Genomic DNA, 57,671 nt, shown 5'->3' with positions numbered 1-57,671 from the left:
TCAAAGCCCAGAGGCGTTACACAATTATAGTCTGTGATGAATGTCTGCTTTTTCATGATAATCCCATACGGTCTTTCCAGGCCTGAAAGAATTCAGGGTTATACAAACAGAGGTTTCCGTCCGCATCCAGAAACACCTGAATGGTTTCCCCGGTGCATACCAGTTGGTTTTCAGTATTAAAAAGTTCATACCGGTAAATCAGCTTGGCAGAAACCGAATTTACGAATGTAGTCACAATCCTGAACGTTTCTCCATATTTCAGAGGCAAAAAATGCTCACAGGTACTCTTTACGATCGGAGTTACATACCCTGCTTTCTGTATATCAAGATAGGTAAGCCCGTGTTCACGGCCGAAAGCTTCCCTGCCGTCTTCAAAATATACAATATAATGCCCGTGCCAGACGATTCCCAGAGGATCCGTCTCATTGAACCGTACTCTTACTTCTTCCGTACAGGATAAGGTATTCATTTCTTTCTTTAAATTCATTAGTTCAGACCCGGTGGAGTTTCCGTTCATATATAATGGACAGGCTTACCATCACGAGATAAAACAGGATTAATAAGATCAGTTCCGTAGCAATGCTGCTGATGCCGCTATTGCGGAGGATAATATCATAATAGGCATTCAGTCCCCAGTTCATCGGAGAAAAACGGGCGATATGCTGCATGAATTCAGGCATGAGGAAAACAGGAACCCAGATTCCTCCTACTGCCGCCAGCACAACCACGGAAGTGGCTCCGAAAGGGGCAGATTGTTCCTGAGTGTCTGCAATGGTACCCAATAACACCCCGAAACCAATAGCGGCAAGTCCGGCGGCTAAGGTCACGATCATCAGCGGGAACATTTTTCCTGAAACATCGAATGCCGGCAGATCCATGTACGGGAAAAGATAGATTCCTACTGCCACCATCAGCAGGAACTGAATCACACAGATGATAAGGTAGGTGAATGTTTTCCCTAAAATATGGATATAGTAGGGAGTAGGGCTGATGCGTACCCTAACACTTGTCCCCTGACTTTTTTCTTTAACTAAATTGATCGACAGCGGAACTACAATGAAGAAAATAGCGAAAAGCGTCCAGGCCGGTACATTATGTTGTACTGAATTCGGTATGGCCTCACCATTATTCCTCGGGGGTGTAATTTCCTTAAACGCAATCAGGTTCTTATTCTCTTCCAGGTTTTCCGTTGTCCCCAGCTGTTCCTGGAATGCTTTGTAAATCTTTTTGTTCTCGATTTCAAAAACCATCTTATTCACCGCACTCATAACGGAATTCCGGAATCCTGAATTGATCGCCGGATCAAAATACAGGTGGATTTCTTTGGTTTGTACAGAAGGTATCTGATGGGTTGCGGCATCCGTTTCAAGACCGAATGAACTTACGATTTTCTGCACTTTGGTATCAATAGTCGTATTAAGGGCATTCGTAAGATTCTCCGGGATCACAATTGCCATCTGATATTCCCCTGAAAATACGGCATTCCGGGCTGAAGCTTCGGTAAATTGAGTTTTAAGTTCGAAACTTTTGCTTTTTTCCAGTTCCTGCCGTATGCTTTTTGAAACTTCGGAACGGTCATTATCAATGAAAATTATAGGAATCCGGGTACCTTCAAGATTTTTAAAGGTGGAATCCTGGATCAGGGTGATGGTTACAATCAGCAGCAGGGGCATGACGAAAATAATCACAATGCCGCCTATATCTCTTTTCAGCAAGAGAATTTCTTTCAGGAAAGTCCTCCAAAGCTTATACAACATCTCTCAGTTCTTTACCGGTTAATGAAATAAAAACGTCCTCCAGGTTTTCCGCATGAGGCACACGGTTAATCAGATCCGCCGGTGTTCCTACCGCATGAATCTTCCCTCCGTCTATAATGGCGATTTTAGTACAGAATTCTTCCGCTTCCGAAAGGTGATGGGAGGTATAGATGATGCAGGTTCCTGCATGGTTAAGCTCCTGAAGGTAATCTATGATTACTTTTTTAGACTGTACATCCACACCTACCGTCGGCTCATCCAGGAAAAGGACCTTAGGCTGATGAAGGGTGGCCGCAATAAGGTTGCACCTGCGTTTCATGCCTCCGGAAAACTGTTCGATTTTCTTATCCGCAAATTTAGAAAGCCCCATTCTTTCCAATGCTGTATCGATGCTGTTGTGAAGCGTTTTATGTTTCAACCCGTACAGGCTGCCGAAAAACATTAGGTTTTCTTTTGCTGTAAGGGTAGGATAGAGGGCATATTCCTGAGGAACAATCCCGATGATCTGCTTTATGGTGGAATTATTTTTCTGCGGAGACCATCCATGGATCGTAAAATGTCCTGATGTAGGCTGTATCAGGCCGGAAAGCATGGAGATGAGTGTGGTTTTGCCCGCGCCATTTGGCCCCAGGATTCCATAAATCTCATTGCTTCCGATATCCAATGAAATATCATTAACAGAAAACTCGTCAGAGTTTTTGTATTTTTTATACAGGTTTCTGATCTCTATACTATTTTCTGCCATATCAGACTGCTTTGCTCAGTTTTTTGTAAAAAGCTTCTTCCAGGTCAGCAATATGAAGCATGGATTTGGAAAGCTCCTGGTAGATGTTGCTTTTGGAATTCCTGTTTTTATACACCCGGGCAATGTCTACGGCAAAGTCCCTCCATAGATCACCGATCATGGTAATCTCTTTGGAAAGCTCGCGCAGCTGCTCATTTTTAAGAATATCTGCGGCTTCCTGCAAAAAGGCACCGTAAATAAAACGGAATCCGCCGCCGCCGGTTCCGATTTCTTCCTGCATACGGATCAGCTGGCCAAGGTAATGATTGGTTTCCTTAGTCCCTTTTTTTTCTGCCCACTTAGGAATGCTTCTGGCAACCCACCTCATTGCTTTCACCCCGATGATAGGAACCGGAGCCAGCATATTTTTACATGTATCTTTAATCCCTTTGATAATGGCTTTCTCCAGGTCAACCTTTTCCGGAATGTAGGTAGGGTAATACATATGGCCTTTCGGGGGAAGGGCTCCTTTGGCATACCGTACCTTTTCCAGCTCCGCTTCAGAAAGAGATGTGACATAATCCATTACCGGATCGCTGATCAGGAAACGTCCGTCTTCCTTTCCGTATACCACCAGGTTGTGGGCATTGAAATGAAACTTATATTCCTCCGGAAAGTAGGTGAGGTTGAATACACCTACCTGAAGACCGGTAGGAATATTGTTTTCCAGGTTTTTTTCTAAGGCTTTTCTGGCCTCTTCGGGATTTGAAAATTTTTGTCTTTTAATTTTGATTCCCAGCCGTTTAGCTGCTTTGGTGAAGATGGCGCCTGGCATGGGACGGTAGCTAAACCCGGGAGCGAAATTAACTTTCAGGAACGGAAGGTATACAAAGAACAACCCGGATCCGATTCCGAATATCATAGGTTCGCTGAGATGTAAGCCTTTATTAAGCAGTAGATTGGAGGCGACACCGTTTTCGCAATGAGCAGTCTGATGGTGTTCGAAGTTCAGTTTCATTCTTATCTTGTTGGGGTTGTATAGCCGGATGTTTATATTTCATAACAGATTGCATATTAGTATCCGGCGTGTTTATTTACCGTCGAAGTTTTTCAATTCTTCTACCGAAATCCCGAAAGCATCGGCATATTTTTTCAGTATGGTATCGCTTAATGTTTTAAATGTTTTTGGTTTGGTATGCCTTTTTACGCGCCATTGCCACATACCTACGTAGGCTGCCAGCACGCTGAGGTCCATTTTATTCAGTTCCATAAAGTAGATGACCGGGCTTACCTTATTCTGGGCTACATTTTGTCTTGCTTCTTCTATCCTTTCATGAATGAGCTCCATGGATTCGTCCAGTGCCAGTTTTTTTGCTTCCCAGCCAATGCTGTTGGCAGTAGTATACTGATCATTCTCATCGATAACATACAAAACTTCGGTCATGTTTGCCGATTTCATGTTGCTTTCATCCTGAGGAAGGTCTTGTTTTCTCATCGGTTTCAGTTAGTGTTGTATTTGCTGAATAAATAAATTAATCTCTGCCCTGAGCAGTAATTCATCACCTACAAATGTTTCACAAAAAATATGGCATATATTTTCAAACTGGGAAATCAGCGATGCTTTTGAAATAATGGTATCGCCAACTTTCGGCAGCGTAAATACCTCAATTTTCTTCATGCTGGTGATGAAGCCTATTACTTTGGTTCCGGTACCGGTCTGCTCAAAAAAACTCTGCCCCATAATAGAGGAACAGGTTTGGGCTGCATTTTCAATCAGTCCGGCCTCGATGAAGTGATTGTTATGGACGAAAATATTGTCTTTGAGAATTTCAAAGGAAGTCACCACTTTTTCTTTGGTTAGTTCCAGGATATAATCTGCCATAAGCATAGGCTCACGGTGCGGCAGATAATGGTGGATGTTGATGATATTTTCTTCCCTGATCTCCATAGATTACAATTATTTTACAACAGTTTTCATCTGAGAGCTGGCTATGATCTCATTATCTAGCCTCGTTACGGCATTGACCAGGGTCACCCCCATAACTTCACTCAGGATCGTCACTTCCGTTACGAGATGGTCGCCCGTTTTGGGCAGAACCTCTGCTCCAAAGGATTTGATGGCCCCAATATATCCTGTAGGCGCATCTTTCCCCAGAAGGTAATATTTATATCCGGTATGCAGGGCAACACTCTGAGCCTGATGCTCTACCAGTCCTGATGCCTGAAAAATTCCGTCCTGCACGAAAATATTTTCTTCTTTAATGCGGAATCCTGATACAAGATGGGTTTCGGAATATTCTGAAAGCTCATCGACCATGACAAAGGGAGCCCTTTGAGGGATCAGGCTTTCCACAAAAGCAGGATTATCGGAAGGCAGTGTTTTTTCCATTAGCAAACTGTTAATAGGGCACATGAATATGCAAACCTTCCGCTTTCCGGAATGCACAGCAGTACTCTTTCCCCTTTTTTTAGGGTTCCTGAATTCATCAGTTGCTCCAGGGCGATGAAAATAGAGCCGGCTCCGATGTTTCCAACCTCAGAAAGGTTATAATACCATTTTTCCCATGGGAAATCCATTCCTTTTTTGGCAAATTCTTCTTTCAGGCCTTCTTTGAAATATCCCGAAGAGATATGAGCGAGGACATGATCTATACTATCCGGATCCAGCTGGTGCTTGTCAAAAGATGCACGAAGACTTTCTGCGCCTTTCACCAGGATATATTCATCTAAAAGTTTCGTATCCTGCTTAAGTGCAAAAATAGACTGTTTAAGCCATTCATCGGAAGGGTAGTCTGCCCAGGATTTAAGGCTTCCGTCTTCCTGCTTTTCGCATCCCGCGTACATACAGGCTTCAATCTCATGGGCATAGGAATAAAAGTCTATGAACTCTATTCTTAATGAAACTTCGTTTTCACGCGGTTTTGTTTTCCAGCAGGAAAGCTCCTGCCCCATCGGAAAGCATCCATCTTAGGAATTCCCTTTTAAAAGCAATGATAGGCCTTTCTTCCAGAAGTTTCAGGTTTTCTGCTTCATGGTTGAATTTATCCGCCGTCATCCATGATGAGAATCTTTCGGATCCTACACATACTGCATTTTGTTTAACACCTGCCTTTACGGAAAGGAATCCGTAATTCAGGGCGTTCATCCCGGAGTTGCAAAGTCCCATGGAAGTATTGATTTCAATGGATTTGTTCAGGCCCAGCTCACCATGCACCATGGAGGCATGTGAAGGCTGGATCTGGTCTGCAGAAGTGGTTCCGCATGACAGCAGTTCCATATCCTGTCGGGTAAAATTTTCATCAAAAAGTCCCTCAACAGCTTTTGCCGTAATCTGTGCATTGGTATGGGTAGGTTTACCGTTTTTATCCAATGCGTAATATCTGGTTTTAATCTTGTTGTTTCTTAAAATCAAAGCTCTTGCTTTAGACGGTTTCTCATTCACCAAGCCCAGATACGTTTCCATTTCATCATTAGAAACAGGTTCATTCGGTAAGTATGTTGAAGCTTTTGTTATAAATACGTCGTACATTTTATTTTAAATTAATTCCTTGTAAATATTCCTTTTGTTTTCTTCTTTTTGAGCTCAGAAGAGGAGCTAACAGTATGTGAAATACCAGTACGATAGGTGAAATAATCCATATCGCGGCCATCAAATATACTTTAAAGAATTTAATGAGCAATGGTCGTTTCTCCTTTTTCCTGATAATCAGGTTAGACCATACGGTAAATATTTTATTGCCTACTTTTTCCACCCGCACCAGGAACGGGCGGATTTCCACGGCACCGTTTTTCACCAGGTCAGGCTGCAGCGTTTCCAGCTCATTGGCGCTGAAATGTTTCTCAATAATTTCACCATACTTTACGGATCCCGCAATTTCTTCATCCGAAACTCCGGCAGCCGGCAGCATTCCGGATTTTTCTTTTTTTTCCTGTCGTAAGCCAGCGGAGAATGGTAAGCACACTGGTATAATTGTCATGCCGGTCTACCAGAGCAATGTTTCCTACCAGTTTTGCCTGGAGGTCCCGCAGATATACCTTGAGTTTCTCCTGGGAAAGCATCCACATATTTCTGGTTCCGGAAATCGTAACCACCGGCTTGCCCTTCAGGATATTCCCGGCATAAGGACTCTTCAGGAAGGAGATGATCGGGATGGATGGCGTAAGATACCATACCTGGTATCCGAAAAGTATCAGATCAAACTGCGTATTCAGCACTTCCTCTTCCGGAGGGTATATTTCACTCGGGATCTGCAGGTAAGATTCCGGAAAGGTATTGAAGAAAACATCACCCGGCCACGGAAACGGAAAATCTTTTTTCAGGCGTATATTATAATACGTCACCTGGTACTCATCCTTGGTTTCAAAAGGCCTGGCTATATTCTTTACAATATCTTCCAGTTGCCCGGTCTGCGAATAATAGATGACGAGTATATTTTTCTTCATTATATTTCTTTAGGTACTACAAAAATATGCTTTTCAGTTGTATTTACTGTTTTATGTAAATTTTAATTATCCCTGATTCAAATTCTTTACGATATCCTGATTCTTTAATGTCCTGAACTTCAGTGTCGATTGTTATGATTTTTTCCGGAAGCTCCGCCAGTTGTCCTATATTAAAGCGCTTATCAGAAACCAAAAGCATACCAATATTCTTTTTGATCTCTGAAATGTGACTGATATAGTGGATCTTCCTTCTTTTTACCAGATAATTCTGTTTCGCCACCGCTCTTTTTTCTTCATCGGCAATCAGCGTGAATACCGTTCTTCCTGCCTGATACAATGTCAGCAGGAGATCTTTCTGTCCGAAATCATCTGCAATATGCAGGATGTTGGCATCAGCGGGAATATGCCGGTTAAGCACGAAATAATCCTTCTTATATGTATTGAAGTCTTGCTTTACCGCTTTTACCACCTCATTTTCCTTATACAGATAGCTGAGGAACAGCTTGTTCCTGAAATAATTTTCATCTTCCAGCTCATTCCTCAATGCGGCAAACTGTTTCCTGAAGTAGGCATTGATCTTCTTGGTTCTTTCGGAGTACTGGGTACCAAAAGCCGTATTATCCTTGCTGATCCTTTGGCCGACCTTAATGGTAATACTTCCGTCATAAATAATAAAATCTCCTTTCGGCAATACTTCGGAATTACCATGAATATAAACCGGCACAATATCCAGCCCGAATTGCTCAGCCAGGTAAAAAGCCCCCTTATGGAAACGTTTGATGTCATTGGTATAAGAGCGCTCACCTTCCGGGAACACCACCAGGGAATACCCCTGATTTACTTTTTCCCTAAGCGGGTTGATCCCATTTTCGATGCCCTGGGACACAGGATAGAACCCCATTGCTTTTACAATTTTTCCGAATACCGGCGAATTGTATACCCAGTCATTGACCAGAAATACTATTTTATGGGTTACCATAGCTACCGCCAGGGTGTCCAGAAAAGAGGTGTGATTGGCAATGATCACGACAGGCCTGCTGAAGTCTTCGTCCGTATTTTTAATGAGCTTCTTCCTTACCCATGGATTCGTAAAAAGGACGGAAGTTAAAAACCGGGCAGAAAAAACTTTGATAAGATTCAGTGTTTTTCCTTTTGATCTTTTTACGAAAAAGCTTCCTATGAATGAGAAAAACAATCCACCCAGCCCGTAATACAGAAACGAAAGCGTGGAATTCACCATCAGCCTGAATGTGATGGGTGATAATCCTTTTTGGGCTCTGTTGGTAATAAAAAACCTGAACCAGAAAGGATACAAGGTCGAGGTAATGATAATCACGGAGAACATTCCGATCAAGGCAACAAGCGCCAAAGAATGCAGGGCCGGATGCTTGGCGAAAATAAGCGAACCGATGGAAAGAATGGTGGTGAATACCGCAAGAATAATGGATACCCTATAGGTGGGCAGTTCATTTTTTCCGGAGGTATGTTCTTTCTGCATGGCCTGGGTAAGGAAGATGCTGAAGTCATCTCCTACACCAAAAACCAGGGTGCATACCACTGTACTGAAAATATTGAGCTCAAGGCCCAGGAAATAAAGAATTCCTGCAGTAACAATCCCCGTAAGCACAATCGGAAACATAGTCAGTACGGTAAGCTCAAAATTCCTGAAGAATACGATGATGGTTAGTACAATAGCCAGGAGGGAATAATTGATCAGGGTATTGAAATCCCGTTTCAGCAGCCCGAGGAAATTTTCATTCATCTGCTGGCGGTCAATAGCTAGTGCCTGATGATTTTTTTCCACATCCTTTATGAATGTTTCCCGGTGGCTTTCGTCTACTTTAACAATATTGGAAACCGTAAAGAAATTTTTATCATGGCTCAGGAATTCAGAGACCTGTAAGGCTTTTATTTTTTCATAATCCTGCAGGCTCAAAGTATTGTAGCTTTTATTCAGCATATCTTTAAAGCTGTCGAAAGCGGAACTGTTGAACCCATATTGTGCACCGGCTACTTCCAGGTCTGAAAGAGCCTTGTTTTTTTTGCTTCCGGCCCAAAAGGTGTTCCATTCTTCAAGCTTTTTCTGCTGGTCTTTCCGGGAAAGGACTACATTGCCTATGGAGCTGTAATTTAAAATCTTACCCTGCTTCTTTTCTCTTTCCAGAAAACTGTTCAGCTGTGTGTTTTTAGACAAAGCTTCTTCTTCAGAGTTTCCGTAGGATATGGTGTATATGGATTTTGAAGTAATGTCAGACAGTTTCTGAAGTTTGGCCTCACTCAGTTTCAGTTCTTTAGGAACATAATTCAGATCACCAATGTCTTCATTGAATCCCACATGTCTGAAACCGAACAGGCAGGCAATAATGATCACAGAGCAGCCGATAATGAGAGGCTTGTTTTTTTCATACGGATAGGACCCAATCCTGTCGATGAAGTTGGTATTAAGGGCATGCTCTTCTCTCTTAGGGTGATAAAGCTGTGGCACGATAATCAGCGCCGTAAAGGAGGAAAGGATGACTGTAAGCGAAGCAAAAAGACCAAGGTCTTTAAGGGCTTCGGAACGGACGAAAACCAGGCACAGGAATGATACCGCAGTTGTGGCACTGCTTAGTATTATAGGCTGCGTGATTTCTTTGTATAGTTCCTCTATATTATGATTATGCTTGTAATGCGTAAGGATATGAAGCGCATAATCAATTGTAATACCGATGAGAATGGCACCTACGCTGAGCGAGATGGCGGAAAGCTTATCTTTGATGAAATAAAGGGCCAGCAAAGCCAGCAATACGGAAAATACCGTAGGCAGGAAAACAATGACCGGCGTAAAGAAATTCCGGAAATAATAGATCAGTAATATCAGGAGAACTGTCATGGAGATGATGACCGTATTTCTGATGTCTTTCTTGATCTGCTGAGCATTGGCTACTGCAATGACCGGAGATCCGAAGTAGCTTACCTCCGTTTTTCCTTTAAACTTCGTATTCAGCCTGTTTTTTATTTCATTCAGCGCATTAACGAAGGCTTCATTGTCTTTGGTATCACTGCTTTTATGGGAAGGGTCTATGAAAAGCAGAAGCTGCTTTCCGTCACGAGAGACAATATAATTGTCTTCAAGCCTGAAATCCTGGCTGAGGTTAAGCGCATTAAGTTTTTTGACTCCCAAAAAAGTAATACCCAGCGGGTCCTTTTTAATGAATTCCTTTGTAACAAGGCTGGCCGGAGATACCAGGGATACATAATTGCTTTCTACCTTTTTATCAATGCTGTCTTGATGGAGTTTCTCTCCGATTTTCCTGTAATCCTCTTTAGCAAGGAACAACGGAAGATGCTGCTGTACAAAATCAAAGGTATGCGAGATTTCATCATCGTTCACCTTTCCCTGTATCGTGGAAATGTATTTTTTCAGGGGCTGTACATCCTGGAGGAAGCTGTCTGCGGTTTCTGAAAGCTGGAAGCTGTTTTCCGGAGCTTTCCGCTCGATAATCACAATGATTTTGTCTGAAAAGTTAAGCTGCTTCAGAACCTTGGCAGTAAGGTCCGATTTTTCATTTTTAGGGATGATCTGATTGATGTCTTCTTCAAATGTAATCTTGGAAGCAAAAAACAGGCATAGGGTTGCAATGCCCACAGCGGAAATTGCGGAGACAATCCTATGTTTTGAAATCAGATAATATAAAAAAATAAAAAAACGGTGCATTGGAAGGGAATAAGTCTGCAAATTTAATTTTTTCAGTATTAGTTCAAAACATTTAACCGGATAAGTTTTGGCTGAAAATCAACAAAATATTCTGGTGAAATGAAAAAAACTTATACTTTTGCAAAAGTTCCCAATCATAAAGCATTTTAAAAACAGACAATCTATTATAAGGAAAGGAACTTGTATTTTGATATGTTTACAAAACTTGATGAAAAAAGAGATGGATTTTTATGGATCATAATTTTTCCTCTGTTGCTTTTCCTGATCTCTTACTATGGTTTTGAGTCTTCATATGTAAGGCTTAAATCCATGGAAAAAGCACCTGACTTTATGTTTTCATCCGTGTATGCCTACAGGATCATTCCCAATTACCTGAGCGTGCATGTTACAGAGGCTTTCACTGCCCTGGTTAATACGTTTCCTCCTTTTGTAAAGTCTTTCCTGCTTAAAAGCGGAACTCTTTTTTACCACAGTATCTTCCTGATCAACAGCCTCTTTTTTGTACTATCTTCGTGGATTCTGGATCGCATTCTCAGACTTGAGCCTACCGATCTGCTTGCTAACGGAATGGTGCGGCGGCTTATCCACCTTATCTGTATTTTCTTTCTGGTTATCGTACAGTATGTTCCTACCAATTGTGATTCTATTGCTGTGTTTTTTTATTTGGGGGGGATATTTTTCAGTCTGAAATATTTTAAAAACAGGAATTCCCGTGATCTTATTGTTCTGGCAATCATTATTTTCATTTCCACTATGGTGAGGGAAACTGCCTGCCTGAATATTGCTTTTTTTGCAGCATTATATATTGATTTAAGGATGTTTAAAGCTGTTGATTATAAGGTTTTTAAGGATATTTTGTTGTTGGTTTTGGCATTTGTGGTACCTTATGCAGGTTTAAGGATCGCTATTCCACAACAGGCCTCTTTCTTTGAAGGAATCTATCTGCTTAAGAATTTCACCAGTCCTTACAACCTTGCCGGACTGCTCTTCGGGATTGCCGGAATATATTTCGGATACAGGATGGCTGACGGAGCAGGCAAAATAATGATAAAAAGGTATTTGTTTTTTTCACTCCCTTATCTTATCATGATTGCCCTGGTAGGTTTGTTCTGGGAAACCAGGCTTTTCATTCCGCTGATCCTTACGGCAATCATTATCGCGTCATATCAGTTTAAAAAATATTGTCCTCAATGAGTTTACTGCATCCGTATTTTATTATTGCTCTTATATACATGCTTATCTTCAGTTTTCAGGAGGTATACGGACATCAGGTGGAGAGGAAATGGCTGTATTATTTAGGCGCATACCTTATTATTATTGCCGGACTTCGTGATGGGGTAGGGCCGGATTTCGGAAGCTACAAAGGGATTTATATTTATTCTGATACCAAAGATTATATCACCATCCTTTTTGCTGCGCTGCACCTTAAAACTCCTCAGCCTATGGAGCTGGAATGGCTGTTTGTGCTTATTAACAAAGTATTGCTGAATATATTCAATGCTCCGTTTTATATCCTTACCCTTGTTGTGGCTACTCTTGCCATCATTTTTAAGTTTAAATACATCGAAGACAATACTTTTTATCCGTTTACCTTTCTGGCATTGCTATTTATTCCTGGTTTCTTTGTGGGAGAATCCGGACAGATCCGTCAGAACCTGGGGTCATTTATCGCGTATTTTGCACTCCGCTATATAAAAGAGCGTAAACTCTGGGCCTACCTGTTGTGTATTTATATAGCAGGAGGAATCCATAATGTCTGCTATCTGTTTTTACCTATGTATTGTGGTTAGCCCGTATTCCGCTGAATAAAGCCTGGATGTTTATCCTGATCATTACGTCTGTATTTCTGTCTCCGTTTGAAGTATACCGGGCATTTGGTGAATTCCTGGGGAATTTTGCCGGTGATAATGCGCTGGCTGTGGGATTCAACGGTTATATAGACGAAAGTGCTGAAAGGATTAACGGGGGAATCGGAATCCCGGAGGTCATGATGGCCATCCTTACATTTTTCCTGTTTGCGTTCGATACCAAAATGGTACAAAAATATCCTTATTACGAATACCACCGGAACTATGCGGTAATAGGAATCTGCGCCTACTTTATTTTCAGGAATAATCCAATTTTTTCTTCCCGTCTTGCCGGGGCGTTTATTGTCTTTGCGTATATCCTGATCCCAAATGCAATGTATGTGGTATCTGCTCAGAAAAAAGCATTGATTCATTCCTTTATTATTTTGCTGATTGCATTTAACTTCATTGTTTTCTCCAGCTTTAAAAACATCAGGGCAGGTAGGTTTACCTATGATCTTTACCGTAACCATCTTCTTCCTTAACGATATAAATATTACTCATGCCGGATAAAAGAAAAAGAATAGAAGTACTTGATGGCCTGAGAGGGCTGGCTATAGTACTGGTATTCCTGTTTCACGGCTATTACATTTGGGACGCTTATTATCCTTTCGGAAAATTGTATGCAGGCAATGTGTTGTTTAAATATGGCAGCCTGGGCGTACAGTTGTTTTTCCTGATTTCAGGATTTGTCATTCTGATGTCTGTTGAGAAAACACCCGGATTCTGGACTTTTATAAAAAACAGGTGGATCAGGCTGTTCCCGAGTATGCTGATCTGTAGCCTGATCATCTACCTTACGGGCGGCTTCTTTTATGAACGCCCATTCGGGATTCCGGAACTGAAATCGCTTTTGCCCGGCATTACCTTTATTAACAACAGTATCCTTGAACGTCTTTTCGGAACGTCTTTTCCCGTGCTGGAACTCTCATTCTGGTCTTTATATGTAGAAGTGAAGTTCTACTTTATTTTCGGGGCCTTGTATTTTCTTTTTAACAGGGCTACGGCACTTGCCGGAATTTTCATCTTATACCTTTCTGCGTCTGTTTTGCAGATCCTTATTGTCTATCATGCGTTCACGGAAACCGCCACAATGAAAATATACATTGGTTCTTTTATTCATTTCGGCTGGTTCGTTGCCGGCGCTTTAACGTACATTTACTATCAGGGGCGTGAAAAAAAATACCTTTATCTGCTGATTATCACAATCCTTTGTTCTCTGTTTTATGCCTATAAATTTCAGGATGCAGTGCTTTATGTCTATCTGATAATTCTGGTGTTGATCTTTCTGGGCGCCTTGTTCTGGGCTCCTTTTGGCGTTTTGTTTTCTGGAAGGGTTTTTAAAACAATAGGGTTTATCAGCTATCCCCTGTACCTGTTACACGAGAATATGCTGATTGCTTCTGTGATCAAGGTTCATAAGTTTTTTCCGCAAATTCCTTATTTTCTGCTTCCGGTAATTGCATTTCTCTTTATTGGAAGCCTGGCTTATGGGGTAGCCAGATTCCTTGAGCCGGCTCTCCAGCGCGTGCTGAAAAAGATTATATGAGTTTTTGTATCTGCAGAATTCATTAAGTTTTCAATAATTTTTCCTTAAATCACTATGAATTTTTTTCATAGAGAGCTTTTTCTTATAAACCTATATAAAGAATTTTTAAGTTTAGTGTATTACACTAATTTGCTCATTATCAGAATGTATGTTATTGCGTATATGGCAACAATATGTGATTATATATCGAGATTATATTATTATATTCAATTTATTAGTGTTTATTTTTGCTTACGTGGCTAAATATTTGATAAATCTATCATATTATAATATATTTTTGTTATAACCATATCTATAATGTCATTTTGTTGTTTATTATTTGGGAATGGGAATCTAAAACTTAAAAAATGACGTATATAGTATTTATAAAATAAATAATCTGTTATAGATATAGGCTCAAATGTTGTGTAGTGTTAGATAGTTTAATTCAAAGGATATGGAAAAATCATTAAAGTTGGCGGTTGCATGCTGTCTGGTCTCGGCAGGCATGTATTCCCGAAATTATCTGGACCCCAGATATTTTATTAAATCAGAAAGTGTAAAAAAAACATCACTAAAGGTAGACTCATTAATAACCCCTTTATCAAAGAAAAACTTAAAACATACTGGTATTGATAAAAAATTGACTGGTTCAAACGATGTTCAAAATTCCGATAATGGAATTGATAAACAATATGTAAAAAGAGACTGGACAAAAGCCCCGAATAGCTATATATTTGATCCGTCACAGAATAGTAGCGGTCTTTACATTCCCGTACGCAAAGCTTATGCGATGTGGGAAAGTGACAAATACATTGAAGGAGGTGGTATTCCCGCCGGTAAAATTACTGCAGATGTACTATGGGAAGATTCTCCCGGATTGATTAGATCTTCAGGAGGATATGCGCTGGAAGTTGTAGATTCAGGAGCAAATGCTAAAATTAAAGTTCCTGTCAATAAATCTAAAAAAGGAAATGCGGTCATTGCTTTCCGGGTTAATGGTGAAATTTTCTGGTCATGGCATATATGGGTCACTGATGATCCTACCAATGGATCGAAATATAAAAGTTATCCAGACGTTACAAGACAAAGAGATGACGGTATTGTAGAGGTAATTCCGGATTCTGAATGGGTATGGATGGACAGGAATCTTGGAGCGCTCAGCGGTTCCATTACCGGGGGCGACTGGAACAGAAACGGAGGTCTGCTTTATCAGTGGGGAAGAAAAGACCCGATTCCACCGTTAGTACACCGTGGAAATGACTTCTATGAGGTAACCGGAACAATTGGGAGAATCAGGCATAGGGTAGCTAAAAACTTTACCAATGCAACCAATTTTGACAATCTCAGGAAATTTGTTAAACTTTCCAATGCAACGGTGGCCAACAACATCAGGCTTGCTATAAAAAATCCTGTAAGCCTGATTTACGTGAATAAAGATGATAATTCCGGTCCGGCCTATTATAACAACAATGCTAATTTACCTGTTAACTGGTTTGGGTTGTCTTCATCATTAAAAGATAATCAGCTTACGGAGCTGAATTTATGGTCTGACAATTCTATGGGCAGGATTTATGAAGATTATAACAATAACACCAATGCTCAGCCATACAGGGATAAGTCAGCTTATGACCCGTGTCCCAACGGCTGGAGGCTTCCTTCGGCCCTGGTAGCCAATCTGGCCTCTCCGGGGTATACGGATGACGTAAGGATTGACTTTTCTCCTTTCGGCGTCAGAACCAATATGGGCAGGAGTGTATTTGAGACCAATAAATACCATATTATAAAACCAACGGATTCCGGAGCGCCTTCCTTTATGACAGGATTCAGGATTTATCCTAATTTCGGCATCGATTTATCGAATGTAGGAGGCAATAATATGGGGATTTTTCCTGGAACCGGCGGTATTTCCATTGCGGCCCATCAGGGACAGTATACAGACCAGCACCAGATTGCTTTATGGACCTCTACCATGGTGAAGCATTTCGATGCCAGTCCCGCTGTTTCTGCAAGAGCGCTGTTTGTTATCCCAGATAAATACCAGACCGATACGCCGGATCCTAATTTTCCTTCCGTACAGGGCAGGTATTGGTACTTCCCGTCCGCAACGGCAGTGACTTCTGACGCCAATGGTTGCCGGTGTATTAAAGATCCGCTATACAGCATAGACAATTATGACTTTCCTACGGAATACCTGAGCCCTGAAACAGAATATCTGGTAGGCCTAAATAATCCCAATACCTATCAGGTGGTAAAGAACACGGCTTCATTTACAGTTGATATTCCGGTGAGTAAAGCATTTGCCGTTCAGAGCCAACTGCTTAATAACAAGGATATATTAAGCGCGGCAAACTTTAATAATCTTAAGGCCAATGTGCTATGGACAACCAATTCCAGCCTGATTGGCAGCGTATCCGTGGTTAATCCTTCACCAAGTTCATTATCCGGCCTTTCTTCTTCAAGAATATCGGTTACCATTAATCCCAACCAGAGTGGAAATGCGGTAGTTACCCTTCATAACGGAAGCATTTCAAATCCGGTCTACTGGAGCTGGCATGTATGGGTAACGGATACGCCTGTAGGTTCATATAATTATACCACAGAGCTTCCCATGACCTCTGTTACTAATTATGTAAATTACGTAAATAAAGCGGATAACGTTTTCCAGACAGAATTTATGGACCGGAATCTGGGGGCAACCGATGCTTTCCCGGTGGTAGCCAATCCGCTTACGCCTACCGCAGCGGAACTGTCAAAAATAAGGGCTTCCACGGGTTTGCATTACCAGTGGGGAAGAAAAGATCCTTTACCAACATTCCAGTTTGCGGACAACAGGGCTTCCTATAATGTATTCTTGGGGAATGTTTCAGCGAATGGTACGGTTGCTTACAGTACACTCACTGCGGGTACATACAATGATATGTCAGGAAGCTATATTGTTCCGTATAACACTTACACGAATGCTTCTAATGCCAATGTAAGCACTGCAGATAAAGTTTCTGATAAGATTTCAAAAGTGCTTTCATATTCTGTAAGAAATCCGCTGGTTTATATGATCCCAAGCACATTTGCTGCGTATAACTCTACAACTCCTGCCTATACCAACGGAACAGACTGGTTATCTAATGAGCCGAACCTTGCCTATGACCGTTGGGGAAGAGGTGGCAGGAAATCTCCGTTTGACCCATGTCCGGAAGGTTGGCGAATTCCGGATTTAACAGGTGTTGCTTTTATGTCGAACCAGGATTTCGGGCTTACTCCTTGGTATAAGAAAGATAAAAACGTTTCTACCACCTACAGCATTGCAAACGATTATCTTGGAGTCAGGGTCAGAAATCCAAGCACAACGTCAACCATAGGGTATACATTTAATGATTCTTCCTATAAAATAGGAAACTATCCCAATACCGGCTCCAGAGGGGCAAGAAGTGTAATTACCAACCAGAGTCCTACCGGTACATTTAATTTTATTAATTTCCAGTATCCGGCTGTATGGACGGCAGCTCTGAATTCCAGTTATATCGGCAGGCCGATAAACCTGCTTTTTGATGCTGCGTCCAATGCCAACCGTATGGTGGTATTCCATGATAACAATGATCCTTATTTTGGAATGAGCTGCCGTTGTGTAAAGATAAAATATGATGCATCAGGGAATGAAGAAGGTGTAATCCCAAGATTACAGATTACCTCTTTACCGACAACAAAAGAGGCGGCTGCACTTAGCAAAAGAGAAATCAGTAATCTGGTAAAAGAAGATAAAATTTCTTTTTTCCCGAACCCGGTTAAGAATATACTGTATATCAAGGCTCCTTCTGATCAGGGATACTATTATCAGATCTACAATATGTCCGGGCAGCTTGTGAAATCCGGAAAGTTTGATAATATGCAGACGGACCTTTCTTCGCTGATTTCCGGTGCTTATCTCCTGCGCGTTAACAACTCAAAAGATATCGTGAAGATTATTAAGGAGTAATTTGATCAGTTGCTACTGAAGCCCATAAAAGAGGGATAAAATAGTGCTTACCAATTTGGAATTTTATATTTTTGGCATGGCTGAAAATCATGAAATTACAAAGAGCCGTTTTATCTCTCTTTTTATTAGAATTCAACTGAACACTTATGAAGCTTGAAAAATTTCTTTCCCGTTTCAATATTAAAATATTCATTTACCTGCTGATTGCCGTAACGGCACTCTATACGCTTGCCTTTACGCTGGTATATAATCTGAAAGATGACGGATATATTCTGGCAGACTGGCTGGTTAACTATCAGGACGGAGGATTCAAAAGAAGAGGGCTGTCCGGGAGCTTTTTCTTTCTGCTTCAGGATATGACGGGCATACGGCTCAATTATCTGGTCTATTTTGTGCAGTTTGCCATCATAAGTTCTTTTTTCTGGTATTATACCAAACTGATACGGTATAAACGGACCGATCTGTTATACCTTTCGCTCCTGTTGTCTTCAATAGGATTTGTCGGGCTTTTGAATACAGTGACTTACGTAGGAAAAAAAGAGTTTATCGTTTTTCTTATTTTCACGATTTTCATCTATGTGCTGGATCGTCAGCAATTATCGAAAAAAAAGGAATACTTATTGTGCTTTGCTCTTGTAATCAGTACTTTGCTGCATGAAGTGACTGTTTTCTTTGTCCCTTATTTTGCCATTGGCCTTTATTTGAAAACGGGAAAATTAGAATATCGTAGATATATTAAATATTTTCTTGCCGCAGGAATCCCTGCCATACTTATTTTTGTTTTTGGAAAGAATATCAACGAAGGACAATCCCTGAAGATACTCAGTGACCGGGGTGTTCATCCTGTTTATGGAATATTTTTCTGGAATATCAATGAAAGACAATATATCATCCAGCATTCAAAAGACTACATTCTGTATGGCCTTAGCTTCATCATCAGTACTTTCCATATCGCTTATTATTTAAAATTTCTAACAGACAGAAAGCTTTTGTCTATATTACTGATCGGGGCTTTTGTCTTTTCCATACCTCTGTTTTATCTTGCGATAGACTGGGGCAGATGGATGTATATCCACATGATGCTGATGATTGTACTCTTTGCTTTGTCATTGCAAAACGGACGGTCTGTATGGGATTATCAGCCTGTTAGTATCAACAGCAAATTTTATATCACATGTGCCATCATTATACTTTCCCTATTGTACAGGGTTGAGATGTCCGGTAAAGGTTTTACCTGGGAAGGACTGTTATACAGAATCTTTATTGCCCCTGCTGAACTGTTAAATAAAATGTGATTGTAAAAAGTATATAATAAAAAAGCTTTACTTTTGCAAAAATTTTTAGAATGTCGAAAAATTTAGTGATCGTAGAGTCTCCTGCAAAGGCAAAAACTATTCAGAAGTATTTAGGAAAGGATTTTGAGGTGAAGTCCAGCTTCGGGCACATCCGTGATCTTCCTAAAAAAGGAATGGGGATTGACCTGGCAACATTTAGTCCGGATTACGAAGTTTCCGCCGACAAAAAGAAACTGGTAACCGAACTGAAAGCTGCCGTAAAAAAAGCCAATATGGTTTGGCTGGCTTCCGATGAAGACCGCGAAGGAGAGGCAATTGCCTGGCACTTGGCCGATGAGCTTAAACTGAAGCCGGAAAACAGGAAGAGGATTGTTTTTCACGAAATCACTAAAAATGCCATTCTTAAAGCCATAGAGAATCCTAGGGATATAGACCAGAACCTGGTGAATGCACAGCAGGCCAGAAGGGTGCTGGACCGTATCGTGGGATTTGAAATGTCTCCGGTACTCTGGAAAAAAGTAAAGCCGGGACTTTCCGCCGGGAGAGTACAGTCTGTAGCGGTAAGGCTCATTGTTGAAAGAGAAAAAGAAATCAGGGAATTTGTCCCGAAAGCAAGTTTCAAACTGGATGGCGTATTCCTGAATACCGCTGAACAGGAAATTGCGGCAAAGCTTAAAAAAGATTTTGAAAAAGAAGCGGATGCTGAACATTTCCTTGAACTGGCAAAAAATACTGAATTTAAAGTCCTGAATGTAGAGACCCGCCCGGGAACCCGTTCTGCTTCTGCTCCGTTCACAACTTCCACATTGCAGCAGGAAGCGTCTTCAAGGCTGGGATATAATGTGACCACTACCATGCGCCTTGCGCAGACCCTATATGAAGAAGGGCATATTACCTACATGAGAACAGACTCCGTCAATCTTTCCCAGGAAGCCATTGAAGGAGCTAAAAAACAGATTACCTCAGAATATGGCGCAGAATATTCTGCCCCAAGAAAATATACGACAAAATCTGCCTCAGCACAGGAGGCTCACGAGGCAATCCGCCCTACTGATTTCAGTGTGAAAAGCATAGGTGATTCCCAACTTAATAAACTATATCAGCTGATATACAGAAGAACGCTGGCTTCACAGATGGCTAATGCCAAAATCGAAAAAACCGTAATAGAAATAGGAAATACCCAGCTTCCCCAGCATTTTGAAGCTCAGGGTGAAGTAATTATTTTTGACGGTTTCCTGAAAGCCTACGGAATTGTAAAAACGGATGATGAAGATGACGACAGTAATGAAAAGCTGCTGCCTAAGGTAAAGGTAGGAGAAACCCTGAGCTACAAGACGATTACGGCAACTGAAAAATTTACAAGGCCTAGCGCAAGGTATACGGAAGCAGGATTGGTGAAAAAACTTGAGGAACTTGGAATCGGTCGTCCATCAACCTATGCACCTACCATACAGACCATTCAGAATCGCGCTTATGTAGACAAGCGTGAAATTGAGCCGCAGACCCGTGAAGTGATTAAAATGTCCCTTACTAAAGACAAAATCAAAAAAGTGGTTTTGGAAGAAAAGTTCGGAGGCGATAAAAATAAATTTGTCCCTACAGATATCGGGGAAGTGGTGAATGATTTTCTTACGGATAACTTCAGGGAGATCCTGGACTACGGATTCACGGCAAGAGTGGAAGAAAGCTTCGATGAAATTGCGAATGGAGACCAGAAATGGAAAGAGATGATGACCAATTTCTATTCTAAATTCCACCCGAGGATTGAAGATGTAGAGGAAAACGCAGACCGTGCTACCGGTGACAGGCTTTTAGGCATCGATCCTAAAACAGGCAAAAATGTACATGCAAGGATAGGAAGGTTCGGGCCAATGATCCAGATTGGTGAAACAGAAGATGAGGAGAAACCGGTTTTCGCCTCTCTGATGGCAGGGCAGAACATCGCTACCATTACCCTGGAAGAAGCCCTGGAACTGTTCAAGCTTCCTTTCGACCTGCAGGATTTTGAGGGGCAGCCTGTATCTGTAGGCGTTGGCCGTTTCGGACCCTATGTGAAGTGGGGTGAAGCGTTCATCAGCATACCTAAAGGAGAAGATCCTTTATCTGTGGATCAGGCCCGTGCAGAAGAAATCATCAATGAAAAGAAAAAAGCTGATGCTCCGATTGCTTCGTACAAAGGAGAGCCTGTAACCAAAGGTGCAGGAAGGTTCGGACCGTTCATCAAGTATAAAGATATTTTCATCAACGTTCCTAAACGGTATAATTTTGAAAATCTTTCTCAGGCTGATATCAATGAGCTGATTGAAGCAAAGCTGGAAAAAGAAGCCAACCGTTATATTCAGCAGTGGGAAAAAGAAAAAATATCCATAGAAAACGGAAGATGGGGCCCATTTGTTAAATTCGGTAAGGCTATGTTTAAGATTCCAAAGAAAAAGGATGACACCAAGTACGAAGCCGAAGAACTGAAATCAGTTTCGCTGGATGAAGTTAAAAAGTGGATCACCGATCAGGATAAAAATGCTTTTGCCGAAAAGAAAAAGCCGGCAGCTAAGAAAACAACAGCCAAGAAGCCTGCGACAGCAAAAAAAACTACCGCAGCTAAGAAAAAATAAGCTTAATAAAAAAGCCATTGCCACTCCGGACAATGGCTTTTTTATGCAGGAAAGCTAACGTTACAATGGTTTTTTGTATGTTTGTGCCATGAATAATTGCAGGAACAATATTCAGATAACCTATGAATTTTGAAGATTTTATCCTTTCACCAAGGAAATTTAAAACTGAAAGCTGGCAGATTGGAAATCGCATTACCGGAAATATTAAGGAAGGCAGCATTGTCCTTCTCTTTGTATCAGATTGCAGAGGTGCGGGCGCCGATGCGGAAATCCAGGACTTTACAAGCATAAGAAAAGAATTTTATAAGCTTTCCCAGCTGGATTTCGAAATTCCGGTAGTGGATCTCGGGGATCTTGTTTCCGGGAAATCCATTCAGGATTCCCATTATATCTTACAGGAGGTCCTCTCGGCATGTCACCAGAAAGGGGCTGTTCCGGTTGTCATCGGCGGATCCAATGATCTGTCTTACTCCCTGTTTTCTGCCCTGAACATATACCGGAAGAATATCAACTATACCCAGATCAGCAATATCATCTCATTCAGGCAGGATGAGGGCATGGATGAATATACTTTCCTCGGTAAAATTTTCAGTACCAAGGATTTTTCAATCAGAAATTACCATCACCTTGCGTATCAGAAACACCTTAACGAAGAAGATTCTGTCCGGCTGATCAGGGAAGTGGAATTCGATATTGTGCGCCTTGCGGAAATGATGAACTCCACTGAAAAGACGGAGCCGTTCTTCAGACGGGCAGACCTGGTTACCGTAAACTGTGATGCCATTGAAAGCTTCAGCGAACCTTTTTCCCTGCATCCTCAGGTGAATGGGCTGAACAGGAGGGAGATCTGCGCGTATATGAAAGAGATCGGTCTCAGTGAAAACCTTCAGTCTGTAGGGATTTTCAATTATAATATTTATTCAGACAGCATCCTGAATCAGCAGCTTGTGGCGCAAATGCTCTGGTACCTGATTGAAGGGATCAATATCCAGAGATCGCACCCGAAGGAAAGGCAGTACGAGATATTTTACGTTCTTATTAACGATCGGCAGTACGCTTTCAAGCGGGATACCTTCAGCAACCTTTGGTATTTTGGTGATGATGACGACATACTGAACTGTATTCCGTGTTCCAGGAGGGATTTTGATGAAGCTAAAAAAGGGTGGCTGAACGCAAGACTTACGAAAGTATAGGTATGGCTAAGGTTTCCGTTATTGTTCCTGTTTATAATGTCGAAGGCTATCTGGCTAAATGTCTTGATTCCCTGGTCAGTCAAACCGTTCAGGATCTTGAAATCCTGGTGGTGAATGACGGAAGCACAGACGGTTCAGAAGATGTCATCCGGCAATATGCCAAACAATATCCCGGAAAGATAGAAGCATTCCGCAAAGATAACGGCGGCCTGAGCGATGCCCGGAATTACGGTCTGGACAGAGCAACCGGAGATTATATAGGTTTTGTAGACAGCGATGATTATGTTTCGGAAACAATGTTTGAAACCATGACGGAGCTGGCTGAAAAGCATCAGGCTCAAATGGTGATCTGCAATATCCAAAAGGTTAATGAAAATGGTAAGGTTGTGCAGAAGCTGACCCAGGTTCCTAACATGCCTGAAAAAATCAATCTCAGTGAAAATTTTTCTGTTTTTTCGGACCTGAGTTATTTCGCCTGCAACAAGTTGTTTACCAGAGCGCTTTTCGATCAGAAAAGATTCAAGAAGTCAGCGCATTTTGAAGATATCCAGCTCATTCCACAGTTGTTACTGGGTTGCGATACGCTTGCACAGACTCAGGAATTCCATTATAATTACCTGGAACGGTCAGACTCTATCACAAAAACGCATACCGAACGAGGACTGGATATATTGCGTGCAGTGGAAGATGTAGAGCGGGCGTTTACGTCTTCATCTTACGCAGGGAAAGTCTTGGAGCTTAAAAACTTCCAGATTTTTGAAGGTGTGTACTCGTTTTTGGCTTATCTTGCTTTCGTAAAGGATGGGCCCACATTTTATAAGATGGATACAGAATTGTCACATTTTATGCAAATCAGGCGTCTTAAAATGAAAGATATATTAAAGTATAGGAGGTTTGATAAAAATTATCTGTTATCTTTGCCTCTGAAAAAAAAGATTTTTTATCTGCTGTACCTTACCGGTCAGAAGAAGCTGATAAGAATGTTGACTTAACACAAATTTAAATACCACTGTTTCATACACGATTCCCTCTCAGAAACAGTAAAGTATTTATGAAAAGAAAAAAAATGAAGAACTTTGAATTGCTCTTATCACACTCAGGCATTCCCCTTTTTTATCTGAAGGTAGGGTTAGGCTTTCTTTTTTCGTTTCTTATTACCTATTTTTCCGTTCCTACCATTATTAAGATATCAAGAAGGAAAAACCTTATGGATGAGCCGGGATTGAGAAGTTCCCATTTGCGGAAAATTCCCAACTTGGGCGGTATTGCCATTTTTTATTCCATCGGAATATGTTCCTCTATTTTTGCCTATGAGCTTTTCGACCTGTACAAGTTTTTGTTTGCTTCATTGATTATTCTGCTTTATATAGGCGTCATGGATGATATCGTAGTAATGCGTGCCTATAAGAAACTGGTCGCGCAAATCATTGTTTCATCATTGATTGTCATAGGCTCAGACATACGGATCAGAAGTCTTTTCGGGATCTTCGGTATTTATGAGCTTACGTATTTTGTAAGTGTATTGTTCAGTATTATTACCTTTATTGTATTAATCAATGCTTTTAACCTGATTGACGGTATCGACGGCCTGGCCGGCGGATATTCGGTTATTTGCAGTGCACTTTTCGGGATCAGTTATTACCGCCTGGGGGAATACAATTATCCATTGGTTGTTTTTTCCATGATCATCATAGGTGCTGTATTGGCATTCTTATATTACAATCTTTCCAATTACAGGACCAATAAAATCTTTATGGGCGATACAGGATCTATGCTCTTAGGCTTTCTGCTTGCATTTACGTCCATCTGTTTTATAGATATTTTCATAGATAAGGCACTTCCGAATGTGCCGAGATACCATTTACAGTCTGCTCCTGTAGTAGCGGTGGCAATTCTCATACTGCCCATCGTAGATACCCTGAATGTGATCATTGTAAGGCTTATCAACGGGAAATCTCCTTTCGATGCAGATAAAAATCATATTCATCACAAACTTCTAAGATTAAATCTTACCCATCGTAGATCCAGTTTCTACATCATTGTCTACTATCTTTTTATTGTTACCCTGGCCTATTACCTGAGGCATATCAATGTTAACCTGCTCCTAGTGATTATTTTGTTTACTGGCTTTCTCGGAGCTTACCTCCCTGATTTCATATATAATACAAGAAATTTAAAAAGTAATAATTAAATTTCTATTTTTGCAAACAATTGAAAAAAATATAATGAAGAATTATAAGTATTTGTTCCTACTCTTGGCTTCATGTATGCTTGCTTCGTGTATTACCACAAAAGAAGTAAGGTACCTGCAGCCTAACGAAAGCCTCGTCATTAATGAGGAAGGCCTTGTTCCCTACAATATCCCGACTTACAGAATTACCAAAAATGATATCCTGAACCTTAATATTGTGACCACTCCTAAAGGAGATGCGGCCCAGTTTTATTCTGCTTTGAATACTTCAGGGGGATCGGGGAGCCCGGGAGTTAATAATGCTTTGGGGGGAGCTGTGGGTTCCTCAGGGTCCGGAATGGGTGGAAACATTAATTTTTATTTTAACGGACTGAAGGTGGAATCTAACGGAGATATCAATATTTTCGGCATCGGATATATTAAGGCGGAAGGAAGAACAATAGATGAAGTATCCAAAGAAATTCAGGAAAAAGTAAATGAAAACTTCCAGGTGGGTAAATCTGAAGTAAGGCTCAATACCAACGGAATAACATATTATATTTTAGGAGATATTGAGACCGTAGGAATTTCAGGAGAAAAAGTAGTCCATAAAAACACCCTTACCATTACAGAAGCACTGGCAATGAACGGAGGGTTAAACCGTACGGTAGACCGTAAGAATGTAACGATCCGCAGAAAGTTACCTGAAGGTATTAAAACGGCTAAAATTGATCTTACCCGTGAAGATCTTATGAATTCTCCTTTTTACTATGTACAGAACGGAGATGAAATCTATCTCAACACCAGGGCGAAAAGCCTCAACGGATTCGGAAAAGATCCTATACAAACTTTAACAACAGGAGTTTCAGTAATTACTACAGCATTATCCATTTATTTGCTTCTTAAAAACTTATAACCATGATCCCGGAAAAAAACTCCAAAGTAGAAAGAAATGATGCCCAGAAGGAAAAATACGGCAATTTCGCTTTATTTGACGCTGAGCATTTTGTCAGGAGGCTCCTGAGGAACTGGTATTGGTTTTTGTTCATGTTCCTGATAGGATACGTTATATCCTGGATTTATGGAAAATATTACGCGCAGAATATCTACGCATCCAACCTGTCTCTAAGCGTTTCCAATAATACGGCAAGCTATTTCACGCCTAACCAGTCTATTAACTTCATATGGGGACAGGGAGGAAACCAGGATGGGGTATACCTGAAAAAAATGCTCCTCTCCAGATCGCATAACGAGTTTCTGGTAAAGGAACTGGATCTCTTCGTCAATTATTCTACCAAGGGGATGATCAAGTCTACGTATCTTGACAAAGATGACTCCCCTGTATTTTTAGAAATTGATAAAAAACATCCTCAGCAGATCAATTACGCCATTACACTTATTCCTAAAAGCAACGGGACTTATGAAGTCGTATTGCCGGAAGAAGGGGAAACAACTAACCTTTATAATTACCAGTACGAGGGATTTCAGAATGTGCAGCCTTATGCCCGCCCGAAGAATAAAATAATCAAGGTAGGTGAATGGTATACTTCTCCGAATTTAAAATTCAGGCTGATTAAAAATCCTGTAGAACCGAAAATCAGGCTTACCAATATCATTGTTAACCTGTCATCAGTCAATCAGATGGTTAATGAAATTGTTTCTACCATAGGAATTGAATTTGATAAGGAGATCAATACCATTATGATCATTACCAAAACAGGGTATAACCTTAACAGTACGGTTAATTTCCTTAATAAATCGGTAGGACAGCTGCAGAAAAAAAGGCTTGCAGACAGGATGACCGTGGATAAGAATACCGAGATCTATCTGAAAGACAACCTGGCCAGCATCAGAAAAAAACTTGATTCCAGTGCAGATGTTCTGAACTATCTGAAAACTACGGAAAAGCTGTATGACATTAAAGACAGGGATGAAAAAACATTGGTAGAAATCAAAGATCTGGAAGCGAAAAAAGCTGACCTCATCAGTAAGCTTAGTTCACTGAACAGGATAAGAAGTACAATAGAGACTCAGAATTTCAACAATATGATCAGTACCAATGCTGCAGGCTTTGAGGACGGAATGTTTGGGGCGACGGTAGCGGAGCTGAAAGCTTTATATGAAAAAAGGAGGGAACTGTCCACCATCTATACACCAGGGTCTGAGCCGATGCTTGAAATCAACCGGCAGATCAGAGAGGCTAAAATGGGATCTTCAGGAATGTTAGGCAACTATTATAACCGGTATAATACTGAAATCAGCAAAATCAACCAAAAAATTGACGAAGCAAATGCCAATATGTCTTCTTATCCGGAAAAGCAGAGAAAATACCTCGATGCGGAAAGGGGATATAATATGATTGAAGCCACCTACAACAGTTTGCTGGGCAGACAGAATGAAACGCAGATGAAATTGGCTACCAATCAGTCTGATATCACGGTTATTGACCCTGCCAAAAATGTAGGACAGTCTCCAATAGCGCCTAATATCAAAGGGACCAAAATGGTTATCATAGGAGGATTATTACTTCTCCCTCTGTTTTTAATTGCAGCCAGTGAAATACTTGATAGTAAGATCAGGAACATCAAGGAACTGCTTAATGCAACGAGAATTCCTCTTCTTGGTGTCATTGGAAACAACAACAATGAGAATATGCTTACCGTTCTGGAACAGCCGAAGTCTTCTGTCTCTGAGGCATTTAGGGGAATTCGGGCAAATATGAGGTTTCTTTCGGGAGAAAATAATCAGAGTAAGGTAGTTCTGATCACTTCCTCCATCGGAGGAGAGGGGAAAACCTATATCTCTATCAACCTGGCTTCGGTTCTAGGTTTAAGCGATAAGAAAACCATCTTGTTGGGAATGGACCTCAGAAAACCAAAAATATTCGGAGATTTTAAGATTGATAATCAGTATGGGATTTCCAATTACCTTACCGGTGAAGTGTCCATAGACCAGATCATCAATAAGACCCGGGTATCCAATCTGGACGTGGCTACTTCAGGACCTATACCTCCAAATCCTTCTGAACTTCTGATGAGCGAGAGGAATGTGCAGTTTATTGAAGAGCTTAAGAAAAGATATGATTTCATTATCATAGACTCTCCGCCGGTAGGCCTTGTGGCGGATTCCTTTGAACTTATGAAATATTCTGATGTCAATATTTATGTCGTTCGACACGAATATACCGAGAAATATATGCTGAAAATGATTACTGAAAAGTATCATGACGGTGAGGTTCAGAAGTTAGGTATCGTATATAATGACTATAATACAAAACAGGGATATGGCTATGGTTACGGCTATGGTTACGGTTACGGCTATGGTTATGGCTATTTTGATGAGGATAAAAATTATAAAGAACCGCTTCTCATAAGAATAAGGAATAAAATAAAAGCAATATTTAAAAACTAAATACGTTAAACCCTCAGGCGATGGGGGTTTATTGCGTATTGAACTTTTTGTATCTGTTGAAAAAAGAATAAATTCGGGAGTTTGCCGTTTACTTTATAACAAATTATATTTTTTTGTTTATTTTTAACTAAGCATTAAGATAATCATTAATATAAAAATGTTTTATATTTGCAAAAATTAAAATTGAATATAACCATAAATCCATATTCTTTTATGAATAAAAAACTATTGTTTAGCTTCCTTGCCGCCCTGGGAACTGTGGTAAGCGTAAAAGCACAAAGAAACGAATTGGGAGTTCGTCTGGGTATGAGTAACCTGGTGGGTGATGTAGGAAGAACAAATTATATTTTACAAAAGCCGTTGGATTTAAACAGAGCCTCAGATTGGGGAGTTCCGTTTTATGGAGGGTTATTATATCGTTTTAATTTTAATCCTTATCAGACTGTTAGGCTGGATCTTGGATATAATCAGGTACAGTTTAGTGATAAGGCTGCAAAAGAGGATTACAGAAGGGCAAGAAATTCCTTCGGAAAGAACAATGTATATGAAGCGAGCTTAATGTTTGAATATAATTTTTTCCCGGTAAACAATGAGCAGCAAAGAGGTTTGGTTAGCCCATATATTTTTGCAGGAGTAGGAGGGCTGATGTTTGATGCCCCGAAAGTTACATTGGTTAATGATTACAGAAGAGATGCAGATGGCGTTGCGCAGGCACCGAACAATGAACTGGATTTTACCACTACTCCGGTATACTCCACGGTAAAGAAAACAGTAATGCATGTGCCTTTTGGTGTGGGTCTTAAGTATAAGTTCAATCATAACTGGGCTATCTTTGCAGAAGCGATGTTCAGATATGCATTTACAGACCAGCTGGATTATAGCAAAGTACTGAGAAAAGATGTGGTGTCTACCTATAACGGAGATATCCTAAACCCCTCAACCGGTGGATCTTTATTGCAGTCAGGAGCTTATTACGTGGTATCCAAAGAAAGAGAGGCTAAATTTATAGGAGAAAGAAATATTGGAGATCAGGAATCCAGGGATTGGATGAACACTGTAAGTCTCGGACTTACCTATTCCTTTGGAAGACCTCCATGTTATTGTGATTAGTGATATGTCGTTGATTAAAGATAAAATAGATTCTGAGAATTTACCGAAACATGTTGCCATTATTATGGATGGTAACGGAAGATGGGCAAAATCGCGTGGAGAAGAGAGGACTTTTGGTCATAAAAATGCCATTGATGCCGTAAGAAATGCCATCAATGCCTGTAATGAGATAAACATTCCATATCTTACCCTGTATACTTTTTCATCAGAAAACTGGAACCGTCCGAGTGACGAAGTAAGCACTCTGATGAACCTGCTTACGGAAACATTACTCTTGGAAGCTGATGAAATCTTTAGCAAAGGATTAAGGATGCATGTGATTGGCGATCTTGATAAATTGCCCCCTTTGGTGAAAGACCAGTTGCTTCGTGTGGTGGAACTCACAAAAGAAAACACAAAAGGAAATTTGGTATTGGCTATAAGCTATGGTTCTCAAAAAGAAATACTGAATGCCGTAAAAAACATAAGCGCCGATGTAAAAGAAGGCAAAGTGGATGTTGAAAGTATTGATGAAAAATTATTCGAAAATTATCTTTATACAAAAGATTTTCCCCCAGTTGACTTATTGATAAGAACCAGTGGTGAAGTGAGAATAAGCAACTTCCTTCTTTGGCAGATCGCCTATGCAGAACTGCAATTTTTAAAATGTTCTATGGCCGGATTTTACAAAAGATATCTTCTTCCAGTGTATTGTTGATTATCAAAATAAGGAAAGAAGGTACGGGATGACCGGTGAACAGATAAAAATTCAGTAAAATTAAGAAAAGAAAGACTACGATAAAATGAAGTTTAGACTATTACCCATCATTATGTTTGTTGCTTCTGCACATTTTTATGGACAGGTAACTCCGCAGGACAGCACAAGGGTGAACAATCCTGTACACGCAGACAGCCAGACAGGCACATACACTTTGAAAGACATCGTTGTAGATGGGGTGAAAAAATATACACCGGCACAGATTCTGAGATTTACAGGCCTTTCAAAAGGCGAAACTGTAGATATTCCGGGGCAGAAAATCAGTAACGCTATCAAAAAGCTTTGGGATACGCAGTCCTTTTCGGAAGTTGAAGTATACGTACAGAGCATTGAAGGGGAAACTGTAGTACTGAGATTTCACCTTCAGGATCTGAAAGAACTTGGAGAAGTGAAATTCACAGGTAAAGGGATTGGAAAATCCAAGAACGAAAAGCTTGCCAAAGACAACAACCTTAAGCCGGGGACCAAAATAACCCAGAACCTTGTTTCAAGCCTTAAGACCAATATTCCTAAAGAATATATCAAGAAAGGATTTGCAGATGCCAAGATTACCATCCAGGATAAGGTAAACGCCAATGACCCGTCTCTGGTAGACTGGACAATCAATGTGGATAAAGGTAAAAAAGTCAAAATCGACCATATCGAATTTGAGGGCAACACCAATGTGACGGATGCAAAACTCAGAAAGAAAGGATTTAAGGAAACCAAGCAAAAAAGATTCGGCATTGGTGGTATTCTGAAACCATCTAAATATATTGAAGAAAAATATCAGGAAGATAAACAAAACCTGATCAATTACTATAACTCATTAGGGTACAGGGATGCAACCATTGTTTCGGATTCCGTATGGAGAAATAAAAGAAACAATTACGAAATCAACGTCAAGCTTAACGAGGGTAAGAAATATTACATTGGTGATATTACCTTTACCGGTAATACCGTATATCCTACAGATTACCTCCAGAGAATGCTGGGATATAAAAAAGGTGATATTTACGATGCCGTAGGATTCAATAAAAAAGTTGGAGAAGACGGCGGGAAAGAAGATGACTCCGACATTAAATCCATGTACATGAATAACGGTTATCTGTTTTCCAACGTAACTCCGGTGGAAAAATCAGTGACCGGGGATGCCGTAAATCTGGAGATCCGTATCAATGAAGGGGAAAAAGCAACCTGGAATAAAGTAACCTGGCAGGGAAACACCACTACCCATGACCACGTAATCCTGCGTGCACTCCGAACAAAACCGGGTAACCTTTTTGCGAAAAGCGATATTAAGAGAACCTACTTTGATCTTGCGGGAATGTCTTTCTTCGACCCTCAGCAGATCGGGCAGGATATTAATCCTAATCAGCAGGACAACACGGTTGACATCAACTGGAAGCTGGTAGAAAAAGGATCTTCACAGGTACAGCTACAGGCCGGTTATGGTGGAAACAGCTTTATCGGAACTTTAGGGCTTACCTTTAACAATTTCTCTCTGAGGAATTTCCTGAGATTTAAAGATTTCAAACCGGTTCCTCAGGGAGATGGGCAAACATTATCCATCCAGGCACAGGCAGGACAGTATTTCCAGAACTATGGAATTTCATTTACTGAGCCTTGGGTATTTGGAACAAGGCCAACGGCCCTTTCAGTGAGCATCAATAATTCCAGGGTAAAATATTCAGATAGTGCAGGTAATGCACAGAAATTGAATATATTTTCTGCATCTGCAGGGTTAAATAAGCAGCTAAGATGGCCGGACGATTACTTCTCCCTGTATACTGGACTTCAGTATCAGAAGTATAATTTCAGCAACTATCCGTTTGAGTTTGGTAATACAACAGAATATTATGGTAATGCCAATAACCTCAGTCTTAACCTTGGTTTAACCAGGAATTCTGCAGGGATTGACCCTATATTCCCAACTATGGGTTCCAATATAGAGCTTTCTGCTAAATTAACGCCTCCTTATTCACTATTCAGCAACAAGGATTATTCTACGATGACTCCAACAGATAAATACAAGTGGATGGAGTTTTACAAGATCAAGTTTAAAGCGGATGTTTATAATGAGATTGTAGGTAAGCTTGTACTGAGATCTTCTGCTGAAATGGGATTCATGGATGGATACAACAAAGAATTGGGAGCACCGCCGTTTGAAAGATTTTATGTAGGGGGAACAGGATTGTTCGGAGGGAGATTCGACGGTCGGGAACTGATTCCTCTGAGAGGATATGAAAATGCTTCCACCTACGGAGGAACAGTAGATGATATTACACAGAAAGGAGGAGGTACTATTTATAACAGATTTACGTTAGAACTTAGATACCCGATCTCACTGAACCAGACAGCTAAAATTTATGCCCTTACTTTTGCAGAGGGAGGTAACGTATGGAATTCTTGGGGCAGCTATAATCCGTTCCAGCTGAAAAGATCAGTCGGTGTCGGAGTAAGAGTTTATATGGGTGCCTTCGGACTTATCGGATTCGACTTTGCGTATGGATTTGATAAGACAGTTCTGGGAACAGAACCTTCAGGATGGAAAACCCACTTCTTGATGAACCAGTCATTATAACAGATATGAGAAACCTTAGAATACTTTTCACATGTGTTTTACTCCTGTTCTTCGGAGTCAGCAATGCCCAGAAAATAGGTGTTGTGGATACCGAATACATCTTGGGCATGATGCCTCAGTATAAGGAAGCGGAAGCAAGGCTCAATGCACAGATCGATACCTGGCAGAATGAACTTCAGAGCTTACAGTCTGAGTACGAAAAGAAGAGGTCTGCTTTTGAAAATGAAAAAGTATTGTTGGTAGGGGATCAGCTTAAGCTGAGAGAAAAAGAAGTGATGGATCTTGAAAAGAATATCAAGACGACAACCAGCCTTCGTTTCGGAGCAACCGGAGAAATTACCAAGCTTAGGACCAACCTGGTTCAGCCTTTTCAGGACCAGATCTGGAATGCCATCAAGACCATGTCTGAAAAGAATGGTTTGGGAATTGTCCTGGATAAAAGTAATAATGTGAATGTTATTTTTCTTCAGAAAAGATTTGATTATACAGACAAAGTTCTGGACATTCTTTTAAAGGGAACAGAAAAAAAAGAAAAAACTAATAGCAAAAAATAAAAGTTGTAATTAACTTTTATCTTATTTTTAAATCTAAAAACAAATTAAATTATTTATTTTACCAATTATGAAAAAATTAAGTGTATTATTTGCAGCAGTAATGATGGTTGTATCGGTAGGTATGGCAAAAGCTCAAAAAATTGCTACTTTAGACGTTATAGGTGTTCTTAATGTAATGCCTGAAAAGAAAAAAGCGGATGCCGATTTAAAGACCTTCCTGGATGCCAAGCAGGCAGAGATCAAGAAAAAAGCAGATGCTGCTCAAACTAAATTTCAGCAATACCAGACAGAAGCACCTAAAAAAACAGCTGAAGAAAATGCTGCCAGAGAAGCTGAAATGAAAAAACTGGGTGAAGAAATCCAGCAGATGAATGACAAAGCACAGAAAGATTTTGTAGCTAAGCAAGATGCAGCTTATGAACCGATTGAAAAGAAGCTGAACGATGCAGTAAGCAAAGTAGCTAAAGCAAGCGGTTATGATTATATCATGGATGCTAATTCATCGGCTTTCGTTTATAAAAACGGTCCGGATGCTACTGCAGCTGTAAAAAAAGAATTAGGAATTCAGTAATTACGGAAATTAACAAACATTATAAAGCAAACCATCTCTTTATTAGAGGTGGTTTTTTTAATTTTGCCACATGGAAAAAGAAGTATCAACTACCGTAAAAGTCAGGTTCAGTGACTGTGATCCGATAGGACATTTGAATAATGTAAAATACCTGGACTATATGTTCAATGCCCGGGAAGATCATGTCGAAACATTTTACGGCTTTACCTATGAAGAATATACCAAGAAGACAGGATGTACCTGGATTGCCATACAGAATGAAATTGCTTACCTGAAAGAAGTGCGCTATAATACACAGGTGGTCATCAGCAGTAAAACAATAGAAATTCAGGACAGGACGGCCAAGGTGGAAATTCTGATGAAAAGCCTGGATGAAAAAACCATTCATGCTGTTCTGTGGGTAACGGTCATCTATTTTAATGTCAAAAATAGGCGGTCTGAAGTTTATCCTCAAGAAATAAAAGACACATTCCATAAATTCTATGTAGATTTAGACCAGAAAGACTTTCAGTCAAGAGTAAAATTTTTAAGATCACAAAACGCGAAAAATTCATGAAGAAGATAGCAGTTATAGGAGGGAACGGCCAATTAGGAAATTGCATACAGAAAATTGCACCTGACTTTGAAAGTAAATACGAATTTATTTTTACAGACTCCCAGACATTAGATATTACTGATGAAGACCAGATCAGTGACTTCTTTTACAATCAGAAACCGCATTACTGTATTAATGCTTCAGCTTATACAGCGGTAGACCTGGCTGAAAAAGAAAGCGAAAAAGCTTTTGCTGTAAACGCGTACGGCGTAGCTTCCCTGGCACAGGCATGTGCAGAAAATAAAACGGTGTTGATTCATGTGTCTACAGATTACGTATTTGGTGGAGAGACCAACCTGTGCTACTCGGAGGATGATTTTACAAATCCCACGGGTGTATATGGTGCATCAAAAAGAGAAGGAGAAGAGCTTGCATTGGAAAATAATCCTCAAACCATTATTATCCGTACTTCGTGGCTGTACTCAGAATTCAATAAAAACTTTGTGAAAACCATGCTGAATCTCTTTGGCCAGAAAGAAGAGTTGGGAGTAGTTGCCGATCAGTTCGGGCAGCCTACAAATGCCAATGACCTGGCAGAAGCCATTATGAAGATTATCGAAAACCCTCGTAAAATATTCGGTATTTTTCACTTTTCAAATTATCCGGAAACAACCTGGTTTGATTTTGCCGGTAAGATTGCCGAGTTTTCTGATTCATCAGTTAAATTGAATCCGCTGACTACAGATCAGTATCCCACTCCTGCAAAAAGGCCTGCTAGAAGTACCATGTGCCTGGATAAAATTGAAGAGGTGTATGCCATTGAACCTAAGTATTGGGAGAACAGTCTCGAGGACTGTGTAAGAATCTTAACCGAAAGCCAGTCCGTATCATGAGAAAATCCGTATTTATAGCCCTATTTTTCTGTATCCAGATTGTATCCGCACAGAAAGTCTATCTGACGAAAGTTGAAAAGACCAACGACAACACAGATAAATTTTTCTATACTTTAAACAATGGTTCACCAGATGCCGAATATTTAGGGGAAATAGAAGTGCAGGGATATTCTAAGGATGATGCTGCTGTTTTTTCCATGATTTATAAAAAGGCCAAAGAGATCGGAGCTAATGCTTTTGCATGGAAACCTTTTGAAAACGTAGAAGGTAAACCGGAAGCCTTTAATCCATCAAATTATAGGCTGGCACTGTATTACGTTCCAAAAGAAAAAATATCGGATCAGGCCGGCAATCTGTATCTATTTGCATCTTCGGATAAAGATCAGAAGATAGCGGTAAATGGTAAAGATTATATAATAGCACCTCGGTCATATCTTAAACTTCAGGTCGTTCCCAATCAGGTATATGCAATCTCTACTAAGAAACTCTTGGGCTCATCTATAAAAGTACAGCCTAAATCCGGAGATCAGAACATGTATTTCCAGGTTTCATCTGCGAAGATTAAAGCTGATAATTCGGGAATCGGCGGATTAAATCTGAAATCCGGAGACATCATAGGACTTGAACAATCCTTTGCGGAGTTTTTAAGTGTCATCTACGATCAGATAAAATTAGATTGATTTATCATTTAGATAAGCCCATCAATATAATGAATAGTGCTTAATTGAATATAAGCCTGTCTTGCAATAACCAAGGCAGGCTTTTTTATAAGGCAGTATTCCGGATAGTCCTTGAAGATACATTGAGATCGCATTTCATTGTATTAGCATTTTTTATTTGGAGCTTTTTCCCGCTTTCCGCTCATACTCCTCGCGCCTATGCTTTTTCCGGCGGCAGCTGCGGGGTATCCGCTGCAATCGGGGCTAGGGAAGAGGGGAGGGTTGGAGAGTTGGAGGGATGTAAGCAAAATGAGTAGTAAATAGTTAGTTATAAGTTATGAATTATGAATTATGAATTATGAATTATGAATTATGAATTATGAATTATGAATTATGAATTATGTTATAACTATTTTCCAGGTACTTTATGCTCAATATATGATATCTTGCATCTGATGCCCGGCTTACAATCCTCTTCTTTAGTTAAGAATATATAAACAAAGAATTACTCATCAATCATCACTCATCGCTTATCACTTATCTTTCATTACTCATTACTCATTACTCATTACTCATTACTCATTACTCATTACTCATTACTCATCATCTGTGTAGTGCCTCAATGTGGATAAGTATGTTATTCTTTGTAAGTAATGGTATTCCAGTGTTCTATGGGCTCTATTTTCCCACAGTGTAAAATAAATATGAACTTTATGTTAAATAAATTTGGAAGATGTGGTTGGTAGTTTCTATCTTTGCCCCACTGAAAACGAGAGTAGATCAGTAGCGCAGAAGAGCTTTTAGATAAGCGGTATTATTTTATTAGAACTACTTTAAAGAGGTACATGTATAACGGATTATACTTTAAAAACTTTTTCAGAAAAAAGTTGTGAGGAATAAAAAGTTTTGTATCTTTGCAGTCCCCAATTGCGGGGAGCGCAGGAGTAGGTTGATAGAGAGTTAAGAGAGGGTTAAGGTTAAGAAAAAAACTTTAAAATTTCTTTCAAAACATTTGGTCATTAAAAAATAAAGTTTTACTTTTGCACTCGCAAATACGGAATGAAACACTGACAGAAAGAAGTAGTTTTGTATAAAGCGGAAGAAATGAAGATCATTGACATACAATATAACAACCAAGTAAGGAAAAAACTAAAGCGTTAAAAAACTTTGAGTGAGTCAAGACAAACATACAATGGAGAGTTTGATCCTGGCTCAGGATGAACGCTAGCGGGAGGCCTAACACATGCAAGCCGAGCGGTATTTGTCTTTCGGGACAGAGAGAGCGGCGTACGGGTGCGGAACACGTGTGCAACCTGCCTTTATCTGGGGGATAGCCTTTCGAAAGGGAGATTAATACCCCATAATATATTGATTCGCATGGATTGATATTGAAAACTCCGGTGGATAGAGATGGGCACGCGCAAGATTAGATAGTTGGTGAGGTAACGGCTCACCAAGTCGATGATCTTTAGGGGGCCTGAGAGGGTGATCCCCCACACTGGTACTGAGACACGGACCAGACTCCTACGGGAGGCAGCAGTGAGGAATATTGGACAATGGGTTAGCGCCTGATCCAGCCATCCCGCGTGAAGGACGACGGCCCTATGGGTTGTAAACTTCTTTTGTACAGGGATAAACCTACTCTCGTGAGAGTAGCTGAAGGTACTGTACGAATAAGCACCGGCTAACTCCGTGCCAGCAGCCGCGGTAATACGGAGGGTGCAAGCGTTATCCGGATTTATTGGGTTTAAAGGGTCCGTAGGCGGATGTGTAAGTCAGTGGTGAAATCTCACAGCTTAACTGTGAAACTGCCATTGATACTGCATGTCTTGAGTAAGGTAGAAGTGGCTGGAATAAGTAGTGTAGCGGTGAAATGCATAGATATTACTTAGAACACCAATTGCGAAGGCAGGTCACTATGTCTTAACTGACGCTGATGGACGAAAGCGTGGGGAGCGAACAGGATTAGATACCCTGGTAGTCCACGCCGTAAACGATGCTAACTCGTTTTTGGGTTTTCGGATTCAGAGACTAAGCGAAAGTGATAAGTTAGCCACCTGGGGAGTACGTTCGCAAGAATGAAACTCAAAGGAATTGACGGGGGCCCGCACAAGCGGTGGATTATGTGGTTTAATTCGATGATACGCGAGGAACCTTACCAAGGCTTAAATGGGAATTGATCGGTTTAGAAATAGACCTTCCTTCGGGCAATTTTCAAGGTGCTGCATGGTTGTCGTCAGCTCGTGCCGTGAGGTGTTAGGTTAAGTCCTGCAACGAGCGCAACCCCTGTTACTAGTTGCTACCATTAAGTTGAGGACTCTAGTAAGACTGCCTACGCAAGTAGAGAGGAAGGTGGGGATGACGTCAAATCATCACGGCCCTTACGCCTTGGGCCACACACGTAATACAATGGCAGGTACAGAGGGCAGCTACACAGCGATGTGATGCGAATCTCGAAAGCCTGTCTCAGTTCGGATTGGAGTCTGCAACTCGACTCTATGAAGCTGGAATCGCTAGTAATCGCGCATCAGCCATGGCGCGGTGAATACGTTCCCGGGCCTTGTACACACCGCCCGTCAAGCCATGGAAGTCTGGGGTACCTGAAGTCGGTGACCGTAAAAGGAGCTGCCTAGGGTAAAACAGGTAACTAGGGCTAAGTCGTAACAAGGTAGCCGTACCGGAAGGTGCGGCTGGAACATCTCATTTTAGAGCGTCTTTCGGGACGATAAACAAAATTAGTGTCTTAATGACACAAGAACTTACTTAAAGTTCAAGCTTTAGTTTTTTTATTGGTTGCTATATATAATAGATGAATGATAATCGATGAGTGATGAAAACATCACTAATCAGCCATCAATTACCTATTATATAAAATATAAACCCACTAGAAATTAGTAACGGGAAAGAGATTGAGAAATGAAAGAAGGTAATGCGGTATGAAAATATCAATTATTACTGATCAATCATCACTCATAACAGAGTCTCGTAGCTCAGCTGGTTAGAGCGCTACACTGATAATGTAGAGGTCGGCAGTTCGAGCCTGCCCGAGACTACTAATTATAGGGAATTATAGATTATAAATTATAGATTTTAGAATATAACGCAAGTTTGATTTAAAATTTATAATCTAGAATTTAAAATTTCTACTAGAGGGGAATTAGCTCAGCTGGCTAGAGCGCCTGCCTTGCACGCAGGAGGTCAAGGGTTCGACTCCCTTATTCTCCACGGATTATACGAAGTACGTGAGTACAAGAGTATAATGTAAGCGGGTAATAAAAGGATATGTGTATTCTACATAATGACGGAGCCGTCATTAATACATATTACTTGATTACTTAATTACAAGCAAAAAGATCATTGACATTAACGGTAAAGACATCACAAAGAGAAAACCGAGCACTTATAAGTGCTTGAGTAACCTAAAAATAGGAAAGAAATCGTTAAGGGCGTATGGCGGATGCCTAGGCTTTCAGAGGCGAAGAAGGACGTGGTAAGCTGCGAAAAGCTCGGGGGATTGGCACACACGAATTGATCCCGAGATGTCCGAATGGGGCAACCCGGCATGTTGAAGACATGTCACCTCTTAGGAGGAGCAAACCCGGAGAACTGAAACATCTAAGTACCCGGAGGAAAAGAAATCGAAGAGATTCCGTAAGTAGTGGCGAGCGAAAGCGGATTAGCCCAAAAGCTTTTATATGTTTAATAGAATGTTCTGGAAAGAACAGCCATAGAGGGTGATAGCCCCGTATATGAAAGGCATACATAAGTGATAAATGAGTATGGCGGGACACGTGAAATCCTGTCTGAATATGGGGGGACCATCCTCCAAGGCTAAATACTCCTGAAAGACCGATAGTGAACAAGTACTGTGAAGGAAAGGTGAAAAGCACTTCGAATAGAAGGGTGAAATAGAACCTGAAACCGTACGCCTACAAGCGGTCGGAGCAGATTAATTCTGTGACGGCGTGCCTTTTGCATAATGAGCCTACGAGTTAATTTTACTAGCGAGGTTAAGGACTTAAGGTCCGGAGCCGGAGCGAAAGCGAGTCTGAATAGGGCGCATAGTTAGTAGGATTAGACGCGAAACCTTGTGATCTACCCATGGGCAGGTTGAAGCTCTGGTAACACAGAGTGGAGGACCGAACCGGTTGACGTTGAAAAGTCTTCGGATGACCTGTGGGTAGGGGTGAAAGGCCAATCAAACTGGGAGATAGCTCGTACTCTCCGAAATGCATTTAGGTGCAGCGTCGTATATAAGTTTATTAGAGGTAGAGCTACTGATTGGATGCGGGGGTTTCATCGCCTACCAATTCCTGACAAACTCCGAATGCTAATAAATGTTCTACGGCAGTGAGGGCATGGGTGCTAAGGTCCATGTCCGAAAGGGAAAGAACCCAGACCAACAGCTAAGGTCCCTAAATATATGCTAAGTTGAAACAACGCGGTTGGACTGCATTGACAGCTAGGATGTTGGCTTGGAAGCAGCCATTCATTTAAAGAGTGCGTAACAGCTCACTAGTCGAGCGGTCCGGCATGGATAATAATCGGGCATAAGCATATTACCGAAGCTATGGGATTAATTAAATTAATCGGTAGGAGAGCATTCTATCGGCGCCGAAGCAGTATCGTGAGGTATTGTGGAGCTTATAGAAAAGAAAATGTAGGCATAAGTAACGATAAAGGGGGCGAGAAACCCCCTCACCGAAAGACTAAGGTTTCCTCAGCCATGCTAATCAGCTGAGGGTTAGTCGGGACCTAACGCGAACCCGAAAGGGGTAGTGGATGGACAATGGGTTAATATTCCCATACTTGCTCACACTAAAAAGGGGACGGTTCAATGTAGCTACTGGAGACTGACGGAATAGTCAAGGCCTAGCCTTCGGGCGAAGCTGCTGTAGTGAACTTGGATCCAAGAAAAGCCGAAGTGAAGCAACCCGTACCAAAACCGACACAGGTGGTCGAGGAGAGAATCCTAAGGTGCTCGAGTGAGTCGTGGCTAAGGAACTAGGCAAAATAGTCTCGTAACTTCGGAAGAAGAGACGCCAACAGCAATGTTGGCCGCAGTGAAGAGGCCCAGGCGACTGTTTATCAAAAACACAGGACTCTGCTAAATCGAAAGATGCTGTATAGGGTCTGACACCTGCCCGGTGCTGGAAGGTTAAGGAAGGGCGTTAGCGTAAGCGAAGCGTTTGACTGAAGCCCCAGTAAACGGCGGCCGTAACTATAACGGTCCTAAGGTAGCGAAATTCCTTGTCGGGTAAGTTCCGACCTGCACGAATGGTGTAACGATCTGGGCACTGTCTCAGCCACGAGCTCGGTGAAATTGTAGTATCGGTGAAGATGCCGATTACCCGCAATGGGACGAAAAGACCCTGTGAACCTTTACTATAACTTCGTATTGACTTTGAGTAAGTAATGTGTAGGATAGGTGGGAGGCTTTGAAGCAGGCACGCTAGTGTTTGTGGAGCCAACGTTGAAATACCACCCTTTACTTACTTGGAGCCTAACTTCTTTCAGAAGGACATTGCGTGGTGGGTAGTTTGACTGGGGTGGTCGCCTCCAAAAGAGTAACGGAGGCTTTCAAAGGTACCCTCAGCACGCTTGGTAACCGTGCGTAGAGTGTAATGGCATAAGGGTGCTTGACTGTGAGACCAACAAGTCGATCAGGTGCGAAAGCAGGACATAGTGATCCGGTGGTTCCGTATGGAAGGGCCATCGCTCATAGGATAAAAGGTACTCCGGGGATAACAGGCTAGTCTCCCCCAAGAGCTCACATCGACGGGGAGGTTCGGCACCTCGATGTCGGCTCGTCACATCCTGGGGCTGGAGAAGGTCCCAAGGGTTGGGCTGTTCGCCCATTAAAGTGGCACGCGAGCTGGGTTCAGAACGTCGTGAGACAGTTCGGTCTCTATCTATTGCGGGCGTTAGATGTTTGAGAGGGCTTGATTCTAGTACGAGAGGACCGAATTGAACAAACCTCTGGTGTATCAGTTGTACCGCCAGGTGCACCGCTGAGTAGCTATGTTTGGAAGAGATAAACACTGAAAGCATATAAGTGTGAAACTCGCCTCAAGATGAGACATCTTTTAAGGGTCGTGGGAGATGACCACGTTGATAGGCTACAGGTGTAAAGTTGGTAACAGCATAGCCGAGTAGTACTAATTACCCGTAGATTTATAGCCTATAAGGTTGCATTAAGCTTAAAGCATTATGCTGTAAGCCAAGCCTTATAAGTGCGCTACTGGTTTTGCCTTTGTGATGAAATTTACCGATAAAAAGCAGTATGCTTTATGCTGTAAGCCTTATGCTTATAGCCTACTGCCTACAGCTATATACGACCTTTAGGGTGGTTTTAGCGGTGGGGCTCACCTGTTCCCATTCCGAACACAGAAGTTAAGCCCACCAGCGCCGATGGTACTGCGACAAGCGGGAGAGTAGGTCGCCGCCAGTTTTTTTAATCAACCTCATACAGCAATGTGTGAGGTTTTTTTGTGCCCTGAAGTCAGGGAGGACAAAAGAATCAAGACACAAGAATCAGGAGCCAAGACATTAGACACAAGAGCCAAGAGGCATATGAAGGATAATAGACTTCAGATATCAGATGCTAGACAACAGACAGCAGACTTAAAATGCAAGAATCAAGAGCCAAGAACCAAGATACAAGAATCAAGAACCAGGACTCTACCCTATGATCTAAAGAGAAGGTTAGATAATAGTTACCGGATCCAGGAGAAATAGATATTGATGCCTGTACTTCCTGAATTGAGGAGAAAGATTTAAGAAAGATAAATAATAAATAGAAAGATGTAAGTAAAATCCTCTTCTACATCCTACAATCACCCACTATACTTAATTACCCATTACTTATTACTTATTACTCATTACTCTAAGACCCTAAAACTCTCCGACTCTCAAACTCTATCTCACTACAACCCTAAAGCCTTTAAAGAAAACTCCTCAAAGCGCACCAATAGTAAAAACAACCCTACCTTGATAAGTTGCAGCGGGTATAGTTACAGAAACACCGGCCAGTTCAAGCTGTATAGGAATATTTGAGTAAGACGCCAATGAAAGTACTGCCTGGACCCTGAATAATTCTGTACTGGTAAGGGTAATATTCTGATATGTCGTTCCACCGGAAATGGTACATAAAACACAAGTGGTTGTCCCGTCTCCCGTTCTCCGTGTGCGTAGTATGAGTGAATTATTCCACGTGGGATTGGCTTCGTAATGCACTGAGACTTTTCCGCTTCCCAATAGCAGAGGAACACTTACCGATAATAAAATCTGGTTCGCTGCACTTTCATAAGTTCCCGAATAGTTATTCCCGGCTTCCGTGATAGCGGGTATCGCAGGAGCCCAGTTATTGCCGCTAACCGCTATAGTCATCTGCTGCGCATTGATCATATGGATCCCTAGCAGCAGAAGCATTGAAAAAAAGTGCATAGTAGTATTGCGTTCTTTTTTAAGTTTCATAAGTATTTCATTCGCTGATTGTATAAGTGATGGTCACAGGAACAGCAGTAATGGCTGAAAGATTGGCATAATTACTTGTGACCAGTGCAATGCTTATGCGGTGGCCATTATTGGCTCCGTTTCCCGTAAATGCTCCTCCAATCCCACTGATAATAGTAATTGGTGTAGTACCAAGCGTTACCTGGGCTGAGGGTGTTCCTAATGCGCCTCCGCCTGTGCCGGAAGCTGCAGCTGCCTGTAGTCTGATATTAACTCCCGGAATCGTCTGATTGACGGAAGCCGTTACATGCCTGCTTACACCTCCGGAAACAATTGCAGAAGTATAATTGATCCATTTAGTTGTATTGATCGTTGGGGATATAATTGGTCTGCCGGCATCTGCAGGAGCCGTAAAACTCATACTGATATTTCCTGTGGGTTCAACATCTAACAAAGTAACAACAGGAAGTGTTACACTAACAGTCCTGTTTCCTGTAGATTGAGAATAGCATTCGGTATAAAAGAATGGAAGGAGCAATATCAGTAAGCGTATCATATTTTTCATAGGCGATTCTTTGTTTGATTATCCTACTTTAATATTTTCCTGCTGATACTTTATTTCAGGCTGCTGCCTGAAAACATCAATCCTGAGAGCTTTTATTTCCGATGATTTCAAATTGACTTTAAAACTCTCCGATGTTATTTTAAAGCGTTTGTCCAGGCCATTTCGATATACTTTAATATTCCATTCGCCGGGCCGCAGATAAGTGAAATCAAAACGTTCTCCCAGTAGAACTACTTTCCTGTATGATTGTTCACCGTTGGAAGCTTCTATAATAATACTTCCTGTTTTCTTTTTATTTAATTTGTTGGCCGGGATATGGGCAAAACTCACCTCATGTTCTCTGAATACAACCTCACCACGGATTTCTGCGGCAGACACAAGCCCGAAATTATATATATTTTCTTTATTGACAAGATGAAGCGATGCCGGAAAGCTGACGTCAGGAATATCCTGCATTGCAGTTGTAGATCGGTCTATAGACAGAAGGTAATCTCCGGGGACAATATTCCTGAATATAAAATCTCCGTTTTTATCCGTTATGGTCAGATGCCCGCCCAGCAGCAACCGGATACCGTGTATGTTTTTTACTCCCAGGTTCCGGATGTTTCCATGAAGCGTTACATACTCAGCAATTTTCCGGACAGGAATGTTCATCCGTATAGTATAGCGTGCGGAAAGAATAAAGTCCTTATGCCCGAGTTCACCCCGTTGTAAAGTGTAACGTCCGGAAACATCCAGATCATGCCCGGAAAAAATTTGCTGATGGCAAAGAACTTCAAACAGATTTCTGTCCCTGAAATATTCCTCCGGAAGATAATTATTCTGGTAAAACAGGCTGAAATATGTTTTTTCGGAGAAACGGCTCATGATCCGTGCTCCATAATATACCTGTTCCTGATTCCTGTACTGGTACCTTGATGCTAATGAGTAACTGCCATAAAGATTAAAAGAGGTTTTAAATTTTTCAAAGCTGATATTGGCGGTATAAAAACTGGAGCTTCCGGTAAATCCGGTAAGAAAGTTTTTCGTCTTCCCAAACTGTCCCTCCAAACTGACCTGGAACATACCCAGCTGCTGGTCAATACCTACGCGCAGGAATTGTTCAGCATAATCAAACTCTCTGGGTTCAAGACGGTCTTCATACCGTTGAAAGCCATTGGAAAGCCTTAAAGATCCGTTTTTCAAATACTGATACTGTATGCCATATTGCAGGAATTTCCTGTAAGGCGCGGCAAGAAATAGCGTATCTCTTTGAAAATTTCTTGCATCCTGTACATAATTGGCAAATATGTTCAGCTTCTCCGACAGTTTATATTGCACATTACCGTTAAACGTACTCGTATTGTTAAAATATCCGGCAAAGTAAGGACTTGCCTTCATATATAGGGCATTACCGGTAAATTTTGTAAAATTAGCCTGTACCTGTAAAAGATAGGCGGTGCCGTCAGTATTTCCACTCCTGCTGTAAGAAAGTTCATTGGAAAATGTAAACTGAGGCGAAAGTTTAAATTTTCCGATTAGATAGGGTAGATGGGATTCGGAAGTTAGGATCACATTATTCATGCTGATGACATCAGCATCTTTTCTGGGGATTTTATAAAGATAGCCAGCGGCAATCTCAGACTCTTTGCCGATGAGAATCCGGGAATATACATTAAGTTCTTCTTTAATATCCCTGAAAAATCTCGGATGATTATAAAAGCCTCCCAAGCTTATCTTATTAAAATCAAATCTGACTTCTGCACCTCGGCCATACCGGGCAAATTCAGTAAGATAGGAAGAGGAATAGGTTTTGTCACCCAAATGCACCAGGAGATTATCCCGTTTATAGTTGATGAAATATTCTTCATAAGGAGTAAAAGAATTGAATTCAACAGGGTTTTTTGAAATTCCACGAAACTCAAGAATGTCTTTGCCATCTTTATCAAAGCTGCCTTTACCGTAGATTTCTCCCTGAAAACCACTTTCAAGGTCTCCCTTATTTCTCATACTTACAAATGCACCGGATAAAGAAACAGGAAACCTGTGATAAATATCCTCTTCTGCCGGCTGGATGGCAATCAGCTGTGTGGTTGCATATAAAGTCTGGATCTGCTTAGGAGCTCCTTTCGGATAGACCGACAGGTCAAGGTTTAGAAACTCATTTTTCTTAAGGTCAGCCTTGGTCAGCTTCTTAATATGTATAATTTTTGAATCCCCGGGTGAAAGTATTATGAATGCTTCCGTATCTGTCACTGCATTTTTACTTTTAACAATAATTTGTTCTTCCATATTACCTGTATTTTTAAGAAGGAAAGAAGCTGTTATGGTCTCTCCTGCTTTTACAAATTCCGGAGCATCGAGAACGCTAAAGGCTAAACTGCTCTTTCCGGAAACTATAATATCCCGCTTTTTAATAAAGCTTTCATCACTGGCTTCACGGAAACCCTGTATAATAATGCTGTATATTCCTTGCAGGGTGTCTCCGGCGATGCGTAATGGCACCAGATATACGCTACTGCTGTGGGGTGAAATTGTAACATGGTTTTCTTTCAGGATGGGAATAATATGCGGGCTGGATGACTCTGCCTTTACAATGAAGTTTTTTTTAAGGTCACTTTTGTTTTCTATCATAAACGATACGGAAGTAGAGCTCCCGGGTACCAAACTATCTTTTGCGGCAAACATCCCTCCGGATGATTGGGAAAAAGAAAGTACCGGAAATAAAAATATTGTATATGGGATCCAAGATTTAATCATTCTTGATATCTAGTTCCACATTCAAGGCAAATGCATTTTCGTTTTCATCTGTAGCCAATAAAACAGCGCTGTATCGATCCGGAGGTAATTTACCTGCATCAATGTAAAACGATTTTGAGGTCTGTGGAAGTAATCCCATGGGTAAAGTGGAAAATTGTCCTGCCTTATCGCCGTTGGTTTTATGGTACATTTCAATGGATACTGTAGGTTTGCAGTAAAGGTTACCTTTATTGGCAATGGCAACCATGATAATGGATTTCCCATTTTCTTTCTCAACTTTTACTCCTTCAAATCTAAGTTCTTGCTTTGCATTTTCAGGGCGGTGATCCGTAATCACCTGTATGGCATAGCGTACTACCGATGAAATACTGATTCCGGCCTCGTTCTGGCCCGGTATGGGATCATCTACCGGTTCCACCATAATTACACTCCAGTAGCTGCCGTCATCATCTGCTGAATCCGGGACACTAATCTCATAATAGACTTCAGTTTTTTCCTTGCCCTTCAGAGTTACATAATTGGTGTTCAAATGGATCCAGGCTGCATTGGTTCTCTGATAGCTGTTCGGTGCAGTATAGCTGATCGAACCGTCTGCAGAATAAGTAAAATCCTGAAGAAACAGCTTGACATTCTGGGGAGTTACAGACGTATTTTCAATAGCAATCTTGCCTTTGTATACCTGGCTTTTTTCTACGGTATAATGATGGGTAAGTCCATTGAGAATAACAATATTGGCTTTTAATAAAAACATAGGTGAGAATATGCTGAGCCAAAAGAATATATGCTTTAACATTTTAATGTAAAGTTTAGAATGAATGATAAGAAGAATGAGAAGCAAAGCAAATGCTTTCTTCCGGAGTAAATTATGGTGTCATTACGGAAATCAGTTGTCTGAAATCGTATACGTTACTGTGGCTACTGCAGTTGTGGTGGATTCCAGGTCTGCATAGGAAGCTACTGTGCCGGTTCCGCTTCCCGGAGCTAAGGCATAAGTAAGATTATGCCCGTTATTGGCCCCGTCACCTGTATACGCACTTCCGATTCCGGAAATGATGGTCTGGTCTGCTGCACTCAGAGTAATCTGTCCGGCAGACGTTCCTAATGTTCCGCCTCCGGCTCCGGTAGCGGCGGCAGCGGTTACCCTGATATCAATCCCGGGAATAAGGGCATTAAGGCGAACTGATACATTACGCGTGGCATCCGTAGCCGATTTAATAGAGGAGTAGTTAAGCCATAAGGTATTATTGCTTCCGGTGGGCGTAATCGGTAATCCTGCTTCAGTAGGGGCAGTGAAGCCCAAAGTAATGTTTTTGGTGGCAGCAGGCTCAATGTCTACTAGTGCAACTTCAGGAATAGTAATTCCAACGGTGTGCGTATCAGTGTTGGTATCCTGGGCATTGGCGAGGGAAACTGCCACAAAAATTAAAGACAGCCCCAAAGAAAATTTGGTGATTCTCATACAATTTGGTGTTTAATTCACCGTAAAGTTAATAAAAAAATAACAATATGAATATTTTAGTAAAGATAATTTTAGGTTATTTTTATCTTTTTTTAAACTGTTGTTATTTTTAGTAAGATATTTATTCCTATTGGTGTTTAAACCATGGTAAAGAATAAATATTAGCTTTAAAGATTATTTTTTTTGTAGCCAGTATTTTTTAAATTAATAAATATTTATATTTATTATTAATTTGAAAATATATACAATTGTGTATTTTATTAATATTAATATTTATTTTGATTTATTTTTTTTATAAACTATATTGTACAATAATGAAATAATTCATCACTCTATTAGAAGTAAAACAAGAATTATTAAGGTGGGTGATTAGATAAAATAAGAAAATCTTACACTATTCAGTGCAAGATTTAGAAATATAATCTTAAATGATGTTACAGCCAGTGCGGGTCAGATACCGATGGTTTTCCGGTTTCAAGGCGTCCTGCAAACTGCCAGACCGTATTTCCTGAGCAAACCCTCAGATCATACCAGCTTTTAGTTTTACGAAGGTTGAATGAGATATACTCTTCATTTTGCTTCATAGAAACGGTATGCTTATTTTTTTCATAAAGATCTTCTATAGCAACTGAATGAACGGTGTTACCTACTTTTTTCATGAGCAGTTCCACTTCATTCTTTGAAGGATGGTGAATCAATGAAACCGTGATCTCAGGCTTATCCTCCCCTTTAAATAATCTGTAAAAACCATTGGGGCCAAAAACCTCATATTCATAAGGTTCAGCATGCATCGGGTGCAGCAATTCCTGACCGGCATACAATGCATAAGAAAAGTAAAAATTATCAGCGTCAAGTTGCTTTCTGTTATAGATGATCAAAGGAACGGCTCTTTCCTTTAAATTAGTCATTCTGATGGCCTGGTCTTCCAGATTGACATGATAGTTGTAAGGAAGTGCATGAGAGGGTTTCAGCCCGCGTTCCTGAATGTCCAGTAGATTGCGGCTTAACTCGTGCTCCTGATACCATTTCAAATCCGGGACAGGTTTATTTCTCGCAGAATTGATGGTCCGGGCATACGTTTTCTGGTCCAGGTATTCCATTGGCGGGATCTTGGTGTCGGAAGAATTGAATGCCGATGTCAGATCTCCGCATATAGCCCTTCTCCAGTCACTAATATGATCTGCAGTAACATCTTTATTGAATTTTTTCCGGATGAATTGCTCCAGAAACTTCAGTACGGAAGTATGGTCAGAAACCTCAGAGTTTACAAACCCTCCTTTCGTCCAGGGCGAAGCAATAATCATCGGAACCCTGTATCCTAGGCCAATTGTTCCTTCTATTTTTTCATAATCTCTTAGGTTCCTGGTGGACATGTATTCCTGTGCCCGGTTCACATATTCCACACCGTCTGCTCCATTCATATCAACAGGCTGGCTGGGATTTACAGGAGGTGCAAAAGGCAGGACATGATCGAAATAACCGTCATTTTCATCATAATTGATGATGAAGATTGTTTTTTTCCAGGTTTCAGGATTTTGAGTGAGGATATTCAGCACTTCGGAAATATACCATGCTCCGTACCAGGGGGAACCCGGATGGTCAGAAAAATGCTCAGGTGCAATAAGCCAGGAAACCACAGGAAGCTGTTTGGTTTCGACATCTTTTCTGAACTGGTACAGAACATCGCCTTTGGGGACGACCAGTTTGTTTCCGTCCTTATCCTGTCCTGTTTCCAGATTCCAGTAATCCGGATCGCCGGAATTAATGGTAAATGCTTTTTCATGAAGATTTTTTTCAGCCTGTGATAGATCTGCGTAGCGGTCCGGATGATATTTGATCTTATCTTCCTCCAGTTCACTGATCATAGTATTGAACTTTTCCTTCTGCTCCGGGTTGTTTTCAGCTTCTGTCTTCAGGTAAGCGATGATATTCGGAATATTCTGGTAATAGCCTTTGGAGAATTTTACATGGAACCTGGAAAACCATTCGAGGGGATTGTCCGTAAAATTGCCCAGCCAGGCTTCCTGCTCACCGGACATCCCTTTGGGCAGGCTGATCTCATTCTGGTAAACTTTCCACGGAATTTTTTGTTCCTCTAAAATTTCAGGAAAACTTTTCCATTTGGCCTGACGGTCCTTATCATAATCGATATTTTCATTATAGACATTCGGTTTTACTTTGCCGTTCTTCTGCTCACGCAGTGTTCCGGACCAATGGAAAAGCCGGTTGGGTGTAGTCCCTGTCAGTGAAGAGCAGAAATACTGGTCAAAGATCGTAAAGGCATCTGCCAGCTGGTAGTAGAACGGGAGATCCTCCCGGTTATAATATCCTAATGTTAACGGGATATTTTGGTATTCTTTATTTCCGGATGCCTTTGCCTGGAGCCACTGGTCGTAGTTTCCCCTTATTAAAAGCTTGCTGTTGGTTATTCCAGGAATGGGGGAGTGAGCTCATCCACGTAGATTTTGTATCTCTTAAATTCAGACGGGCGGGAGCGGCATACTTTCCGCTATCACCTTTCTGAAAGAAAACGGAATATCCATCCTGTTTCTTAAAAGCTCTTTGATCCAGAAACCCCCGCACGCCTTTCAGGGTACCGAATGCGTGATCGAAAGAACGGTTTTCCTGCATGAGGATTACAATATGTTCCGCATCGTAAAAAGTTGACCGCGCAGCAGGCTCAATCGTGAGGGCCTTCATGATGGCAGGATGTAAGATCCCGGAGCTTCCCAGGCCGGCCATTAATATACCTGATTTTTCTAAAAATTCTCTTCTGTTCATCCCTGAATATTCAATAGAAAGAAAACGCAAGATAACAGGTTTTCCTGCTATTCGTTTTACCCTAATGTTAAAAATAATCTGATCTGTACTAAGGTGCTGCTATTAAAGAAGATACTGTTCTTGTTACTTCAATAGTATATAGCAGGTCTAAAACCTGCTCAGGATTCCCCAGTGAATTTTAATGTCATTGAATTTAAAAGGATTTCCGAACTCATTACCGTTGGAAAGCTGAAAACTCATCAGCCCGATCGGGATAAAGAAATTGAATCCCAGCCCAACACTGTAAAGTTTGGGCTTGAGGTTCAGGGATTTATTGTTGAGCTGCCCATACTGCCCAAAAAAGTCAAAAAATGCCTGATTGCCTATCAGGTAGCGGTATTCCAGGCCACCGTAATAATAAAAATCAGCTGCAAGGGAATTCTCATTAAAACCCCGCATGGAATTCCATCCGCCGAAGCGGTACAATTCATTGGTGGAGAATTCTATCTTGGAATCCATCATCGCACCTTCCGCTTTTATATTGAGGTAATGGTTCCCGGAAATATGGTAATTATACTCCCCGAAAAAATAAAACTGATTCTGATGGGCATTGATATTGTCTTTCGTATATGTAGTGGTCAGGTAATCATATCCTCCGTTCAGCCGCGTTTTATACAGGAAAAGGTCCACATCTGAAGGTTCAGTCATTTCAAACCAGATCCCGATCCCCCGTTTGTTATAATCTTTTCCCTGGACATACAGTGTATCGATAATACTGGAAGTCTCAAAAGTTCCCCTGAGCCCGATCCTGTTGCGGTTGTTGATATGATAATACAGTGCCGGCAATGCCTTTACATTGGCAAATGTGGAATCCTGCCGGAAAATATTTACCTTCATATTCAGCCCCACATTTGATTTGAACAGATAAGGAATATCTGTCTGTAGGTCAAAAGTCTGCCCTTTATCCGGATTCCGCTGCCAGTAAAGGTTAATAGTTTCAAAACCGTTGAACATATTCCTGAAGTTTACGTTCAGTGTACCGTTGAGTGTGAATTTTTCAGTTTTGTCATTACCGAACCCGATTACCCCGTCAAAGGTATTCGTCTTCTTTTTTTCCATAAACAGGTAAATCTGAGTGGAATCTTTGGTAAATAGGGTCTGCGGAGGCCTTTCCAACGAGACAAAAGGATGGTTCTGGAAATTTTTATTGATGGAGACCAAGTTTTTATCATCGTAGGTCTTTCCTTTAAAATCTTTTTCAAGATTTTTAATGAACCTTTTCGGTACCCTTTCGTAGCCTTTCACTACAAAGCCGTCAATCGTTCGCTTATTGTTCTTGCTGATGTCCAGTTCTACCAGAGGGTAGCCGTTTTTCTGGCCTTTGTATTTGGATTTTACCCTGCTGAAAGCAAAGCCATCATCGATGTATTTTTTATTGAGGCTTTTTTTGGTGGAATCCAGGTTTTTGGTAAAAAACTCTTTATTTGAAGGAAATTTCTCAATGATTGAGTCAGAAAGGCTTACATAGGTTTCATTAAAGTTTTTCCCTTTATCGTAGATGATTTCTGTGCTGTCACCCTTTACTTTAACTTCTTTCAGTTTCGTAAAAAAGTAACTGTTCTGAGACAGGGAATCCAGGAATTTCACTGCAGAAGCAGAGTCTTTCACCTTCTTCTTTACATGGGTTTCACTGTCCGTAAGCCAGTACTGTTTCTTCTGTGCCTGTACAAAGACACAGATAATGATGCAGAATATGGTCAGGAAAAACTTCAAGCCTGTACGGGTAGTATTATAGGTTAAAGGTCTGAAAACCATTTGTTATCAGAGGTCTTGTGAATGGATGCCAATGGGTGAGATATTTTCATTGAATAATGATTGAGTTTTTTAATAACTGAAACTAATCCAGTTTATTATACTTCTTCATCAGATTTTCATAGGTGCCCTGAGGAAGGATCCATTTCAGAGGAACCCCGATTTTCTGTCCGAATTTCCCGAAGTAATAATGAGCCTTCCATTGATTCTTGTGCAAAAGCTTATTTACATACTCTGCAACTTCAAGCGGATCGGTACCGTCACCTACATGGGAATTCATTAAGGCATACACTTTGTCAAAAATATTTTTGTAAGGTTCTGATACTTTTGTCCGGACACGGTTTTCGGCAATATTCGTTTTGATATCTCCCAGATGCAGCGAACATACCTGGATGTTCCACGGATATACTTCATAACGCATGGCCTCTGTTACTTTGTCCAGGGCTGATTTTGAAGCGGAATAGAATCCGCGGAATGGCAGCCCCATTTCACTTCCGATGCTGGAAACATTGATGATCTTTCCGGATTTGTACGTCCTCATATTCGGCATTACTGCACTCATCATCTGTACTGCACCTACTAAATTAAGGTTAAACAGCTTTAAAATATCCTCCTTGACAGAATCTTCCACAGAACCTACCATTCCCATTCCTGCATTGTTGATGAGCACATCTATTTTTGTTTCGGCTTTCAGGATCTGTGCAATTGCATTTTGTACCGCATTAAGGTCTGTCACATCCGTTGGGATGGAGCTGAAATAATTGCTTTCAGTGTGCTTTCTGCTCAGTCCATATACTTTATGGCCTTTTTTACCGAAATATTCTGCTAAAGCGAAACCAATTCCTGAAGAGGTTCCTGTAATGATGATGGTCATGGAATAGTTGAAGATTTAGTTGTTTCTGCTTTTCCGGAAATGGGTACACAGCTGCACGCCCCGGAAAATGATTTCAGCAAATGTAAAAAAAGAAAATGAACTCTATCATGTATTCATTCTTAAAAAAGTGGGCTGTTGAAACAAGATCATTTTCCTCTACGGGTTAGTCTGTCTCCCCGGTTAGTAACAAACTTAAAATAAATTTAACCTTGAAAACCTATCGCTTCTGGGCGGAATAATTATCTTGATTATCTATGCTGTTGATCTAAAGTGTGTTAGTGGCTTAAACGATACAGTACTATTTTGGTCGGGATAAAATTTCTTAACAAAAGCACAACAGAACCGTAATGAATCAGTCGGTCACGCTGGTCTAATTTTGCATCAAGTTAAATCAAGGATTTTATGAATGTATTTAAGATCCCGGTCTCAGTAGGTTATCTTACGGGACGGGTATTGCTCATTGGTGCCCTATCGGCTTCACCGTTGTTCCTCGCTCAGAAAAAAGACAGTTTGAAAGAAAAATCTTTGGATGAGGTAGTCGTTGTAGGGTATGGAACCCAGAAAAAAACGAAGGTTTCAGGAGCCGTTACCGAAGCTTCGCTGGATAAAATCACTTCCAGGTCATTATCCGGAGTAGGCGAAGCCCTGCAGGGGAAAGCTGCCGGGGTTACAGTAGTGAATGAAGGCGGTGACCCGAACGGAACCCCTAAGGTAAATATCCGTGGCCTGGGCGGAATCAACGGGGAAACCCCTTTGTATGTGGTGGATGGAGTCGTTTTCAACGGTACACCATCTATTAACCCCAATGATATCCAGGATATATCAGTCCTTAAAGATGCTTCAGCAGCCATTTACGGAGCAAGATCATCCGGAGGCGTCGTCCTCATCACGACCAAGAAAGGCAGGAAAGGCAATCTTACCGTAGATTTTGATGTTAAATACGGCCTCAACCAGGCCTGGAGAATAAAAGAGACCCTGAATGCAGCAGAATTTCAGGATGTGATGTACCAGGCATATGAAAATGCAGGAAAGCTGAATAATCTTCCCATAGCTTTTAATCCAAATCTTTATCCGGACGGAAGAATTACCCGGACAGACTGGATGAAGGAGATCTTCCGCACAGGAGCCATTCAGGAATATAATATGAACTTGAGTGGCGGCAGCGACAAGTCAAGGTATTTCGTAGGAATGAATCACCGGAGCCTGGAAGGGATCTTGCTGAATACCCAATCCAAAAGATATAACTTCAGGGTCAATTCCGAGCACAAGGTAAAAGACTGGCTAACCTTTGGGGAAAATATGTATTATAATTATTCCGACGGAAATACAGCTGATACCAGGAACGGATATACCGGAGCTATTGTAGCTGCCATGTATTATCCTCCGAATGTCCCTGTATATACCTCTACTGGAGCCTTTTCTGGATTACCGGTTGATGTGGCTGGAGGGTATGGAGATGTGATCAATCCTGTTGCCTATCTTAAAAGGATCAGTATCAGGAATCCTACACACGAAATCCTGATCAATCCGTATGCAGAGGTCACTCTTGCAAAAGATTTAAAATTCCGGTCCAACTTTTCACAGACCTTTAAGATAGGGGATATAAAGAATTTTACAGCCAGGGTTCCTGAAGTAGGGAAGATATTTGATATGAACAGCCTGGAATACCAGTCCAATAATTCTTCTACGGCATTGGCAGAGCAGCTCCTGACCTATAAATTTTCTCCGGGAAGGCATAATTTCGATTTCCTTGCAGGCTTTACCTTCCAGAAAACCATTGACGATGGCTTCATGGCCAAAGCATATGATTTCAGAAGCGAGGCGGAAACCTTCCAGTACCTGCAAAATGCCGCTGATACCAACAGGGATGTATCCAGTTATAGATTCATACAGACATTGGTATCGTATCTGGCAAGGGTTAATTATGACTATGCAGGCAAATATATCGTCAGCGTATTGGGCAGGCGGGACGGTTCCTCACTGGTCGCCCAACAGGACAGGTTTGCGAATTATTATGCAGTTTCAGGAGCATGGGTACCCTCTAAGGAAAACTTCATGAAAGATTTAGCCTGGCTTTCCAACCTTAAATTCAGGGGAAGTTATGGTATTTTAGGTAACCTCGGGGGAATTTCTTCCCAGGCGGTCAATCCTCTGATGACAAGGTACAACAATGTGATTTTCGGACAGGATCCTTCCCAAAACATTGCTTATTACGCTACAACACGCCCAAACCCGGACCTGAAGTGGGGCAAATCTGAGCAGACCGACTTCGGGATCGATGCCTCATTCTTTCGCAACAGCCTTTCTTTACAGTTCGATTACTTCATTAAAAATTCCAAAGATCAGATTTTTAATGTAAGCCTTCCCAGCACGGCTACCTATAGCAATCAGTACATCAATGCAGGGCTTTTCCAGGATAAAGGATACGAGTTGGGTATCAATTACAACAGTAAAAATACCGGAGATTTTACCTATTCTATCGAGGCAGTATTCAGCCAACTAAAAAATACGGTGAAACAATTGGCGGGTGTGGATGAAATTTTTATCAATGATAACGGAGTAAGAGGCGTATTGAAGCCAACACGTGTAAAGGTGGGTGATCCTCTGTATTCGTTTTATGGATATAAGACAGGCGGAATTTTCCAGTCTCAGGAGGAGATCAATAATTATAAAGATGCTAACGGGAACCTGATCCAGCCTAATGCTAAACCGGGAGATATTAAATTCCTTAAAAAAGAAGGGAATACGGGAACGCTTAACAACAATGACTTCGTGAATCTCGGGAGTCCGTACCCTAAATTCTCTTACGGATTTTCATACAACATGACCTGGAAGAATTTTGACCTCAACCTGTTCGTGCAGGGCGTGTACGGAAATAAAATATTTAACGGACTTAAATTTATTTCCCTGAATCCGGGCGGTACAGGACAGAATTACAATATGGACAGGGATATCCTGAATGCATGGACACCTCAGAATACAGATACCAATATCCCGAGGCTGGTACAGGGAGACCCAAGCGGCAACTACTCCAAAGTATCTGATTTCTATGTGGAAGACGGATCGTATCTGAGACTGAAAAACCTCACCATCGGGTATTCATTGCCGAAAGAACTGTACAGTAAGCTTGATATCAGTAAGCTGAGGATTTATGTGACCACAAACAATCTGCTGACCATTACCAAATATACAGGCTTTGACCCTGAAGTGGGGATGAATTCTTACGGAGTGGATACGGGTAGATATCCCCAGGCTCGTGCGTTCATTTTCGGAGTGGAAGTCGGATTATAATTTCTAATCATTAAAATCAAAAAAAATGAAACTTTTTAACAAAATATGTTTAGTGTCCGGAATCTCTGCCATGCTGTTGTCATGTACGGGAGAACTGGATGTTCAGCCGGAGGGAACGCCTACCGAAGCCAGTTTCTGGAAGACTGAAAATGACCTGATAACAGGAGCCAATGCCATGTACAGGCCGCTTGCCGACAGTGAATTTTACGGAAGAGGACTTTTCTGGTTCATCAATGCCAGCGATGATATGGTAACCGGAAGAGCGAAGAGCGAACCGGATAATGCCAAAAACTTCAGCAGCAATTATATTGCAGCCGGTGATCTGGAGACCCAGTGGAATAAAAGATATACTGTAATCGGTGTGGCCAACCGAGTCATCAGGAATGTGGATAACATCCAGGCATCATCGGCAGTAAAAAACAAA

Annotated in this window: 41 protein-coding genes, 2 tRNA genes, 3 rRNA genes and 3 pseudogenes (2 of these 49 only partly in view); 27 read left to right on the top strand and 22 right to left on the bottom strand. The window is 41.1% G+C overall.

Annotated features, from left to right (window positions below):
- The 12 genes and pseudogenes from QE404_RS15005 to QE404_RS14950 all read right to left on the bottom strand — a co-directional run.
- Positions 1–56: the 5' portion of a beta-ketoacyl synthase N-terminal-like domain-containing protein gene (locus QE404_RS15005; RefSeq protein WP_307451796.1), read on the bottom strand. 1,093 nt of this gene lie to the left of the window's left edge; the window shows 56 of its 1,149 coding nt (coding positions 1–56); it begins with the start codon at positions 54–56; its stop codon lies beyond the left edge, outside the window.
- A complete protein-coding gene (locus tag QE404_RS15000; RefSeq protein WP_307451794.1) occupies positions 53–487 on the bottom strand; it encodes an acyl-CoA thioesterase in 435 nt (144 codons plus the stop codon). The genes QE404_RS15005 and QE404_RS15000 overlap by 4 nt, the downstream gene beginning before the upstream one ends.
- A gap of 4 nt (positions 488–491) precedes the next feature.
- Positions 492–1,757: an ABC transporter permease gene (locus tag QE404_RS14995; RefSeq protein WP_307451792.1), complete on the bottom strand. Its 1,266-nt coding sequence runs from the start codon at positions 1,755–1,757 to the stop codon at positions 492–494.
- Positions 1,747–2,502: an ABC transporter ATP-binding protein gene (locus QE404_RS14990; RefSeq protein ID WP_307451790.1), complete on the bottom strand. Its 756-nt coding sequence runs from the start codon at positions 2,500–2,502 to the stop codon at positions 1,747–1,749. Before QE404_RS14990 ends, QE404_RS14995 begins: the two co-directional genes overlap by 11 nt.
- Before the next feature lies 1 nt (position 2,503).
- Complete coding sequence (locus tag QE404_RS14985; RefSeq protein WP_307451789.1) at positions 2,504–3,499, bottom strand: BtrH N-terminal domain-containing protein; 996 nt, start codon at positions 3,497–3,499, stop codon at positions 2,504–2,506.
- 72 nt (positions 3,500–3,571) lie between these two features.
- Positions 3,572–3,976: a hypothetical protein gene (locus tag QE404_RS14980; protein WP_307451787.1), complete on the bottom strand. Its 405-nt coding sequence runs from the start codon at positions 3,974–3,976 to the stop codon at positions 3,572–3,574.
- Between the two features lie 9 nt (positions 3,977–3,985).
- Entirely contained in the window at positions 3,986–4,429 is a 444-nt protein-coding gene (locus QE404_RS14975; RefSeq protein ID WP_307451785.1) for an ABC transporter permease, read from the bottom strand.
- 9 nt (positions 4,430–4,438) lie between these two features.
- Positions 4,439–4,870 (bottom strand): hypothetical protein, encoded by a 432-nt coding sequence (locus QE404_RS14970; protein WP_307451783.1) that lies wholly within the window; start codon positions 4,868–4,870, stop codon positions 4,439–4,441.
- Positions 4,870–6,010, bottom strand: a pseudogene (locus QE404_RS14965) (beta-ketoacyl-ACP synthase III). The gene QE404_RS14970 and the pseudogene QE404_RS14965 overlap by 1 nt, the downstream one beginning before the upstream one ends.
- Position 6,011: 1 nt before the next feature.
- The gene (locus tag QE404_RS14960) at positions 6,012–6,389 is read right to left on the bottom strand and encodes a hypothetical protein (RefSeq protein ID WP_307453977.1); all 378 of its coding nucleotides are present in this window, start codon (positions 6,387–6,389) and stop codon (positions 6,012–6,014) included.
- Positions 6,361–6,924 (bottom strand): hypothetical protein, encoded by a 564-nt coding sequence (locus tag QE404_RS14955; RefSeq protein ID WP_307453975.1) that lies wholly within the window; start codon positions 6,922–6,924, stop codon positions 6,361–6,363. The genes QE404_RS14960 and QE404_RS14955 overlap by 29 nt, the downstream gene beginning before the upstream one ends.
- Positions 6,925–6,967: 43 nt before the next feature.
- Complete coding sequence (locus tag QE404_RS14950) at positions 6,968–10,552, bottom strand: MMPL family transporter (RefSeq protein WP_307451777.1); 3,585 nt, start codon at positions 10,550–10,552, stop codon at positions 6,968–6,970.
- Positions 10,553–10,930: 378 nt separating this feature from the next.
- On the opposite strand from QE404_RS14950, the gene QE404_RS14945 reads away from it, so the two are divergent.
- The 25 genes and pseudogenes from QE404_RS14945 (at position 10,931) to rrf (ending at position 42,743) form a co-directional block, all read left to right on the top strand.
- Positions 10,931–11,815 carry a hypothetical protein gene (locus tag QE404_RS14945; protein ID WP_307451774.1) on the top strand — a complete coding sequence of 295 codons (885 nt, stop codon included), beginning with the start codon at positions 10,931–10,933 and terminating at the stop codon, positions 11,813–11,815.
- A complete protein-coding gene (locus QE404_RS14940) occupies positions 11,812–12,411 on the top strand; it encodes an EpsG family protein (RefSeq protein WP_307453973.1) in 600 nt (199 codons plus the stop codon). Before QE404_RS14945 ends, QE404_RS14940 begins: the two co-directional genes overlap by 4 nt.
- Before the next feature lie 26 nt (positions 12,412–12,437).
- A complete protein-coding gene (locus QE404_RS14935; RefSeq protein WP_307453971.1) occupies positions 12,438–12,953 on the top strand; it encodes a hypothetical protein in 516 nt (171 codons plus the stop codon).
- A gap of 17 nt (positions 12,954–12,970) precedes the next feature.
- On the top strand, positions 12,971–14,017 hold the full coding sequence (locus QE404_RS14930; RefSeq protein ID WP_307451770.1) for an acyltransferase family protein: 1,047 nt from the start codon (positions 12,971–12,973) through the stop codon (positions 14,015–14,017).
- A gap of 622 nt (positions 14,018–14,639) precedes the next feature.
- A complete protein-coding gene (locus tag QE404_RS14925; protein ID WP_307451768.1) occupies positions 14,640–17,969 on the top strand; it encodes a T9SS type A sorting domain-containing protein in 3,330 nt (1,109 codons plus the stop codon).
- A gap of 146 nt (positions 17,970–18,115) precedes the next feature.
- A complete protein-coding gene (locus tag QE404_RS14920) occupies positions 18,116–19,264 on the top strand; it encodes a hypothetical protein (RefSeq protein WP_307451766.1) in 1,149 nt (382 codons plus the stop codon).
- Positions 19,265–19,314: 50 nt separating this feature from the next.
- On the top strand, positions 19,315–21,876 hold the full coding sequence (topA, locus tag QE404_RS14915) for a type I DNA topoisomerase (RefSeq protein WP_307451765.1): 2,562 nt from the start codon (positions 19,315–19,317) through the stop codon (positions 21,874–21,876).
- Positions 21,877–21,998: 122 nt separating this feature from the next.
- Positions 21,999–23,069 (top strand): formimidoylglutamase, encoded by a 1,071-nt coding sequence (locus QE404_RS14910; RefSeq protein WP_307451763.1) that lies wholly within the window; start codon positions 21,999–22,001, stop codon positions 23,067–23,069.
- Positions 23,070–23,071: 2 nt separating this feature from the next.
- Positions 23,072–24,061 carry a glycosyltransferase family 2 protein gene (locus QE404_RS14905; protein ID WP_307451761.1) on the top strand — a complete coding sequence of 330 codons (990 nt, stop codon included), beginning with the start codon at positions 23,072–23,074 and terminating at the stop codon, positions 24,059–24,061.
- Between the two features lie 74 nt (positions 24,062–24,135).
- Positions 24,136–25,260 carry a glycosyltransferase family 4 protein gene (locus QE404_RS14900; RefSeq protein ID WP_307453406.1) on the top strand — a complete coding sequence of 375 codons (1,125 nt, stop codon included), beginning with the start codon at positions 24,136–24,138 and terminating at the stop codon, positions 25,258–25,260.
- Between the two features lie 34 nt (positions 25,261–25,294).
- Positions 25,295–26,155, top strand: a complete 861-nt coding sequence (locus tag QE404_RS14895; protein WP_307451760.1) for a polysaccharide biosynthesis/export family protein — start codon at positions 25,295–25,297, stop codon at positions 26,153–26,155.
- 2 nt (positions 26,156–26,157) lie between these two features.
- The gene (locus QE404_RS14890; protein ID WP_307451758.1) at positions 26,158–28,650 is read left to right on the top strand and encodes an exopolysaccharide transport family protein; all 2,493 of its coding nucleotides are present in this window, start codon (positions 26,158–26,160) and stop codon (positions 28,648–28,650) included.
- Between the two features lie 213 nt (positions 28,651–28,863).
- Positions 28,864–29,760 (top strand): type IX secretion system protein PorG, encoded by an 897-nt coding sequence (porG, locus tag QE404_RS14885; protein WP_307451756.1) that lies wholly within the window; start codon positions 28,864–28,866, stop codon positions 29,758–29,760.
- A gap of 4 nt (positions 29,761–29,764) precedes the next feature.
- Positions 29,765–30,515, top strand: a pseudogene (uppS, locus tag QE404_RS14880) (polyprenyl diphosphate synthase).
- Positions 30,516–30,542: 27 nt separating this feature from the next.
- On the top strand, positions 30,543–33,080 hold the full coding sequence (gene bamA / locus QE404_RS14875) for an outer membrane protein assembly factor BamA (protein WP_307451752.1): 2,538 nt from the start codon (positions 30,543–30,545) through the stop codon (positions 33,078–33,080).
- Positions 33,044–33,634, top strand: a complete 591-nt coding sequence (locus QE404_RS14870) for an OmpH family outer membrane protein (RefSeq protein WP_307451750.1) — start codon at positions 33,044–33,046, stop codon at positions 33,632–33,634. The genes bamA and QE404_RS14870 overlap by 37 nt, the downstream gene beginning before the upstream one ends.
- 67 nt (positions 33,635–33,701) lie before the next feature.
- The gene (locus QE404_RS14865; protein ID WP_307451748.1) at positions 33,702–34,205 is read left to right on the top strand and encodes an OmpH family outer membrane protein; all 504 of its coding nucleotides are present in this window, start codon (positions 33,702–33,704) and stop codon (positions 34,203–34,205) included.
- Positions 34,206–34,275: 70 nt separating this feature from the next.
- Complete coding sequence (locus QE404_RS14860) at positions 34,276–34,761, top strand: acyl-CoA thioesterase (RefSeq protein WP_307451746.1); 486 nt, start codon at positions 34,276–34,278, stop codon at positions 34,759–34,761.
- Positions 34,758–35,633 carry a dTDP-4-dehydrorhamnose reductase gene (gene rfbD, locus QE404_RS14855; RefSeq protein ID WP_307451744.1) on the top strand — a complete coding sequence of 292 codons (876 nt, stop codon included), beginning with the start codon at positions 34,758–34,760 and terminating at the stop codon, positions 35,631–35,633. The genes QE404_RS14860 and rfbD overlap by 4 nt, the downstream gene beginning before the upstream one ends.
- Complete coding sequence (locus QE404_RS14850; protein WP_307451742.1) at positions 35,630–36,313, top strand: hypothetical protein; 684 nt, start codon at positions 35,630–35,632, stop codon at positions 36,311–36,313. Before rfbD ends, QE404_RS14850 begins: the two co-directional genes overlap by 4 nt.
- A gap of 1,168 nt (positions 36,314–37,481) precedes the next feature.
- Positions 37,482–38,998, top strand: a 16S ribosomal RNA gene (locus QE404_RS14845).
- Positions 38,999–39,271: 273 nt separating this feature from the next.
- Positions 39,272–39,345 (top strand) — tRNA-Ile (locus tag QE404_RS14840).
- A gap of 98 nt (positions 39,346–39,443) precedes the next feature.
- Positions 39,444–39,517 (top strand) — tRNA-Ala (locus QE404_RS14835).
- Between the two features lie 205 nt (positions 39,518–39,722).
- Positions 39,723–42,474, top strand: a 23S ribosomal RNA gene (locus tag QE404_RS14830).
- A 160-nt stretch (positions 42,475–42,634) separates the two neighbouring features.
- Positions 42,635–42,743, top strand: a 5S ribosomal RNA gene (gene rrf, locus QE404_RS14825).
- The 16S, 23S and 5S rRNA genes sit together here with 2 tRNA genes alongside, the layout of an rRNA operon.
- Before the next feature lie 506 nt (positions 42,744–43,249).
- Here the strand turns inward: rrf and QE404_RS14820 are convergent.
- From QE404_RS14820 to QE404_RS14775, 10 genes and pseudogenes are all read right to left on the bottom strand, one after another.
- Entirely contained in the window at positions 43,250–43,768 is a 519-nt protein-coding gene (locus QE404_RS14820) for a hypothetical protein (protein WP_307451740.1), read from the bottom strand.
- 7 nt (positions 43,769–43,775) lie between these two features.
- The gene (locus QE404_RS14815; protein ID WP_307451738.1) at positions 43,776–44,312 is read right to left on the bottom strand and encodes a hypothetical protein; all 537 of its coding nucleotides are present in this window, start codon (positions 44,310–44,312) and stop codon (positions 43,776–43,778) included.
- A gap of 18 nt (positions 44,313–44,330) precedes the next feature.
- Positions 44,331–47,051: a COG1470 family protein gene (locus QE404_RS14810; protein ID WP_307451736.1), complete on the bottom strand. Its 2,721-nt coding sequence runs from the start codon at positions 47,049–47,051 to the stop codon at positions 44,331–44,333.
- Entirely contained in the window at positions 47,044–47,802 is a 759-nt protein-coding gene (locus QE404_RS14805) for a WxL protein host-binding domain-containing protein (protein ID WP_307451734.1), read from the bottom strand. Before QE404_RS14805 ends, QE404_RS14810 begins: the two co-directional genes overlap by 8 nt.
- Positions 47,803–47,934: 132 nt before the next feature.
- The gene (locus QE404_RS14800) at positions 47,935–48,510 is read right to left on the bottom strand and encodes a hypothetical protein (protein ID WP_307451732.1); all 576 of its coding nucleotides are present in this window, start codon (positions 48,508–48,510) and stop codon (positions 47,935–47,937) included.
- Between the two features lie 434 nt (positions 48,511–48,944).
- The gene (locus QE404_RS14795; protein ID WP_307453970.1) at positions 48,945–50,549 is read right to left on the bottom strand and encodes an alkaline phosphatase family protein; all 1,605 of its coding nucleotides are present in this window, start codon (positions 50,547–50,549) and stop codon (positions 48,945–48,947) included.
- Between the two features lie 147 nt (positions 50,550–50,696).
- Positions 50,697–50,855 (bottom strand): annotated as a pseudogene (locus QE404_RS14790) (alkaline phosphatase family protein); the annotation flags it as partial.
- A 13-nt stretch (positions 50,856–50,868) separates the two neighbouring features.
- Positions 50,869–51,291, bottom strand: a complete 423-nt coding sequence (locus QE404_RS14785; protein WP_307453969.1) for an alkaline phosphatase family protein — start codon at positions 51,289–51,291, stop codon at positions 50,869–50,871.
- A 147-nt stretch (positions 51,292–51,438) separates the two neighbouring features.
- A complete protein-coding gene (locus QE404_RS14780; protein ID WP_307451728.1) occupies positions 51,439–53,085 on the bottom strand; it encodes a hypothetical protein in 1,647 nt (548 codons plus the stop codon).
- 82 nt (positions 53,086–53,167) lie between these two features.
- A complete protein-coding gene (locus QE404_RS14775) occupies positions 53,168–53,956 on the bottom strand; it encodes an SDR family oxidoreductase (protein WP_307451726.1) in 789 nt (262 codons plus the stop codon).
- Positions 53,957–54,358: 402 nt separating this feature from the next.
- On the opposite strand from QE404_RS14775, the gene QE404_RS14770 reads away from it, so the two are divergent.
- Together QE404_RS14770 and QE404_RS14765 are read left to right on the top strand one after the other, a co-directional pair.
- Positions 54,359–57,247, top strand: coding sequence for a SusC/RagA family TonB-linked outer membrane protein (locus tag QE404_RS14770; RefSeq protein ID WP_307451724.1), 2,889 nt, complete (start codon positions 54,359–54,361; stop codon positions 57,245–57,247).
- Between the two features lie 25 nt (positions 57,248–57,272).
- Positions 57,273–57,671: the 5' end (the start) of a RagB/SusD family nutrient uptake outer membrane protein gene (locus QE404_RS14765; RefSeq protein ID WP_307451722.1), read on the top strand. 1,110 nt of this gene lie beyond the right edge of the window; 399 of the gene's 1,509 nt are visible here — the first part of the coding sequence; the start codon lies at positions 57,273–57,275; the stop codon falls past the right edge of the window.

Origin of the sequence: Chryseobacterium camelliae, from assembly GCF_030818575.1 — a bacterium.
Lineage (GTDB): Bacteria > Bacteroidota > Bacteroidia > Flavobacteriales > Weeksellaceae > Chryseobacterium > Chryseobacterium camelliae_A.
This window is presented reverse-complemented; position numbering and strand designations above follow the sequence as displayed.

Bases quoted from the DNA above. Each gene is read 5' to 3' on its own strand.
- QE404_RS14795 (WP_307453970.1), bottom strand. From the start codon at position 50,549: ATGTCCGGTGAGCAGGAAGCCTGGCTGGGCAATTTTACGGACAATCCC.
- porG (WP_307451756.1), top strand. From the start codon at position 28,864: ATGAATAAAAAACTATTGTTTAGCTTCCTTGCCGCCCTGGGAACTGTG.
- QE404_RS14785 (WP_307453969.1), bottom strand. From the start codon at position 51,291: ATGAACAGAAGAGAATTTTTAGAAAAATCAGGTATATTAATGGCCGGC.
- QE404_RS14780 (WP_307451728.1), bottom strand. From the start codon at position 53,085: ATGGTTTTCAGACCTTTAACCTATAATACTACCCGTACAGGCTTGAAG.
- QE404_RS14895 (WP_307451760.1), top strand. From the start codon at position 25,295: ATGAAGAATTATAAGTATTTGTTCCTACTCTTGGCTTCATGTATGCTT.
- QE404_RS14775 (WP_307451726.1), bottom strand. From the start codon at position 53,956: ATGACCATCATCATTACAGGAACCTCTTCAGGAATTGGTTTCGCTTTA.
- QE404_RS14930 (WP_307451770.1), top strand. From the start codon at position 12,971: ATGCCGGATAAAAGAAAAAGAATAGAAGTACTTGATGGCCTGAGAGGG.
- QE404_RS14980 (WP_307451787.1), bottom strand. From the start codon at position 3,976: ATGAGAAAACAAGACCTTCCTCAGGATGAAAGCAACATGAAATCGGCA.
- QE404_RS14910 (WP_307451763.1), top strand. From the start codon at position 21,999: ATGAATTTTGAAGATTTTATCCTTTCACCAAGGAAATTTAAAACTGAA.
- QE404_RS14905 (WP_307451761.1), top strand. From the start codon at position 23,072: ATGGCTAAGGTTTCCGTTATTGTTCCTGTTTATAATGTCGAAGGCTAT.
- bamA (WP_307451752.1), top strand. From the start codon at position 30,543: ATGAAGTTTAGACTATTACCCATCATTATGTTTGTTGCTTCTGCACAT.
- QE404_RS14955 (WP_307453975.1), bottom strand. From the start codon at position 6,924: ATGAAGAAAAATATACTCGTCATCTATTATTCGCAGACCGGGCAACTG.
- QE404_RS14770 (WP_307451724.1), top strand. From the start codon at position 54,359: ATGAATGTATTTAAGATCCCGGTCTCAGTAGGTTATCTTACGGGACGG.
- QE404_RS14920 (WP_307451766.1), top strand. From the start codon at position 18,116: ATGAAGCTTGAAAAATTTCTTTCCCGTTTCAATATTAAAATATTCATT.
- QE404_RS14865 (WP_307451748.1), top strand. From the start codon at position 33,702: ATGAAAAAATTAAGTGTATTATTTGCAGCAGTAATGATGGTTGTATCG.
- QE404_RS14870 (WP_307451750.1), top strand. From the start codon at position 33,044: ATGGAAAACCCACTTCTTGATGAACCAGTCATTATAACAGATATGAGA.
- QE404_RS14820 (WP_307451740.1), bottom strand. From the start codon at position 43,768: ATGAAACTTAAAAAAGAACGCAATACTACTATGCACTTTTTTTCAATG.
- QE404_RS15000 (WP_307451794.1), bottom strand. From the start codon at position 487: ATGAATTTAAAGAAAGAAATGAATACCTTATCCTGTACGGAAGAAGTA.
- QE404_RS14805 (WP_307451734.1), bottom strand. From the start codon at position 47,802: ATGTTTTTATTAAAAGCCAATATTGTTATTCTCAATGGACTTACCCAT.
- QE404_RS14815 (WP_307451738.1), bottom strand. From the start codon at position 44,312: ATGAAAAATATGATACGCTTACTGATATTGCTCCTTCCATTCTTTTAT.
- rfbD (WP_307451744.1), top strand. From the start codon at position 34,758: ATGAAGAAGATAGCAGTTATAGGAGGGAACGGCCAATTAGGAAATTGC.
- QE404_RS14935 (WP_307453971.1), top strand. From the start codon at position 12,438: ATGTTTATCCTGATCATTACGTCTGTATTTCTGTCTCCGTTTGAAGTA.
- QE404_RS14800 (WP_307451732.1), bottom strand. From the start codon at position 48,510: ATGAGAATCACCAAATTTTCTTTGGGGCTGTCTTTAATTTTTGTGGCA.
- QE404_RS14995 (WP_307451792.1), bottom strand. From the start codon at position 1,757: ATGTTGTATAAGCTTTGGAGGACTTTCCTGAAAGAAATTCTCTTGCTG.
- topA (WP_307451765.1), top strand. From the start codon at position 19,315: ATGTCGAAAAATTTAGTGATCGTAGAGTCTCCTGCAAAGGCAAAAACT.
- QE404_RS14940 (WP_307453973.1), top strand. From the start codon at position 11,812: ATGAGTTTACTGCATCCGTATTTTATTATTGCTCTTATATACATGCTT.
- QE404_RS14945 (WP_307451774.1), top strand. From the start codon at position 10,931: ATGGAAAAAGCACCTGACTTTATGTTTTCATCCGTGTATGCCTACAGG.
- QE404_RS14890 (WP_307451758.1), top strand. From the start codon at position 26,158: ATGATCCCGGAAAAAAACTCCAAAGTAGAAAGAAATGATGCCCAGAAG.
- QE404_RS14960 (WP_307453977.1), bottom strand. From the start codon at position 6,389: ATGCTGCCGGCTGCCGGAGTTTCGGATGAAGAAATTGCGGGATCCGTA.
- QE404_RS14975 (WP_307451785.1), bottom strand. From the start codon at position 4,429: ATGGAGATCAGGGAAGAAAATATCATCAACATCCACCATTATCTGCCG.
- QE404_RS14985 (WP_307451789.1), bottom strand. From the start codon at position 3,499: ATGAAACTGAACTTCGAACACCATCAGACTGCTCATTGCGAAAACGGT.
- QE404_RS14860 (WP_307451746.1), top strand. From the start codon at position 34,276: ATGGAAAAAGAAGTATCAACTACCGTAAAAGTCAGGTTCAGTGACTGT.
- QE404_RS14990 (WP_307451790.1), bottom strand. From the start codon at position 2,502: ATGGCAGAAAATAGTATAGAGATCAGAAACCTGTATAAAAAATACAAA.
- QE404_RS14810 (WP_307451736.1), bottom strand. From the start codon at position 47,051: ATGATTAAATCTTGGATCCCATATACAATATTTTTATTTCCGGTACTT.
- QE404_RS14970 (WP_307451783.1), bottom strand. From the start codon at position 4,870: ATGGAAAAAACACTGCCTTCCGATAATCCTGCTTTTGTGGAAAGCCTG.
- QE404_RS14850 (WP_307451742.1), top strand. From the start codon at position 35,630: ATGAGAAAATCCGTATTTATAGCCCTATTTTTCTGTATCCAGATTGTA.
- QE404_RS14900 (WP_307453406.1), top strand. From the start codon at position 24,136: ATGAAGAACTTTGAATTGCTCTTATCACACTCAGGCATTCCCCTTTTT.